This window comes from Streptomyces sp. NPDC001530, assembly GCF_042894545.1.
Taxonomy (GTDB): domain Bacteria; phylum Actinomycetota; class Actinomycetes; order Streptomycetales; family Streptomycetaceae; genus Streptomyces.
This window is the reverse complement of record NZ_JBIAVS010000014.1, coordinates 111548-167189: the sequence shown is the minus strand read 5'-3', so window position 1 is coordinate 167189 and position 55642 is coordinate 111548. Positions and strand designations below refer to the sequence as shown.

52 protein-coding genes and 5 pseudogenes (2 of these 57 cut by a window edge) are annotated in these 55642 nt (G+C 69.8%); 25 read left to right on the top strand and 32 right to left on the bottom strand.

The genetic code is table 11. The features are described from left to right. On the bottom strand, nt 1–430 hold the start of the coding sequence (locus tag ACFY0T_RS28625) for a DMT family transporter (protein WP_388876409.1). It extends 473 nt beyond the left edge of the window; 430 of the gene's 903 nt are visible here — the first part of the coding sequence; the start codon lies at nt 428–430; the stop codon falls past the left edge of the window. Between the two features lie 68 nt (nt 431–498). On the opposite strand from ACFY0T_RS28625, the gene ACFY0T_RS28620 reads away from it, so the two are divergent. Next, nucleotides 499–1353: a LysR family transcriptional regulator gene (locus ACFY0T_RS28620; protein WP_388876406.1), complete on the top strand. Its 855-nt coding sequence runs from the start codon at nt 499–501 to the stop codon at nt 1351–1353. 179 nt (nt 1354–1532) lie between these two features. On the opposite strand, the gene ACFY0T_RS28615 is transcribed toward ACFY0T_RS28620, so the two are convergent. Continuing rightward, complete coding sequence (locus tag ACFY0T_RS28615; RefSeq protein ID WP_388876404.1) at nt 1533–2483, bottom strand: alpha/beta hydrolase; 951 nt, start codon at nt 2481–2483, stop codon at nt 1533–1535. A gap of 197 nt (nt 2484–2680) precedes the next feature. Here ACFY0T_RS28615 and ACFY0T_RS28610 point away from each other — a divergent pair, with 197 nt between their 5' ends. The 7 genes and pseudogenes from ACFY0T_RS28610 to ACFY0T_RS28580 all read left to right on the top strand — a co-directional run bounded on the left by ACFY0T_RS28610 (nt 2681) and on the right by ACFY0T_RS28580 (nt 8173). Then, nucleotides 2681–2911, top strand: coding sequence for a hypothetical protein (locus ACFY0T_RS28610; RefSeq protein WP_388876402.1), 231 nt, complete (start codon nt 2681–2683; stop codon nt 2909–2911). A gap of 196 nt (nt 2912–3107) precedes the next feature. Continuing rightward, on the top strand, nt 3108–3758 hold the full coding sequence (locus ACFY0T_RS28605; RefSeq protein ID WP_388876399.1) for a GntR family transcriptional regulator: 651 nt from the start codon (nt 3108–3110) through the stop codon (nt 3756–3758). Nucleotides 3759–3994: 236 nt separating this feature from the next. Beyond that, nucleotides 3995–4745 (top strand): annotated as a pseudogene (locus tag ACFY0T_RS28600) (PIG-L deacetylase family protein). Beyond that, nucleotides 4742–5419, top strand: a pseudogene (locus ACFY0T_RS28595) (4-carboxy-4-hydroxy-2-oxoadipate aldolase/oxaloacetate decarboxylase); the annotation flags it as partial. The pseudogenes ACFY0T_RS28600 and ACFY0T_RS28595, both read left to right, overlap by 4 nt. A 21-nt stretch (nt 5420–5440) precedes the next feature. Next, the gene (locus ACFY0T_RS28590; protein WP_388876824.1) at nt 5441–5962 is read left to right on the top strand and encodes a MarR family winged helix-turn-helix transcriptional regulator; all 522 of its coding nucleotides are present in this window, start codon (nt 5441–5443) and stop codon (nt 5960–5962) included. A gap of 383 nt (nt 5963–6345) precedes the next feature. Beyond that, entirely contained in the window at nt 6346–7122 is a 777-nt protein-coding gene (locus ACFY0T_RS28585) for a GNAT family N-acetyltransferase (protein WP_388876397.1), read from the top strand. Nucleotides 7123–7216: 94 nt separating this feature from the next. Further along, nucleotides 7217–8173 carry an NAD-dependent epimerase/dehydratase family protein gene (locus ACFY0T_RS28580; RefSeq protein ID WP_388876394.1) on the top strand — a complete coding sequence of 319 codons (957 nt, stop codon included), beginning with the start codon at nt 7217–7219 and terminating at the stop codon, nt 8171–8173. A 193-nt stretch (nt 8174–8366) separates the two neighbouring features. Here ACFY0T_RS28580 and ACFY0T_RS28575 read toward each other — a convergent pair whose 3' ends face one another. Both ACFY0T_RS28575 and ACFY0T_RS28570 read right to left on the bottom strand, forming a co-directional pair. After that, nucleotides 8367–9248 carry a GNAT family N-acetyltransferase gene (locus ACFY0T_RS28575; RefSeq protein WP_388876391.1) on the bottom strand — a complete coding sequence of 294 codons (882 nt, stop codon included), beginning with the start codon at nt 9246–9248 and terminating at the stop codon, nt 8367–8369. A gap of 193 nt (nt 9249–9441) precedes the next feature. Continuing rightward, nucleotides 9442–9705 carry a GlsB/YeaQ/YmgE family stress response membrane protein gene (locus ACFY0T_RS28570; protein ID WP_388876388.1) on the bottom strand — a complete coding sequence of 88 codons (264 nt, stop codon included), beginning with the start codon at nt 9703–9705 and terminating at the stop codon, nt 9442–9444. 232 nt (nt 9706–9937) lie between these two features. Here ACFY0T_RS28570 and ACFY0T_RS28565 point away from each other — a divergent pair, with 232 nt between their 5' ends. After that, nucleotides 9938–11377, top strand: coding sequence for a hydrolase (locus ACFY0T_RS28565; RefSeq protein WP_388876385.1), 1440 nt, complete (start codon nt 9938–9940; stop codon nt 11375–11377). A gap of 62 nt (nt 11378–11439) precedes the next feature. On the opposite strand, the gene ACFY0T_RS28560 is transcribed toward ACFY0T_RS28565, so the two are convergent. Then, nucleotides 11440–14166 carry a sugar-binding domain-containing protein gene (locus ACFY0T_RS28560; protein ID WP_388876382.1) on the bottom strand — a complete coding sequence of 909 codons (2727 nt, stop codon included), beginning with the start codon at nt 14164–14166 and terminating at the stop codon, nt 11440–11442. Between the two features lie 188 nt (nt 14167–14354). Further along, nucleotides 14355–15536, bottom strand: coding sequence for an ROK family protein (locus ACFY0T_RS28555; protein WP_388876821.1), 1182 nt, complete (start codon nt 15534–15536; stop codon nt 14355–14357). A gap of 199 nt (nt 15537–15735) precedes the next feature. Between ACFY0T_RS28555 and ACFY0T_RS28550 the strand changes: the two genes are divergently transcribed. Then, entirely contained in the window at nt 15736–17190 is a 1455-nt protein-coding gene (locus ACFY0T_RS28550; protein WP_388876380.1) for an APC family permease, read from the top strand. A gap of 20 nt (nt 17191–17210) precedes the next feature. Here ACFY0T_RS28550 and ACFY0T_RS28545 read toward each other — a convergent pair whose 3' ends face one another. Genes ACFY0T_RS28545 through ACFY0T_RS28535 form a run of 3 tightly spaced genes read right to left on the bottom strand, consistent with a single transcriptional unit; the run spans nt 17211 to nt 19635 of the window. Continuing rightward, nucleotides 17211–17768 (bottom strand): hypothetical protein, encoded by a 558-nt coding sequence (locus ACFY0T_RS28545; RefSeq protein WP_388876377.1) that lies wholly within the window; start codon nt 17766–17768, stop codon nt 17211–17213. Beyond that, nucleotides 17765–18376, bottom strand: coding sequence for a GNAT family N-acetyltransferase (locus tag ACFY0T_RS28540; protein WP_388876374.1), 612 nt, complete (start codon nt 18374–18376; stop codon nt 17765–17767). Before ACFY0T_RS28540 ends, ACFY0T_RS28545 begins: the two co-directional genes overlap by 4 nt. Next, complete coding sequence (locus tag ACFY0T_RS28535) at nt 18376–19635, bottom strand: aminoglycoside phosphotransferase family protein (protein WP_388876371.1); 1260 nt, start codon at nt 19633–19635, stop codon at nt 18376–18378. The genes ACFY0T_RS28540 and ACFY0T_RS28535 overlap by 1 nt, the downstream gene beginning before the upstream one ends. Nucleotides 19636–19820: 185 nt before the next feature. Here ACFY0T_RS28535 and ACFY0T_RS28530 point away from each other — a divergent pair, with 185 nt between their 5' ends. Then, the gene (locus tag ACFY0T_RS28530; protein WP_388876368.1) at nt 19821–22067 is read left to right on the top strand and encodes a molybdopterin-dependent oxidoreductase; all 2247 of its coding nucleotides are present in this window, start codon (nt 19821–19823) and stop codon (nt 22065–22067) included. Nucleotides 22068–22232: 165 nt separating this feature from the next. Continuing rightward, entirely contained in the window at nt 22233–23000 is a 768-nt protein-coding gene (locus ACFY0T_RS28525) for an ArsR/SmtB family transcription factor (RefSeq protein ID WP_388876818.1), read from the top strand. 226 nt (nt 23001–23226) lie between these two features. Here the strand turns inward: ACFY0T_RS28525 and ACFY0T_RS28520 are convergent, their stop codons facing one another. Then, nucleotides 23227–23667 carry an SPW repeat protein gene (locus ACFY0T_RS28520; RefSeq protein WP_388876366.1) on the bottom strand — a complete coding sequence of 147 codons (441 nt, stop codon included), beginning with the start codon at nt 23665–23667 and terminating at the stop codon, nt 23227–23229. Nucleotides 23668–23863: 196 nt separating this feature from the next. After that, complete coding sequence (locus ACFY0T_RS28515; RefSeq protein WP_388876363.1) at nt 23864–24466, bottom strand: TetR/AcrR family transcriptional regulator; 603 nt, start codon at nt 24464–24466, stop codon at nt 23864–23866. 128 nt (nt 24467–24594) lie between these two features. Here ACFY0T_RS28515 and ACFY0T_RS28510 point away from each other — a divergent pair, with 128 nt between their 5' ends. Next, nucleotides 24595–25431: an MBL fold metallo-hydrolase gene (locus ACFY0T_RS28510; RefSeq protein ID WP_388876360.1), complete on the top strand. Its 837-nt coding sequence runs from the start codon at nt 24595–24597 to the stop codon at nt 25429–25431. Between the two features lie 128 nt (nt 25432–25559). On the opposite strand, the gene ACFY0T_RS28505 is transcribed toward ACFY0T_RS28510, so the two are convergent. Beyond that, nucleotides 25560–26291, bottom strand: a complete 732-nt coding sequence (locus ACFY0T_RS28505) for a DUF4142 domain-containing protein (protein WP_388876357.1) — start codon at nt 26289–26291, stop codon at nt 25560–25562. Nucleotides 26292–26508: 217 nt separating this feature from the next. Here ACFY0T_RS28505 and ACFY0T_RS28500 point away from each other — a divergent pair. Beyond that, nucleotides 26509–26735: pseudogene (locus ACFY0T_RS28500) on the top strand (alkanesulfonate monooxygenase); the annotation flags it as partial. On the opposite strand, the gene ACFY0T_RS28495 reads toward ACFY0T_RS28500, so the two are convergent. After that, on the bottom strand, nt 26732–27793 hold the full coding sequence (locus ACFY0T_RS28495; protein ID WP_388876354.1) for an acyl-CoA dehydrogenase family protein: 1062 nt from the start codon (nt 27791–27793) through the stop codon (nt 26732–26734). The pseudogene ACFY0T_RS28500 and the gene ACFY0T_RS28495 overlap by 4 nt on opposite strands. 172 nt (nt 27794–27965) lie before the next feature. Between ACFY0T_RS28495 and ACFY0T_RS28490 the strand changes: the two genes are divergently transcribed. Next, on the top strand, nt 27966–28319 hold the full coding sequence (locus tag ACFY0T_RS28490; RefSeq protein ID WP_388876351.1) for a YciI family protein: 354 nt from the start codon (nt 27966–27968) through the stop codon (nt 28317–28319). Beyond that, on the top strand, nt 28319–29518 hold the full coding sequence (locus ACFY0T_RS28485; protein WP_388876348.1) for an RNA polymerase sigma factor: 1200 nt from the start codon (nt 28319–28321) through the stop codon (nt 29516–29518). Before ACFY0T_RS28490 ends, ACFY0T_RS28485 begins: the two co-directional genes overlap by 1 nt. Before the next feature lies 1 nt (nt 29519). Here ACFY0T_RS28485 and urtE read toward each other — a convergent pair whose 3' ends face one another. The 6 genes from urtE to ACFY0T_RS28455 form a co-directional block, all read right to left on the bottom strand. Further along, nucleotides 29520–30212 (bottom strand): urea ABC transporter ATP-binding subunit UrtE, encoded by a 693-nt coding sequence (urtE, locus tag ACFY0T_RS28480; protein ID WP_388876816.1) that lies wholly within the window; start codon nt 30210–30212, stop codon nt 29520–29522. Nucleotides 30213–30222: 10 nt separating this feature from the next. After that, the gene (urtD, locus tag ACFY0T_RS28475) at nt 30223–31104 is read right to left on the bottom strand and encodes an urea ABC transporter ATP-binding protein UrtD (protein WP_388876346.1); all 882 of its coding nucleotides are present in this window, start codon (nt 31102–31104) and stop codon (nt 30223–30225) included. Beyond that, nucleotides 31101–32216, bottom strand: a complete 1116-nt coding sequence (gene urtC, locus ACFY0T_RS28470; protein ID WP_388876343.1) for an urea ABC transporter permease subunit UrtC — start codon at nt 32214–32216, stop codon at nt 31101–31103. The genes urtD and urtC overlap by 4 nt, the downstream gene beginning before the upstream one ends. Next, the gene (gene urtB, locus ACFY0T_RS28465; protein WP_388876339.1) at nt 32213–33109 is read right to left on the bottom strand and encodes an urea ABC transporter permease subunit UrtB; all 897 of its coding nucleotides are present in this window, start codon (nt 33107–33109) and stop codon (nt 32213–32215) included. Before urtB ends, urtC begins: the two co-directional genes overlap by 4 nt. A 64-nt stretch (nt 33110–33173) precedes the next feature. After that, nucleotides 33174–34397, bottom strand: coding sequence for an urea ABC transporter substrate-binding protein (urtA, locus tag ACFY0T_RS28460; protein WP_388876336.1), 1224 nt, complete (start codon nt 34395–34397; stop codon nt 33174–33176). A 297-nt stretch (nt 34398–34694) separates the two neighbouring features. Then, nucleotides 34695–35807 carry a substrate-binding domain-containing protein gene (locus tag ACFY0T_RS28455; protein ID WP_388876333.1) on the bottom strand — a complete coding sequence of 371 codons (1113 nt, stop codon included), beginning with the start codon at nt 35805–35807 and terminating at the stop codon, nt 34695–34697. 78 nt (nt 35808–35885) lie between these two features. On the opposite strand from ACFY0T_RS28455, the gene ACFY0T_RS28450 reads away from it, so the two are divergent. Further along, nucleotides 35886–36347 (top strand): MarR family winged helix-turn-helix transcriptional regulator, encoded by a 462-nt coding sequence (locus ACFY0T_RS28450; RefSeq protein ID WP_388876331.1) that lies wholly within the window; start codon nt 35886–35888, stop codon nt 36345–36347. Here the strand turns inward: ACFY0T_RS28450 and ACFY0T_RS28445 are convergent. Together ACFY0T_RS28445 and ACFY0T_RS28440 are read right to left on the bottom strand one after the other, a co-directional pair. Next, nucleotides 36330–36885: pseudogene (locus tag ACFY0T_RS28445) on the bottom strand (RNA-guided endonuclease InsQ/TnpB family protein); the annotation flags it as partial. The gene ACFY0T_RS28450 and the pseudogene ACFY0T_RS28445 sit on opposite strands and share 18 nt — an antisense overlap. Before the next feature lie 212 nt (nt 36886–37097). Further along, on the bottom strand, nt 37098–37634 hold the full coding sequence (locus ACFY0T_RS28440) for a hypothetical protein (protein ID WP_388876329.1): 537 nt from the start codon (nt 37632–37634) through the stop codon (nt 37098–37100). Nucleotides 37635–38224: 590 nt separating this feature from the next. Here ACFY0T_RS28440 and ACFY0T_RS28435 point away from each other — a divergent pair. Together ACFY0T_RS28435 and ACFY0T_RS28430 are read left to right on the top strand one after the other, a co-directional pair. After that, nucleotides 38225–39115 (top strand): glycoside hydrolase family 19 protein, encoded by an 891-nt coding sequence (locus ACFY0T_RS28435; RefSeq protein ID WP_388876326.1) that lies wholly within the window; start codon nt 38225–38227, stop codon nt 39113–39115. Nucleotides 39116–39227: 112 nt separating this feature from the next. Further along, on the top strand, nt 39228–40595 hold the full coding sequence (locus ACFY0T_RS28430; protein ID WP_388876323.1) for a phospholipase: 1368 nt from the start codon (nt 39228–39230) through the stop codon (nt 40593–40595). 131 nt (nt 40596–40726) lie between these two features. Here the strand turns inward: ACFY0T_RS28430 and ACFY0T_RS28425 are convergent, their stop codons facing one another. Then, nucleotides 40727–41239, bottom strand: coding sequence for a MarR family winged helix-turn-helix transcriptional regulator (locus tag ACFY0T_RS28425; protein WP_388876320.1), 513 nt, complete (start codon nt 41237–41239; stop codon nt 40727–40729). Between the two features lie 98 nt (nt 41240–41337). Here ACFY0T_RS28425 and ACFY0T_RS28420 point away from each other — a divergent pair, with 98 nt between their 5' ends. After that, nucleotides 41338–42816 carry an MFS transporter gene (locus ACFY0T_RS28420; protein ID WP_388876317.1) on the top strand — a complete coding sequence of 493 codons (1479 nt, stop codon included), beginning with the start codon at nt 41338–41340 and terminating at the stop codon, nt 42814–42816. A 163-nt stretch (nt 42817–42979) separates the two neighbouring features. On the opposite strand, the gene ACFY0T_RS28415 is transcribed toward ACFY0T_RS28420, so the two are convergent. The 3 genes from ACFY0T_RS28415 to ACFY0T_RS28405 all read right to left on the bottom strand — a co-directional run bounded on the left by ACFY0T_RS28415 (nt 42980) and on the right by ACFY0T_RS28405 (nt 45636). Then, a complete protein-coding gene (locus ACFY0T_RS28415) occupies nt 42980–43168 on the bottom strand; it encodes a YbdD/YjiX family protein (RefSeq protein WP_388876314.1) in 189 nt (62 codons plus the stop codon). Further along, nucleotides 43165–45333, bottom strand: coding sequence for a carbon starvation CstA family protein (locus ACFY0T_RS28410; protein WP_388876311.1), 2169 nt, complete (start codon nt 45331–45333; stop codon nt 43165–43167). The genes ACFY0T_RS28415 and ACFY0T_RS28410 overlap by 4 nt, the downstream gene beginning before the upstream one ends. A gap of 81 nt (nt 45334–45414) precedes the next feature. Then, nucleotides 45415–45636, bottom strand: a complete 222-nt coding sequence (locus ACFY0T_RS28405; RefSeq protein ID WP_388876308.1) for a DUF3311 domain-containing protein — start codon at nt 45634–45636, stop codon at nt 45415–45417. A gap of 168 nt (nt 45637–45804) precedes the next feature. Between ACFY0T_RS28405 and ACFY0T_RS28400 the strand changes: the two genes are divergently transcribed. From ACFY0T_RS28400 to ACFY0T_RS28390, 3 genes are all read left to right on the top strand, one after another. Further along, entirely contained in the window at nt 45805–47367 is a 1563-nt protein-coding gene (locus ACFY0T_RS28400; protein WP_388876305.1) for a sodium:solute symporter, read from the top strand. Then, nucleotides 47364–47960 (top strand): sigma-70 family RNA polymerase sigma factor, encoded by a 597-nt coding sequence (locus ACFY0T_RS28395; protein WP_388876302.1) that lies wholly within the window; start codon nt 47364–47366, stop codon nt 47958–47960. Before ACFY0T_RS28400 ends, ACFY0T_RS28395 begins: the two co-directional genes overlap by 4 nt. A 65-nt stretch (nt 47961–48025) precedes the next feature. Beyond that, on the top strand, nt 48026–48406 hold the full coding sequence (locus ACFY0T_RS28390) for a hypothetical protein (protein ID WP_388876813.1): 381 nt from the start codon (nt 48026–48028) through the stop codon (nt 48404–48406). A 263-nt stretch (nt 48407–48669) separates the two neighbouring features. Here ACFY0T_RS28390 and ACFY0T_RS28385 read toward each other — a convergent pair whose 3' ends face one another. From ACFY0T_RS28385 to ACFY0T_RS28375, 3 genes and pseudogenes are all read right to left on the bottom strand, one after another. After that, on the bottom strand, nt 48670–49626 hold the full coding sequence (locus tag ACFY0T_RS28385) for an MvdC/MvdD family ATP grasp protein (protein WP_388876298.1): 957 nt from the start codon (nt 49624–49626) through the stop codon (nt 48670–48672). A gap of 15 nt (nt 49627–49641) precedes the next feature. After that, complete coding sequence (tgmA, locus tag ACFY0T_RS28380) at nt 49642–49833, bottom strand: putative ATP-grasp-modified RiPP (protein ID WP_388876295.1); 192 nt, start codon at nt 49831–49833, stop codon at nt 49642–49644. Nucleotides 49834–50276: 443 nt separating this feature from the next. Then, nucleotides 50277–50673 (bottom strand): annotated as a pseudogene (locus ACFY0T_RS28375) (transposase family protein); the annotation flags it as partial. Nucleotides 50674–50795: 122 nt separating this feature from the next. On the opposite strand from ACFY0T_RS28375, the gene ACFY0T_RS28370 reads away from it, so the two are divergent. Both ACFY0T_RS28370 and ACFY0T_RS28365 read left to right on the top strand, forming a co-directional pair. Beyond that, the gene (locus ACFY0T_RS28370) at nt 50796–51701 is read left to right on the top strand and encodes a tetratricopeptide repeat protein (RefSeq protein WP_388876292.1); all 906 of its coding nucleotides are present in this window, start codon (nt 50796–50798) and stop codon (nt 51699–51701) included. 573 nt (nt 51702–52274) lie between these two features. Continuing rightward, complete coding sequence (locus ACFY0T_RS28365; protein ID WP_388876289.1) at nt 52275–53033, top strand: DUF6928 family protein; 759 nt, start codon at nt 52275–52277, stop codon at nt 53031–53033. 137 nt (nt 53034–53170) lie between these two features. Here the strand turns inward: ACFY0T_RS28365 and ACFY0T_RS28360 are convergent, their stop codons facing one another. The 4 genes from ACFY0T_RS28360 to ACFY0T_RS28345 all read right to left on the bottom strand — a co-directional run. After that, nucleotides 53171–53527, bottom strand: a complete 357-nt coding sequence (locus tag ACFY0T_RS28360) for a hypothetical protein (protein ID WP_388876286.1) — start codon at nt 53525–53527, stop codon at nt 53171–53173. 344 nt (nt 53528–53871) lie between these two features. After that, nucleotides 53872–54345, bottom strand: coding sequence for a cupin domain-containing protein (locus ACFY0T_RS28355; RefSeq protein WP_388876283.1), 474 nt, complete (start codon nt 54343–54345; stop codon nt 53872–53874). Between the two features lie 604 nt (nt 54346–54949). Continuing rightward, entirely contained in the window at nt 54950–55288 is a 339-nt protein-coding gene (locus ACFY0T_RS28350) for a hypothetical protein (RefSeq protein WP_388876280.1), read from the bottom strand. A 244-nt stretch (nt 55289–55532) separates the two neighbouring features. Beyond that, on the bottom strand, nt 55533–55642 hold the end of the coding sequence (locus ACFY0T_RS28345; protein ID WP_388876277.1) for a hypothetical protein. 340 nt of this gene lie beyond the right edge of the window; only the last 110 of its 450 coding nucleotides appear in the window; its start codon lies off the right edge, out of view; the stop codon is at nt 55533–55535.

The window sequence follows — 55642 nt, the reverse complement described above, 5'->3', positions numbered from 1 at the left end:
TCACCGCGCAGCACGCGTCCACCCGGCGACGTGAGGCGGCCAGGGCGATGCTGAGCGGGCCCAGGAACTCCAGGGTCACCGCCAGCCCGAGCCCCACGCGGTCGATGGCGCTGTACAAGGACAGGTTCATCGCCGCGAACACCAGGGCCAGCAGCAGCACCGGCCACCACTGCCGCCAGGTGAAGGTCCGCAGCCGGGGGCGCCCGACGGCGACGAGGGCGATAGCGGCGACGTACTGGCGTACGGCGACGACACCGACCGGTCCGAGGGTGGGGAAGGCGAGGGAACCGATCGCGGCCCCGGTCTGGTTGGACAGGCCGCTGGCGAACATCGTGGCCACGGCCAGACGCTTGGCGCCGGGCTTCGGCCGGGACGGCACGGGTACGGTCCGGTGCGCGGGTGCTGCTGCGGGGGTGGGCGCTGCGTCCATGTGCCGATCGTGCGACCGAACACCTCTTGCGCAAAATGCATCCGCCGATCCATCTATACGCTGTAGTCATGGATGTGGAGCTGCGGCAGTTGCGCTGTCTCGTCGCGATCGTCGACGAGGGCACGTTCACCGACGCCGCCATCGTGCTGGACGTCTCCCAGGCGGCCGTCTCCCGCACCCTGGCCTCGCTCGAACGCGCCCTGGGCGTACGGCTGTTGAGGCGGACCTCCCGCCAGGTGACCCCGACGGCGACCGGTCTGCGCGTCGTCGCGCACGCCCGCCGGGTGCTCACCGACGTGGACGAACTGGTCCGCGAGGCCACCTCGGGGCACGCCCATCTGCGGATCGGATACGCCTGGGCGGCACTCGGCCGCCACACGCTGCCCCTTCAACGGCGTTGGGGCGAAAAGCACCCGGAGATCGATCTGCACCTGGTGCGGGTCAACTCGCCCACGGCCGGACTGGCGGAAGGGGCCTGCGACCTGGCGGTGGTACGCAGACCGCTGGACGACCGGCGGTTCGACTCGGCGATCGTGGGGCTGGAACGCCGGCTGTGCGCCCTGGCTGCCGACGACCCGCTGGCCAGGCGCCGCGCGATCCGGCTCGCCGACATCAGCGGGCGCACGCTCCTCGTCGACCGTCGCACCGGCACCACGACCACCGAACTGTGGCCGCCCGACGCACGGCCGGCCACCGAGGAGACGCACGACGTCGACGACTGGCTCACGGTGATCTCCACCGGCCGCTGCGTCGGCATGACCGCGGAGTCCACCGCCAACCAGTACCCGCGTCCCGGTGTCGTCTACCGGCCCGTGCGCGACGCGGAGCCGATCGCCGTACGGCTCGCCTGGTGGCGCGACGACCCGCATCCCGCCGCTCAGGCGGTGATGGAACTGCTCACGTCGCTCTACCGCACAGGCTGACCCGCCGAAGGCCGGACAGCGGTGCCTCAGCCCATCTGGTCCTGCGCCGACAGGTGTTCCACCGTCACGCCGGTCTCGGTGAACGTGCGGGTCACCGTCCCCGACGTATAGACCCACGGATCCCACCCCGTTCCGCCTGGGGCGCCCGCCCGGTTCATCCGCGTCGGGCGTCCGCTCGATCAACCGGCATCGTGCGACCCGGAGTTGACGGCCTGCTGTACGTGCCGCGCGATCAGGGCGTAGACCTCCCGGGCCTTCGTGTCGTCGCTGCCGTCGTACCCGTGGTCGACCCGGGGCACGTCGTAGTACTCGAGGAGGGCCCCGGCCTGCCGAAGGCGCTCGGCGTACCGCTCGCCCTCCGCCTTGAGGAGGTCGAACTCGGCCGTGATCACCAAGGCGGGGGCGATGCCCTTGAGATCGGCGGTGTCGGAGGGATGGGCGGGCGACACCAGCCGGTCGGCGCGCTCGCGCGGGTCGGGCACGTACGAGGTGTCGAAGACCTCCGCCATCCACGGGCGCAGCAGCGGCTTGGCGATGGCGGCACGCTTGTCCTTGGCGCTCGTCACGAGATCGAGCGGCGGGTAGTGCAGAACCTGCAGCGCGATCGAAGGCCCGCCCTCCTCGAAAGCCTGACGCGCCACGGCCGCGGCGAGACCGCCTCCGGCACTCTGCCCGCCCACCGAGAGTCGGCCGCCGTCCCAGCCGTGCTCGCCGCCGTGCTCGGCGACCCACCGGACGACCTCGAAGGCCTGCCGGGGCGGGGCGGGAAAGCGGTGCTGCGGGGCGACGACGTAGTCCACGTTGATCACGGCCACCCCCGCCTCCGCGGCGAGGTAACGGCAGAGCGGATCGTCGATCTCCGTCAGGGGCATGACGTAGCCGCCGCCGTGGAAGTTGACGTGAACCGGCGGAGGCGGGCCCTCGGTCGTCGGCAGGTACACCACGACCCGGGCCGGGGCGAGAGAGGTCGGGACCGTCAACTCGCGTACGGTGCGCGGGAATTCCGGGAGACGGCCGTGTGAAGCGGCCGCGGAACCGCGACCGCCCGCCCGTCGGTCCGCCAACAGGGCGAGACGCTGCATCGACTTGGCGGCGAAGGAGGCCACCGCAGGACGGGCGAGGAGAGACATGCGGTTCCGTTCGTCGGGCCGTGTCGCCGATCGACAGGATTCCTGGCAATGGTGGGGCGATGCTAGCACGGGCACCGCAGCCGGCGGTGGCGGCGGGGGAGGTGCTGGAGGTAGCGCCCGCGGTAGGTGGTGGTGGGCAGGCGCAGTTCGAAGTGGATCTGCGGTTGATGGTGCCCTTGAGCTGACAGTACTCGTACGTGTTGGTGCCGCTCTTGGCCACGACGGTCGCCGAAGTGATGCCGGTCGCCGCGTCGTTGAGCCGGCTGAAGTCCTTGGCCGCGAGCTCGGCGCAGCTCAGCTTCGGCGCGGTGACGGGCAGATCCTGGCCGGCGGTGCTGGTGGTCGTGGTGTCGGCCGCGGTGCTGACGGTGGTGCCGGTGGCGGCGACTGCGGCGGCTCTGGCGCGGGGCAGGCGCGGGAACAGGTGAGGTCGCCTCATGCGGGTCCTTCCCCTCAGGGGTGGACGACGGCATTGCGGCTTGCCGGGGCCGATCAAGGTTGCCGGGGCCGATCAAGGCCGGCGTGGTGGTGCCGTAGCGCCGCCGACGCACGTCGGCAACATAGAGAACAAAATTGTTGACAATCTTGTTTACGTTCGACAGGCACTCACTCAGGGAGGGCGCGATGCAGAAGGAAGCCCGTCCAGGCACCGGAGAGCAGGCCAAGCAGCATGCGCTGGCGCAGCTGCGGCAGGCGATTCTGCGCGGCGAGATGGCACCGGCCCAGCGGCTGGTGGAGAACGAACTCGCCGAGCAGTTCGGTGTCACTCGGGCCAGCGTCCGGGCGGCGCTGATCGAGCTGGAATCGGAGGGACTGGTCGAGCGGATCCGCAACCGTGGATCGCGGGTTCGGGTGGTGACGGTCGAGGAAGCGGTCGCCATCACCGAGTGCCGTATGGCCCTCGAAGGGCTGTGCGCGGCCAAGGCGGCCATCGCGGCCAGCGATGAACAGCTGGCCGAGCTGGGCGACTTGGGCGCGGCGATGTCCAAGGCGGTCGCTGACGGCGAGCCGGTGACCTACTCCGAGCTCAACCATGAAGTGCACGCCCGGATCGGGGAGTTCTCCGGTCAGCAGGTGGCCGTGGAGCTCCTGGAGCGCCTCAACGCTCAACTCGTGCGCCATCGCTTCCAGTTGGCGCTCAGACCGGGGCGTGCCCAGCAGTCCCTGGGTGAACACCTGACCATGATCGAAGCGATCAGGGCCAGGGACCCGCAGGCGGCCGAAGCGGCCGTCCGCGTCCACCTCGGCAGTGTGATCGACGCGCTGCGCGACTGACGTTCCGCGCGGTGACGTGCTGTGCGCCGGACGAAGCCGAGGTGGGCGTGCACCTGTCCACCACGGCGAGTGAGCCGAAGGGACGCGCCGGAGGCGGGAGCGATGAGGGTCCCCCGTTCGAGCGAGGCCGAGAACTGGGGGAGTGCGTCGGCCCGAAGGGCTGAGCGCGGTCGCCCCCTCGACACCGGTTGCGGCGCCCCGGAGGTGAGCCGTCTGAAAGAGGAGTGATGTCCGCAATGACGCACGGCAACGCGCCCGCCACCCCACGATCGACGCTGGTCGTCACCGCGCATGCCGGGGACTTCGTGTGGCGTGCCGGGGGAGCCATCGCCCTGGCCGCATCCCGGGGAGAGAAGGTCACCATCGAGTGCCTGACCTTCGGCGAGCGCGGCGAGTCCGCCAAGGCCTGGCGCGAGGGCAAGAAGCTCGAAGAGATCAAGGCGATACGCCGGGACGAGGCCGAGAAGGCCGCCGCCACCCTCGGTGCCGAGGTCCGCTTCTTCGACGCCGGCGACTACCCGCTGATCGCCACCGCCGAGCTGACCGACCAACTGGTGGCCGTCTACCGGGAGACCCAGCCCGACGTCGTCCTCACCCACCCGACCGAGGACCCGTACAACGGCGACCACCCGGCCGCCCACCGCATGGCGCTGGAGGCCCGCGTCCTCGCCCAGGCCATCGGCTACCCCGGCCCGGGCGAGATCATCGGGCGCCCCGCCGGTCTTCTACTTCGAGCCGCACCAGCCCGAGATGAGCGGCTTCAAGCCCGAGGTTCTCCTCGACATCACCGAGGTGTGGGAGACCAAGCGCAAGGCCATGGAGTGCCTCGGCGCCCAGCAGCACCTGTGGGACTACTACACCGACCTCGCCGTCCGCCGTGGAGTCCAGCTCAAGCGCAATGCCGGCCCGAACCTGGGCCTGGTCCACAAGACCATGGCCGAGGCGTACATGCGTCCGTACCCGCAGATCGCGAAGGAGCTGGCATGAGCGGCGTGATCGTCACCAACCCGCCGAAGGCGGGCGCGAAGGACGTTAAGGCGCTGGCCGGTTTCGGCGTGGCCACCGTCAGCGAGGCCATGGGCCGCACCGGTCTGCTCGGCCCGGAGATCCGCCCCATCCAGCAGGGCGTACGGGTCGTGGGGACCGCCGTGACCGTGCTCAGCTGGCCCGGCGACAACCTCGTGATCCACGCCGCTGTGGAGCAGTGCGGCGAGGGCGACATCCTGGTCGTCACCACCACCTCCGCGTCCACCGACGGCATGTTCGGCGAGTTGTTCGCGACCGCCCTGCAGAGGCGCGGCGTGCGCGGCCTGATCATCAACGCGGGCATCCGGGACACCCAGGAACTGCGCGACATGGGCTTCGCCGCCTGGTCCCGGGCCGTCTCCGCGCAGGGCACCGTCAAGGCCACCGGCGGCTCGGTCAACGTGCCGGTCGCCGTCGACGGCCAGGTCATCCGCCCCGGCGACGTGATCCTCGCCGACGACGACGGCGTCGTGGTGGTGCCTCGCGAGCAGGTCCGCCGGGCCGCCGAGGCGTCCGAGGCCCGCGAGAACAAGGAGGCCGCGTCCCGCGCCGCCTTCATTGAGGGCCAGCTGGGCCTGGACCGCTACGGGCTGCGCGAGACGCTCGTACGACTGGGTGTGACCTACCAGGCTTACACGGCTTGCTGGCTCGGCCGGATGCCTCCCGGAGGCCGGCGGACGGCGTGGTTATCCTCGAAGCCCGCCGTCCTCAGAGGAGCCATGACCGGACCCGCCAAGGCCGCACTCACCAAAAACTTGCCTCAACTGTTCATTGAGGCGAAGCGCTGGTTCGACGACGCGCTGCTCGCCAGCATGCGGGCCGCGGGCGAGCAGCCGGTGAGCAGCGCCCAGGGCGCCGTCTTCGCGATGCTGGACGACGAGGGCACCTCGATCTCCGAACTCGCCCGCCGGATCGGGGTCACCCGGCAGACCGCGCATCAAGCCGTGCACGGACTGATCGGGACGGGGCTCCTGGAGCAGGTGCCGGACCCGGACTCCGCCCGCGCCAGCCTGGTCCGCGTCACCGCCGAGGGAGCTCGCGTCCACCGCCGCGCGCAGGCCACCCTCGCCCTCATCGAACAAGCCCTGGCCGAACGCATCGGCCCCGCCGCGGCCACCGCCCTGCGGCGCGCGCTGAGCGAGCCCTGGGGGGACCCTCCCTCGGTGGGAGCGCCCTGAAGTCCCCCGTTGGGGTGCTTTCTCCGGGAGCGGTCGCGTCAACTGCCGCCCAGAAGCCGGGAAATCTCCCGGCACGTCTCCAACCGCGGCAGCAATTCGTCCACCAGCCGGGCGGAAGGGAACTCATCGGCGGGCACCGCCGGTGCACTTCGCCCCCGGCGAGCGCACCGGCCGCTACCGCACCGACCTCGACCGTCCCGTCACGGGGGACGACGGCCAGGCCCGCCTCTCCTACGAGGACTACGTGGTCGCCCCATCGACGGGATCGAGAGCCCCGAGCACCTGGGCGGCGGCTTCACCGTGGGCTACTGAGCCGCTCGGGTGCAGCCCCGCCACGGCATATACCCATTGCCTCAGTCGCCCCGGGGTGCTGGAGTGACCCCATGGATCACGTTGCGGTACTGGCCCTGTTCGATCGAGACATGCGGGAGGGAGCGCGGCCCGACGCCCCGGATGCCCGGGTCGAGCGCGTCGGCAAAGTGGTGCGCCAGATCGGCGCCGAGCGGGGCTGGAACGGGGTGATCTGGTCGGACCTGGACGAGACGGGTGCCGACGCGGCGATCGCCGAACAGATCCGGTACTTCTCCGAACTCGGTCGCGAGTTCGAGTGGAAGCTGTACGGGCACGACAAGCCGGAGGACCTCGGGCACCGGCTGCGGACGGCCGGATTCACCGCCGAGCCCGAGGAGACACTGATGGTCGCCGAACTGGCCGATCTGGCGCTCGACGCCGAGCCGCCCGAGGGCGTACGGCTGCTTCCCGTCACCGACCGCGCGGGCGTCGACCTGGTCGCCGACGTCCACGAACAGGCCTTCGGTACGGACAGCACGCGCATGCGCCACCAGCTGCTCGCCCAGCTCACCGGCGACGCGGACACGGTCGTCGCGGTCGTGGCCCTCGCCGGTGACGTACCGGTCAGCGCGGCCCGCATGGAACTCCTGCCCGGCACCCGTTTCGCCGGGCTGTGGGGCGGCGGCACGGTCGAGTCCTGGCGCGGCCGCGGCATCTACCGCGCCCTCGTCGCCCACCGCGCCCGCGTCGCCGCCGAGCGCGGCTACCGCTACGTCCAGGTCGACGCCTCCAGCCAGAGCCGCCCGGTTCTCGCCCGCCTCGGCTTCCAGCCACTGACCACGACGACGCCGTACGTGTACACGTCGTAATGCCGACCCCGCACGCACGGTGACGGTTTTCGCAAGGAGGCAAGCTGCCGGGATCCGATGTCACATCCCGGCCCCCTCGATCCGTCGCATCCGCATGACGACGAACCAGAGCATCCTCCTGGCCGGAGCGAGCGGCGTTCTCGGCCGGCACATCACTCGCGCCCTGACCGACGCGGGCCACCAGGTCACCGGCCTCGGCCGGGGCCCCGCCAACGGGGTCCGGGCCGACCTGACGGACCGCGACGCCCTACTGCGCGCCGTCGACGGGCAGCACTTCGACACGGTCGTCCTCGCCGCCACCGCCCTGCGCAAGGCGCCCCTGCGCCACCGCGACATGCACGCGACCAACGCGCTGCGCATCGACGGCACCGCCCACCTCATCGAAGCCGCCCGGGCCACCGGCGCACGGCGACTCGTCGCCGAGTCGATGGTCTTCGGGTACGGATACGGCGACCACGGCGACCACGTCCTCACGGAGGACGACGCGTTCGGCCCGCAGGGCGCCACCGCGAAGCTGGAACAGCACATCGCCGCCATGCGCATCAAGGAGCAACTCACCTTCGAGGCAACCGGGCTGGAGGGAATCGCGCTGCGCTTCGGCCTCTTCTACGGCCCCGGCGGCACCGACGCCATCCTGCCCATGCTGCGCAAGCGGCAGCTCCCCGTGGCCGACGACCAGGGCCGGGTCCTGCCGTGGATCGACCTCGTCGACGCCGCGAGCGCGGTCGTCGCCGCCGTCGAACACGGCCGCCCCGGCCAGGCCTACAACATCGTCGACCGCACCCCGCTGGGGTTCGCCGCCCATGTCCGCGCCGTGGCCGAGCAGTTCGGCCTGCCGAAGCCGACGACCGTACCGCTGTGGCTGATGAAGCCCATGTCGTACGCGCACGCGATGATGCGGACGACCATGCGGGTGTCCGCGGCGAAGGCGGAGCGGGAACTGGGCTGGACCCCCGTCCATCCATCCAGTCACGACGGGCTGGCCGCGCTCAGGGCGACGACAGCCGCAGCCGCCCGAAGCGCGAACATGGGCCGAACGGAACGCAGTTGAGGGCCGGTCGGCCCACGCGGGCGAGAGCGCGGGAGGGCATGCTGAGGGTGTGGACGCAAGCCGTCCCGGGGGGACTGCCTCCCGTCGCGCTCGACTCTCCCGCGCCAAGCGCTCGGTCGAGGCGGCAGGCCCGCCGACCGCGGAGGGGAGCCGCGTCGGCGGGCCTGAACCCAACACCGCGCATCCGGCTTCCTCAGAGATCCAGCTGGTACTCCACCGCCCTGTGCGTGGGCAGATAGCCGAGCGCGTCGTTGATGCCGCGCATGGGCGCGTTGCTGTCGGCGGTGTCCGTGAGCAGGCCGTCGAGTTCCGGGTGGCGCCGGCGCGCCAGACGGATCGACTCCGCCTTCATCCAGAGCCCCAGGCCGTGGCCGCGGTGCTCGGGCAGCACGCCGGTGCCGTAGTGCTGGGCGTCGCCCCGGCCGTCGCCCGGCACGACGAGTTCGGAGAAGCCGACGACCGCACCGTCCGAGCGGTCCACCACCGCGACCGTGTGGAGCGACTCCCCGCGCTTCGCGACGGCTTCGGCCGCCGCCAGGACCCGCTCCACGTCCCATACGACGGTTCCGTAGTCGGTCCCCTCCATCGGCATGTCGTCCATGGCCCGCCGCGAGTTTGCGAAGGTCCGCGCCAGCTCGGGCGGCACGATGCCGTCCCAGTGCGTCAACTCGTAGCCAGGATGCGGCCGTTCGACGATCTCGGTGATCCGCGCGAGATCCACCTCGGCCATCGCGAGCCTGGCGTACGTCAGCGCCAGCACCCGGCGGAAGCCGCGCGCCGCCAGGAACACGTCACCGGGGGAGCCGGCTTCGGCCTGCGCGACGAGCGACCGCCGCCCGTCGTCCCGCGCCGCGGAGACGGCCGCGTCCAGCAGTGCGCTGCCCACACCCTGCCGCCGCTCGGCAGGGTGTACCGCGAGCTCCAACTCGGCGAGATGCTCCTGACCCTCCTTGGTGAACAACCGAAGGAAAGCGGAGCCCACGGGGGCTCCCTCGGTGCCGGAGGCGAGCCAGGCCAGGCGGCGGCTCGACGGTGTGGGCTCGGGATCGGTCAGCGGCGTGATGCGCGGCGGCAAGGTCTCTCCGTGGTGTCGGGTACGCGGGGGCGAAGCCCGCAGAACGTAGCCGTACCGGCGCGCCACCTGCAACGGAATTCGTCGCACGCGGCGGCACAGCTACGCACTGGCACACCGGTCCGCCCCACAGATGCGCCCACAGCTTCCGCGAACGCACCTACGAACGCACCCGTAAACCCATCCGCCGCGCCCGTCAGCGGCGCACCTTCGCCCGGTCCAGCGCCGCGACTCCCAGTGCCGCCAGCCCGATTTGGATGAGCCACTCGATCCAGTCGATGCCCTTGGTGTCGGCGACGCCGAACGCGGCGGCGATCCCCGCGCCGATGAACGCGGCCACGATGCCGACGGCGATCGTCCACAGGATGCCGATGCGCTGGCGGCCCGGAACGACGAGCCGGCCCAGTACGCCGATGATGATGCCGATGAGGATGGCACTGATGATGCCTGAGATCTCCATCTCCGCCCCTCTTTGTCGGTCCCCCGCAGTTATGTATGTGCCCCCAGGACGCGGAGGCACTCCGCTCCGCTTCGCGGCGCCCCGGGATGCGCTCCGATGCCCTCCTGTTCAGTCGCGGTTTCGCCATGTACCGTTCAATAATCTGTCGCGCGGTAGACCGCCAACTTCCGTTCTACGCGCGCAGACTTGGCGCCCGCACCGCCTCTCCCCACCCCTCACGGAGGTTTGCCGGATGCTCGGATTCAGAAGATCCCGCCACAGACTCACCACGGCGCTGGCCGTGTTCGGACTGCTCACCACGGGCGCCGTCGTCCAGGCGGCCACCGCCGCCCCCGCCCACGCGGCGACCACGCACCGCATCCTGTTCGACAACGGCCACGCCGAGACGGCGGGCAACGCCGACTGGATCATCTCCACCAGCCAGCCCGACCCGCTCGGCCAGGACTCCTCCCCGTCCGCCGAGACGGACTGGACCGGCGCGCTGTCCTCCTGGGGTGTGGCCCTGCAGAAGACCGGCAGCTACAGCCTCAAGACGCTGCCTTCGGGCTCCACCCTCAGCTACGGCGGTTCGGCCGCGACCGACCTGTCGAACTTCGACACGCTGGTGCTGCCCGAGCCCAACACGCTCTTCACCACGGCCGAGAAGACCGCGATCATGACGTTCGTGAAGAACGGCGGCGGCCTGTTCATGATCTCCGACCACACCGGCGCCGACCGCAACAACGACGGCGAGGACGCGGTCGAGATCCTCAACGACCTGATGACCAACAACAGCGTCGACAGCACGGACCCGTTCGGCTTCTCCATCGACTCGCTGAGCATCAGCTCCGACCACCCGAGCGCCATCAGCGACAGCACCAATCCGGTGCTGCACGGCTCGTTCGGCACCGTCACCAAGAGCCTGATCGCCAGCGGTACGACGGCCACCCTCAAGCCCGCCGACAACTCGGCCGTCAAGGGCCTGCTCTACCGGACCGGTTACTCCGGCAACACCGGCGCGTTCTTCGCGACCAGCACCTTCGGCAGCGGACGCGTCGCCTTCTGGGGCGACAGCTCGCCGATCGACGACGGCACCGGCCAGTCCGGCAACACGCTGTACGACGGCTGGAACGACACCGGCGCCACCAACGCGGCGCTCGCCCTGAACGCCACCGAATGGCTCGCGAGCGCGAGCGGCAGCGGTGGAGGCGGCGGCACCTGCACGGCCGCCCAGCTGCTCGCCAACCCCGGCTTCGAGTCCGGCAGTTCGTCCTGGACCGCGAGCAGCGGCGTGATCACCACCGACTCCGGCGAGGCCGCCCGCACCGGCTCGTACAAGGCCTGGCTGAACGGCTACGGCTCGGCCCACACCGACACGCTCTCCCAGTCGGTGACCATCCCGTCCGGCTGCTCGGCCACCCTGAGCTTCTACCTCCACGTGGACACGGCCGAGACGACCACCAGCACGGCGTACGACACCCTGAAGGCCCAGGTCCTCAACAGCAGTGGCACGGTGCTGTCGACCCTGGCCACGTACTCGAACCTGAACGCCGCCTCGGGGTACACGCAGCGCACCTTCAGCCTCGGCACCGCCTATGCCGGGCAGACGGTCACGATCAAGTTCACCGGCACCGAAGGCTCCACGCTCCAGACGTCGTTCGTCATCGACGACACGGCGCTCAACGTGAGCTGAGCACGAGATGACCGAGAAGGGCGGGCCCGAACCCACTGCCCGCCCTTCCCATCCCCTTCCGCCTACGTCGCCGGGACCGTCCTCTCGGGCGTGTTCCATCCCGAGACCCGCACATGAGCGGTCGACCCGTGCAGGTCGGCCGTCCTGTAGGTGGCCGTCAGGGTCGTCGACTCGCCGGGCCACAGGCTGACCTGGTTGTCGGACCACTGAACCGGCAGCACCGGCTTGCCCTGCGCGTCCACGAGGTGCGCATCGGTGAGGAGCGACGGCGTCTTCCCGGTCCCCGTGTTCCGTAGGGTGACCGTCGTGGTGGAGGTGCCGTCCGTACCGGAAGAGGTGGACGCGGTCGCCGAAACCGGCGCCTGCGCCATGGAGTTGAGCCCCTTGAGGTCCGCGTAGCTCGTCGTCGGCGTGTAGTACCAGTCGGTGTTGGCCCAGTCGAGCGTGTCCGGCTTCGTCGACAGCCAGTACACGTTGCGGCTGATCTCCTTGCCCTTGGGGTCGGTGAGGATCAGGCGTGCGAGATACGTCGTCGACAGTCCGCTCACCGAGGACGGCACCGTGAGCGCGGTGCTGTGCGCTCCGTCCCCGCCCACGCTCACCCCGGTCGCCGTCCTGTCGTACTTCTGCGCACCGTCGGTGGTGAAGAGCGTGACCCGGGCCGTCAGCCCGGAGGCGGCCGCGTGCCGGTTGTTCACCACCACGACCGAGCGGTTGTCGTACGAGTACTGGATGTGCAGTGGCTCATTGGCCTTCTTGGCGCCGAAGTAGGCACCGCCCTGGTCGAGGTAACGGTCCATCAGCTGCCAGTGCAGTGAGGTCCAGCCGCTGTTGAACATCCAGTAGACAACCCCGGTCGAGGGCTTCGAGGCGTCGGTGGCATTGCGCCCGTACGCCTCGTACTGCGCGCGCACGTTCTCGTACTGGGCGAGCTGTGCCTTGCGTACGTAGTCCGTGAGGCCGGTCGGTGCGCCGTAGCGGCCGGCCAAAGCGTTGTCGTAGATCTTGAGGGTGCCGAAGGTCGACGACGGCGAGCGGTGGTACTGCTTGGCGCCCGGGTTCTGCCAGAGGGTGTCGAGTTCGGCGGGGGACATCATGCGGCGCAGGGTGTCGAGCGTGGGGATGTCGGGGCCCCCGCTGGTCTCGGAGTTGAAGCCGGTGGCGCCGCCCTCGCGCTTGGCGTACCAGTAGTTCGGCGGAATCCAGTCGTACGGCCCGGTCATCTTCATGCCCGAACGGCCGGACACGGGCGATGATTTGTCGGAGGCGGCGGCGACCACGGGCGTCGGCCAGTCGGCGGCCTTCAGCGCGTCGAGGTAGTTCTTCTCGATCGTGGCGTCCGGTGCGAAGTCGCTGCCGATGAGGAACGAGATGACGCTCGGGTGGTCGCGCAGACGGGCGGCTTCGGCGGCCATCGACGCCTTGGCGACCGGGTAGTCGGCGGGGGTCCACTTCTCGCCCCTCTCGCTGCCGTTGACGTTGCCCTCCCACTTGTCGCAGCACTCCCAGCCGGGCAGCGTGAGGATGCCGTACTGGTCGGCGAGGTCGAAGAACTCGTCCGGCTCGATGTGCCCTTCCAGGCGGATGGTGTTGAGACCCAGGTCGAGCGCGTACTTCAGCCGGTCCTCGACGTACGTCCGGTTCCAGCGCAGGAACTCGTCGGGGGACCAGCCGCCGCCCTTGATCAGCAGCTTGCGGCCGTTGATGCTGTACTGCCGGGCGCCGTCGGAGTTGAGCGGCGCCTTCACGTCGCGGATGCCGAAGTCCTCGTGCGCGGTGTCCGAGGGGGTGCCGGCGACCGAGGCGGTCAGATCGAGGCCGTACAGGGGCTGTCCGCCCATGCCTGCCGGCCACCACACCTTCGGTGATTCCAGGTGCAGGCCGGGGGAGTCGGCCGGTGTGAAGGTGACCGTCTTCGTCTCGTGCGCGGCGAGCGGGACGGTCTTGGTGAACGACGTCGATCCGATGGTGCCGGAGACGGTGGCCGTGACGGCGGTGTCCGTCTCGTTGCGCGCCTTCGCCTTGACCGTCAGGTCCGCGGAGGCGAGCGAGGGGACGGCGAGCTTGGTCACCACGTGTGCGTCGCGCAGCGCGACCGGGCCGCCGCGGCGGACGAGGACGTCGCGGACGATGCCCATGTTCTCGTCGGGCGGCGGCTGCAGCCAGTCGAGCCAGCCCATGGTCAGGTTCTTGTCGGGCTCGTTGGGCTGGATGCGGAAGGCGACCGTGTTGGTGCCCGCTCGCACCAGTGAGGTGATGTCCAGCTCGTGGTGTGTGTAGGCGCCCGCCACGTCCGCGGCCTTGGCGACCTGCTTGCCATTGACGTAGACGTCGGCCGCCGAGATGACCCCGCTGAAGTCCAGGTAGCTGCGCTCGGAGGTGTCGGCGACCGTGAAGTCGGAGCGGTACCACCAGGGCACGGCGAAGTCGTCCTTCGGGATCTTCCGCTGGTTCGTCGAATAGAACGGGTCCGCGTACTTGCCGTCCGCGAGCAGTGCCGCGAGGACGGTGGAACGGGAGCCCGCCGGATACCAGCCGCTCGCCGGATAGCCGGGAGTCGAGACGTCGGCCGCCGGGTCGGTGACCTTGGCGGTCGACTGGATCGCGTACCTGGTGAGCGCGGTGGTACTGCCCGCCGAGGAGGCCGCCTTGGTGGCGGGGGCGTGCCGGGCGGTGGCCGGTCCGGTGTCATGGGCTCCGGCCCACGCGCTCGTGGACAGGGTGCACATCAGGCCCAGGGCGACGGCGGCCGTGGCGCTGCGTCGTCGTGAGGCAGGGCGGTGGGACACGGTGGTCTCCTTGGGGGGTGGGGGAGCATCCGCGCTTCGGCACTGCAAGGTGGCAAGCTTCGACATGTAAGTTAGGAAACTTTACTAACTCGCCCACAAGCTAGGCGGCTGAGTAAGCCATGTCAATCACCGCAGGGCAGCGCGGTCCGCTCGGACAGGTGCGCTCCGCTCGCAGGGGCGCGTGCCGCTCAGGAGGCAGACCGGCGCTCGAACACCACATCACGCGCCGTCCCCAGCGCCGTCGCCACCGCACCGAGCAGCACCGCGTCCTCACCCAGTCGGCTGGGCACGATCTTCGGGCGCAGCGGCGTGAGGGTGCGCAGCGTCTCGCGCACCGGAGGCAGCAGCAGATCGACGCTGTGGCCCACGCCCCCACCGAGGACCACCAGATCCGGGTCGAGCACCGCGGCCGCCGCCGCCACCGTGTGCGCGATCCGCTCGCCCTCCAGTCGCACCGCCTGGACCGCGGCGGGATGTCCCTCGCGCGCCGCGTCGAAGACGGCCTTCGCGGTGAGCTGCCCGGTCATGCCGAAGTGCCGCGCCGCCTCGACGACGGCCACACCCGACACCGCGTCCTCCAGCGTCTCCGGCTTCTGCTGCCCCGGCCACGGCAGGAACCCGATCTCCCCGGCCCCGCCGTGCGCCCCGGTGAACAGCCGCCCCTCGCTGACGACGCCCATGCCGAGACCGGTGCCGATCATGATGTACGTGAACAGACGGCTGCCCGCGCCGACGCCGTAGGTGTACTCGCCGAGCGCCGCGAGGTTGGCGTCGTTGTGCACCTCCAGCGGGATGCCCAGCTCCTCGCGCATCCGGTCGAACAGGCCCGCGCGCCCCCACCCGGGCAGATGCATCGCGTAGCGCACCCGGCGCCGCTTCTCGTCGTACACGCCCGGCGTGCCCACCACGGCGTGGGCCACCTCGTCCGCGCCGACACCGGAGTTGGCGACGACCTGGTGGGCCGTTGCGACCACCAGGTCGGCCATGGCGCCGGAGGTGCGGGCCCGGTTGCGTACGTCGGCCCGCGCGACCACGGCGCCGTCCAGATCGGCGACCGCGACGCGCAGCCAGCTGCGGCCGATGTCGATGCCGAGGGCGTAACCGGCCGCGGGGTCAGGGGCGTACAGGACCGCGACCCGGCCGCGCTCCGGGGCGTGGGTGCCGACCTCGTGGACCAGTCCGGCCTCCTCCAGGGCCGCGAGCGCGCTGGAGACCGTCGGCTTGGACAGCCCCGTCTCACGGGCGAGCTGGGCACGCGAGGCGGCGCCCGCGGTGCGCAGCCGGTCGAGGAGCAGCCGCTCGTTGGTGCTGCGCAGCCGCTGGCGGTTCCAGGGCTGTTGCGGCTGCTCTGCGGCGTCGCTGGCGGGCATCGCACCATTCTCACGCATGGGGGACACCCTCTTGACGCATCTAGTAAGGCTCCTTAACTTTATCGCCCAAGTCAGCCTCGCCGGGCGAGCCAAGGGGAGCCCAGCGTCGGCCGGTCACCCGCCGCCCTTGTTCCGTCGGCCGCCACTGAGGTCGGTCGTCACCTCGTACCTCTCCCCGCGTCTTGCTTCAGGAGGACCCATGTCAGGTAGCCCGCCGCCCAACGGCGGTTTCGTCCGCCGCGTCGGCCTGTTCCAGGCCACCGCCATCAACATGAGCCAGATGTGCGGCATCGGGCCGTTCGTGACGATCCCGCTGATGGTCGCGGCGTTCGGCGGCCCGCAGGCCGTCATCGGCTTCGTCGCCGGCGCGCTGCTGGCCCTCGCGGACGGGCTCGTCTGGGCCGAGATGGGCGCGGCGATGCCCGGCTCCGGCGGCAGTTACGTCTATCTGCGCCAGGCCTTCCAGTACCGCACCGGGCGCCTGATGCCGTTCCTGTTCGTGTGGACGGCCATGCTCTTCATCCCGCTCATCATGTCCACCGGCGTGGTCGGCTTCGTCCAGTACCTGGGCTATCTGGCCCCCGACATGGGCAAGACCACCGGGGACCTCATCGGGCTCGGCATCGTCGCCCTCGTGGTGATCCTGCTGTGGCGCGGCATCGAGCACATCGCGCGGATCACCGCCGTGATGTGGGCGGTCATGATCACCTCAGTGGTCCTGGTGATCCTCGCCGCGGCCACTGACTTCAGCGCGCACCTGGCCTTCACCTACCCGGCGCACGCCTTCGAGCTGAGCAGCAGTCACTTCTGGGTCGGTTTCGCCGCGGGCCTGACCATCGGCATCTACGACTACCTCGGCTACAACACCACCGCGTACATGGGCGCCGAGATCAAGGACCCGGGCCGCACCCTGCCCCGTTCCATCGTCTTCTCCATCCTCGGCATCATGGCGATCTATCTGCTGCTGCAGATCGGCACGCTCGGTGTCATCGACTGGCACCGGATGACCGACCCCGGTGACATCGCCGCCACGTCCGTGGCCTCCGCCGTCCTGGAGAAGACCTGGGGCAAGGGCGCCGCCGACACGGTCACGGTCCTCATCCTCATCACCGCGTTCGCCTCGGTCTTCACCGGCCTGCTTGGCGGCTCCCGGGTGCCGTACGACGCCGCCCGGGACCGGGTCTTCTTCCGCCCGTACGCCAAACTGCACCCCAAGCACCGCTTCCCGATGCTGGGCCTCGCGACCATGGGCGTCATCACGGCGATCGGGTTCCTCATCGGCCGCCACACCGACCTGGCCACGCTCATCCAGCTGCTCACCACCGTCATGGTGATCGTCCAGGCGCTGGCCCAGGTGGTCGCCCTCTCGGTGCTGCGCAAGCGGCAACCGCAACTGCGCCGCCCGTACAAGATGTGGCTCTATCCCGTGCCGAGCTTCCTCGCCCTCGCGGGCTGGCTCACCATCTACGGATACGCGGACAAGAACTCCCCGGGCCGCCACCCCATCGAATGGTCCCTGGCCTGGCTCGCCCTCGGCTGTATCGCCTACGTCGTCTGGGCCCGCTTGGAGAAGGTGTGGCCCTTCGGACCGAAGGAGATCACCGAGGAGTACCTGACCGCGCCGACGCCGGACGCGGAGCCCGCGGGGACGTGACGCACGGGCGCCCGCCCCTTTCAGAGACCGGAGCGCATCCACCCGGTGGCGGCCACGACCTCGCGCGCGATGTCGATCACCGCGCGGTCGTCGGTCGCCACCCGCACGGTGTCCGCGGGCGCCCGCTCGTCCAACAGCCGTGCCTTGTCGGCGCTGTTCTTCAGTTCCCGCTCCAACTCGGAGCCGATTTCCCGCCCCTCGAGCCGCCGGGCCGTGGTCTCGTCGGTGGCGGTCAGCAGCACGCGTACGAGGCGTGTGTCCGCTCCCATCGCCCGCTCGAACAGGCCCGCCGACTCGGCCAGCACACTCAGCGTGTTGGTGTAGACGAGCCGCCGGTAGCCCAGCTCGGCGAAGTTCCCCCACACCGCGCGGAGATTCCGCTCGGTGACCGCGGCGCGGTGCGGGTCGCCCTCCGGCGCCGGGTGCACCTGTCCCATGAAGTCGCCCTCGATCACCGCGTGGGGGACCTCCGCGGCCCGCAGCCGGGCCGAAACCTCCCACCCGACTGTGGACTTGCCGACGCCCGCGCGCCCGCCGATGAGCAGTACCTCCGCGTGGGCGGTCGAGCGCCGCGTCATCGGCGGCGCCCTTCGCCGAGCACGCCGTCGCTCTGCCCTTCGCTCAGCACGTCCTCGCCGTCGAGGTGGCTCCAGGTCCGCAGGACGACCTCCCGGCCTTTCGCCGTCCGAACGATCGGCTCGTCGTCGGTCAGCGCGAACCCGGCCGCCTTGGCGACCGCCTCGCTCGCCCCGTTCCCCTCCTCGATGCACAGCACCACACGCCGCCCTCCGACACGACGACGCGCGAAGCGCACCACGAGCCGGACCGCGCGGGTCGCGAGCCCCCGGCCCCGGTAGGCGGGTCCCACGCCGTAGGCGAGTTCGAGGTCCCGCTCGTCCGTCGCGCTGCGGAACAGCAGGATCTCACCCTGCGGAGGCCCGCCGTCCGTGGTGATGGCCAGCTGCACCGTCCGCCCCTCGGCGGCTTGCTGCTCGGCGGCGGCGAGGTACGCCCGCGCGGCCTCGGCGTCGAACGGCGACGGGACCGGCGTCCACCGGTCGATCTCGGGATCGTCGTAGAGCGCCACGAGGTCCGCCACGTCGTCGGCGGTCCACTCGCGCAGCTGCAGCCCCAGCCCTTCGATGTGCAGCGGCCTGGGGAAGTCGAACGTCGCTCGGTTGTCCATCAGTTGATCCTGCCGTGCGGAACAGGTGGCGGCAAAGGGGCTCCCGCGAGGTACGGGCTCGGCCTTGCGGCGCACCGCACCGCCGCGCGGATCTCATCCGCCGGATCTCCTTGGTGGTACGGCCGTTCCGAGGGCTCGATGCCATCGAGGAACTCCTGATAGCGGAGCGCGTACGTGAGATGGGCGAGCGGTTCGGCGAGGGCGAGGGCGCGCGCCGGGTCGGCCGTGGGGACCCGTGCCTGCCACGCGTCGATCCAGGCGCGGGCGGCCTGCGCGCGGCGCGACTCGGGAAGGAAGTCCTGGGCGCGCAGTCCGTCCAGCACCGGGTTGCCCCAGTGGGCGTCGGCGAAGTCCACGATCACGGGCGGACCGCCGTCACTGCGCCAGTTGCCGGGATGGAAGTCGCCGTGCACGAGCGTGTCGGGCAGCCCGCACTCGGCGAGGAGGTCCCAGCGGTCCATCAACTCCCTTGCGAAGGCGAGCTCTTGACCGCTCAGCTCCCGCGCGACCGGTCCGTCGAGCAGCTCGCGCAGCTGCCCGGTGAGGACGGGCGCCCGCCAGTCCCGGATGCCGGGCGGACGCCCCGACTCTCGCGCCGCGAGCGCCACCTGCGCCGCCACAAAGCGCCCCACGACGGCGCTGACCGTGTCGGACGACGCCTGCCAGCAGTCCTCGCCGGGGATGTGCTCCATCAGCATGCGATGCTCGCCGCAGCCGAGGAGCGTCGCGACCAGGCCCGGGGCGACCTGCGCGAACGCGCCGACGACCGTGGACTCGTCGGCCGCGAAGTGCGGGGTCGTCTTGAGCCAGACGGTGCCCCGCGCGGTGGGCAGGCGGAAGAGCCCGGCCAGGTTCCAGGTACGGCGCTGCTCGACCGGGCCGGTCACCGGCCGCCCCGCCGAGGCCAGCGTGACGGTCGCCCAGTCGAGGAGTTCGCGCAGGCCGTCCGCCCGCGCCCACGGTGAGCGGAACACCTCGTGGCCGGTCAACAGGCCCACATCGACGGGGCGTTGGTCGAGTGTGCTGGGCGCCGGACGCTCCAACGCCTCGACGTGGTACGTCACATGACCGTCCCGTCCGCCCGCACCGCCGTCGATATCCACGAGACGCAGGACCAGTACGGGTACGCCGAGCAGCGCCTCCAGCCGCGCGATGACCGGCTCCACCTCGGACCACCACGGGATGTCGACAGGGAAGGGGCCGGCCACACCGAGGAAGTCCTCGCCCGAGGTCACCCATGCGCTCACGGTTCGACTCACGGCGCCAGTGTGATCGGCCACGGTCGCTCCTGGCGAGCGAATATCCAGGCTCCGCAAGTGGGTTGCTCTATAGGACTGACAGCGCTACCGTCCAGTAAGTTGTTCCACGGGGCAGCAGGACTCGGAACAGCAGGACACAGACGCAGGACTCACTGGAACCCGCTGGGCGTGAGGAGCCGATGGGCGTGGCCGACACCGGACAAGAGACCTGGCAGACCTCCGCGTGCATCCTCTGCGAGTGCAACTGCGGCATCGAAGTACAGCTGGACGGACGGCGGTTGGCCCGTATCCGCGGCGACAAGCAGCACCCCGCCTCGGCCGGCTACACCTGCGAGAAGGCCCTGCGCCTCGACCACTACCAAAACGGCCGCCACCGGCTCACCTCCCCACTGCGCCGCCGCGCCGACGGGACGTACGAGGAGATCGACTGGGACACCGCGCTCTGCGAGATCGCCGAGCGACTGACGGCCCTGCGCGACGAGCACGGCGGCGAGAAGATCTTCTTCTACGGCGCCGGGGGCCAGGGCAATCACCTCGGCGGTCTGCACACCAAGGCGCTCCAAGCGGCCCTCGGCAGCCCCTACTTCTCCAACGCGCTCGCCCAGGAGAAGACCGGCGAGATGTGGGTCGACGCGAAGCTGTACGGCGGCCACACGAAAGGCGACTTCGAGCACGCCGAAGTCGTCGTCTTCCTCGGCAAGAACCCCTGGCAGTCGCACAGCTTCCCGCGGGCCCGGCCGACCCTGCGCGCCCTCGCCAAGGACCCCGACCGCTCGATGATCGTCCTCGACCCGCGGCGCAGCGAGACCGCCGCGCTCGCCGACTACCACCTCCAGGTACGCCCGGGCACGGACGTGTGGTGTCTGGCCGCCCTGCTCGCCGTCATCGTCCAAGAGGGCCTGTACGACGCCGAGTTCATCGAGGAGCACACCACGGGGACCGGTCCGGTGCTCGACGTGCTGGCCGACGTGCCGGTCACGGAGTACGCGGCCCGCTGCGGAGTGAACGAGGAACTGCTGCGGTCCGCGGCGCGCCGCATCGGGACCGCCGCGAGCGTCACGACGTACGAGGATCTGGGCGTGCAGCAGGCGCCGCACAGCACCCTGGTGTCGTATCTGAACAAGCTGCTGTGGATCCTGACCGGGAACTTCGGGCGGCCCGGCACGATGTTCCTGCACTCCGCCTTCGCCGCGCTCGCCGGCGGCAGTGGGAAGTCCGGCCGGGGGCGGCGCACCCCGGTCACCGGAGCGAAGATCATCTCGGGTCTGGTGCCGTGCAACTCCATCGCCGAGGAGATCCTCACCGATCATCCCGACCGGTTCCGGGCGATGTGGATCGAGAGCGCCAACCCGGCCCACTCGCTCGCCGATTCACGCGCCTTCGCCGAGGCGCTGGACGCGCTCGACCTGGTGGTCGTCGTCGATGTGGCGCTCACCGAGACCGCCCGCCGTGCGGACTACGTCCTGCCCGCGGCCAGCCAGTTCGAGAAGTGGGAGGCGACCTTCTTCAACACCGAGTTCCCGCACAACGCCTTCCAGCTCCGGCCGCCCGTCCTCGACCCGCTGCCCGGCACCCTTCCGGAACCCGAGATCTACGCCCGCCTGCTGCGCCGCCTGGGCGCCGCCGACGAGGAGCTCCTGACCGCCCTCACCAAGGCTGCCCACACCTCGCGCACCGCCTTCGGCCAGGCCTTCTTCGCCGCCCTCGGCGAGGACCCGACGCTGCTCGGCCTCGCCCCGTACCTCCTGTACGAGACGCTCGGCACCGCACTCCCGGAGGGGCACCGCGCCACGGCTCCGGTCTGGGGACTGGCCCAGCTGTGCGCGATGACGTACCCGGACGCCGTGCGCCGCGCCGGGTTCGCCGACGGGGACGCCCTCTTCGACGCGATCGTGGCGACGCCCTCCGGGGTCACCTTCACCGTCGACGACTGGGACGACGTATGGAACTACGTGCGCCGCCCCGACCGCCGCTTCACGGTGGAGGTCCCCGAACTGATCGAGGAACTGAGGGAGTTGGGCGACCCTGCAAATCCCCTCACGACAGACGAGTATCCGCTGGTCCTCTCGGCGGGCGAGCGCCGCTCCTTCACCGCCAACACCATCTACCGCGATCCGGCCTGGCGCCGCCGCGACGCCGAAGGCGCCCTGCGCGTCAGCCCGGCCGACGCCGACCGCCTCGGCCTGGCCACCGGCTCCACGGCCCGCCTGCACACCGAACGCGGCAGCGCCGACGTGGTCGTCGAGGTGACCGACATGATGCGCGAAGGGCACATCTCCCTGCCCAACGGCCTGGGAGTCGACCACCCCGACCACGGCAGGGTGGGCGTCGCCCCCAATGACCTCACCTCCCTCCACCACCGCGACTGGCTGGCCGGAACCCCCTGGCACAAGCACGTTCCGGCACGCCTGGAGGCGACGGGCTCGCTCTAGGCGGGCGGCAGACGACGTGGCGTGCGGTGAGGCTGGCCTCGCCGCGCCCGGTGTCCTGTGAATCCTGAGAAATCGGCGCCGGCCCCTGCCTTCACTCCCTCCGAGCTTGACATGCAAGTAATTGCCTGCATAACGTTGAGTGTGCGATCAGAGAGTGACTCCGCCATGGACCAGGTCTTCAAGGCGCTGGCTGACGGGACCCGACGGCAGCTTCTCGACCGGCTGCACGAGCACAGCGGTCAGACGCTGGGGGAGCTGTGCGAGCGCATCGACATGACACGTCAGTCGGTGACGCAGCACTTGGCCTTGCTGGAGGCCGCCAATCTCGTCAGCACGGTGCGGCGGGGGCGGGAGAAGCTGCACTACCTCAATCCCGTGCCACTCCACGAGGTCCAGGAACGGTGGATCGACAAGTTCGAGCGCCCACGCCTGCGCGCGCTGAGCGCCGTGAAGCAACGAGCCGAGGAAACCATGACCGACAAGCCGAACTTCGTCTACGTCATCTACATCCAGAGCACGCCCGAGAAGGTCTGGGACGCGCTCACCGACGCCGACCTGACCGCCGCGTACTGGGGCCACGGCAATGTCTCGGACTGGCAGCCGGGCTCCCGTTGGGAACACCGGCGCACGGACGGCTCGGGCATCGCCGACGTGGTCGGTACCGTCGTGGAGAGCGAGCGGCCGACCCGCCTCGTCACCACGTGGGCCTCGCCCGAGGACGAGGGGCAGGAGGACAAGTACTCCCGCGTCACTTACGACATCCAGCCGCACGCCGACATCGTCCGGCTGACGGTGACACACGAGGACCTGGCCGACGAGGGCGCGCTGAGCGACGTCAGCTCCGGCTGGCCGGCGGTGCTGTCCAACCTGAAGTCCGTGCTCGAGACCGGCAGTCCGCTGCCGCAGGAGCCGTGGCTGGTGCCGGGCCGCTGAACCGGCGGGGATGAGCCGTTGGGTCGGCGGAGATGAGCCGTTGGGCCGGCGGGGATGAGTCCCTGAATCGGCCTCGATGAGCCGCTGAGAAAGCCGCGATGGGCAGCGGGGCCGGCCGGCATCAAGGAGCCGGCCCGCGCTCGGCGGGCCGGCCTGCGGATTCCCTCCGCTTCTTCCTTCCCCTTCTCCCTTCCGCGTTCCTCCGCTTCGTTCTGTGCTGCCGGGGCTACGCCCGGGAAGTGACCCTCGCCGCCGTGAGCGCGCACAAGGCCCCCAGCACAACGGCCAGTGCGCCCATGATGATGTTGTTGATCACGACTCCGGCGTCCGGGCTGGTGCCGACGATCCACGGTGCGATGATCAGCCATGTGCCCATCGCGCAGATGGCCCAGCTCAGGCCGTACATCCTCTCCGGCGTGACGGTGAATCCGAGGGCCAGCAGGCCGATCGCGATACCCATGATCAGGTTGTGCGTCGCCAGGGCGGGCTGGCTTGTCGTGTAGTGGAGTATCCACGGGGACACGGCGCAGTACAGACCGAGCAGGAACACCGGCCCGTCCACGAGCGCCACATCGCGACCACCGAGCATGCGGTCATACCGAGCCCGCATTTCGGATACATCAGGGTGGCTGGTGATGTCACCCCTGGGGTGCGAGACGTCAGCCATGACTCGTCTCCTTCGAGCTCTTTCGATCTCTGCGGCCCGACCGCGACAGGTGCGGTATACGGTGAGCGCCGCGTACATCCATTCTGCGCTTATTTCTTCTTTATGTGTAGAGCCGGCGGGGTCGTGGAGGCGTGAGTGACGGGCTCCGCCGCTCCATGGGGCCGATGAGACAGCCTCGCGAGGCGACAAGGTCGCCTCATGGAGCGATGAGCAGGCGGGCGATGGCGCGCCGGGCCCGCGTGGGCGCCTGCGGATCGCGGTGCAGCTGGATGGACTGATTGGCCGCCAGGGCTACGCCGTTGAGCTCGAAGACGAGCTGATCCACGTCGGTGCGCTCGGGGAGTTCGCGGTTCTCGACCGCGGTCTTCAGCTCCGACGCCACGTACGCCGACCATGCGGCGAGCGCCTCCAGTACCGCGTCGCGGACCGGGCCGGGGCGGCCGTCGAACTCGCTCGCCACCGAGGTGAGGAAGCAGCCCCCGTGGCCCTCTTTCTCGGACATGTAGTCGATCCACTCGTCGAAGGCGCGCGCCAGCCGCTCGCTACCGGGCCTGGCGCCCAGCGCGCGGGCCGGCACCCGCAGCCGGAACCGCCCGACCGCCGCGTCCAGAACGGCGAGTTGCAGTGCTTCCTTGCTCCCGAAGTGGCCGATCACGCCAGCCTTGCTCATCGCCAGATCGGTCGCGAGACGGCCGATGGTGAGGCCTTCGAGGCCCTCGGCGGAGGCCAGCGCGAGGGCGCTCTCGATGATCCGGTCGCGGGTGGCGGCGGTTTCGGCAACGGACTTGCGCGGGCTCATGACACCACTTTAACCTCACGACCGTTCGCCATTAGCTAACGATCGTTCGTTACCTAAAGGCGGGCTTCAGTGCGATGCCGTGCCGGTGCCAGGGCGGCGGCATCCAAGGGCGCGCGAAGGGACTCATCGTGAAGATCCACCACCTGAACTGCGGTTCCCTGCGGACGATCGACACCGAGGAGGGGAGCCTGCCCGCGGTCTGTCACTGCCTGCTCGTCGAGACCGACCGCGACGGACTCGTCCTGGTCGAGAGCGGCATCGGTACGGCCGATGTGGCGCGGCCGGAGGAGAGCCTCGGCGCGGAGTTCCTCGGCCGGGCCCAGCCCGTCCTCGACCTGGGGGAGACCGCGCTGCACCAGGTCACCCGACTCGGATTCCGGCCCGAGGACGTCCGGCACATCGTGCTCAGCCATCTCGACCTCGACCATGCGGGAGGCCTGGCCGACTTCCCCTGGGCCAAGGTGCATCTGAGCGAGGCGGAGCACCGCGCGGCGATGGCGGCACCCGGCGCCCACCCTGAGGACCGTCTGCGCTACCGTCCGGCCCAGTGGGCGCACCGGCCGCACTGGGTCACGTACGCGCAGCCACAGGGCGACCCCTGGTTCGGGTTCGACGCGGTCCGCCCGCTGGAGGGCCTGGACGCGGAGATCCTGCTCGTCCCGCTCGGCGGCCACACCCGCGGGCACAGCGCCATAGCCGTCGAGGACAGCGGCCGCCGGCTCCTGCACTGCGGCGACGCCTACTACTTCCACCGCGAAATCGACCCCGACCACCCCCAGGGCCACCCCGGCATGGACATCCTCCAGCAACTCACCGAGGTGGACCGGCCGCTGCGGCTCGGCAACCATGCCCGGCTGCGCGAACTGGTACGTCTGCACGGCGACGAGGTCGACGTCTTCAGCGCGCACGACCCGTGGGAACTGGCGCGGTACACCGCTGGAGCCGGGGGTGGGCAAGCCGAGTGAGGGCAAGCCGCCGGCGCGCGGGGTGCGACGGCGGCGGCTCAGTCGATGTGTCGGCGGCCGCTCGCTCGATGTGCGGGCGGCCGCTCACCGAGGCGCTGTGGCTGCTCACTCGAAGGGCCGGTGGCTGCTCACCCCACCGTTGGTGTGGGTGTCGCGGACGGCGAGGAACCGTCCGCGGGCGGAGTGAGCACCACGGTCGGCTCGCCCGGCTGGGGCGGCGGAGGCGTGAGGTCGTGAGCGGGAAGCTTCGGGTTGGAGGTCTCCTGGAACAGCACCTGATCGAAGTTGACCAGCCCGGTCTTCTCCATCACCGTGATGTGGTCCAGCACCGTGTCGTTGGCCTGGTCGGCGAGTTGACGTACCAGCGTGTTCTCGGTCGTGGCCCGGATCTTCGCGATGACCGGGAAGATCTGCCCGTGGGTCACTCGCAGGATGTTGGCGAGGTCGCTGTCGAACTGCTTGCCGCTGTCCCCGCTCAACGTCGCCACGAAACCCTGCTGTTGCGGAGACGGCTTGTTGGGCAGTGTGATGCCGAGTTGAGTGGCGACCTTGCGGCAGGTGGCATCCAGCGCCGCATGCCCCTTGACGAGGTGTTGACCGGCGGTCCTGACCGCCGGGGTGGTGCCCTTCTGCAGGGCCAATTGCCCGGAGGGGAATTCCCACAGCCCGGCCGCCCGCACCTTGACGACGAAGTCGCGGTCGGCCTCGGTCAGCGGGCCCGACGCGGTGGTGGCGATCACGCGGCTCGGGGAGCTGGACGTGTTCTGCAATCCGAGCACGGCGGGGTAGGCGAGCGCGGCGAGGGTCATGGTCAACGCACCGGCCACGAAGAGGGTTCCCATGTTCCGTGCAATGCGCATTGAGCCTCCTGGGCGGGGCGGCAGCCCAGAGCCGGACGCTCTGTTGAGCCGCGTGGTGGATCCGGTGCGGGTGGATCCGGTACGGGTGGTTCGGACGCCCACGAGTACGGCCGTACGCGCGAGCGAAATCTTTACTCCGGGTAAAATCCGCCCGCCGTCCGCCGTCCGCCGTCCGCCGCCCGCCGATGGGACCCTCGCCTCTCCACTCCGATCGAGCGGGGGCACCCCCACCGGGCTGGAGATCCACCCCAATCTCTGGGCCGGGATCGGCCTGGTCCGTGGCTGCGCGGGCACGGCCCTCGTCGGCAGCCACGACGAGGGCACCTGGAGGAGGCCTACTGGTTCGGCGAGGGCGCGTTGCCACGACTGGCCGCTCAGGGCCTGTGGCAGCACCCGTTCGCCCAGCCCGCCGCCCCCGCGGCGCAGGTGCCTTTCGCGAGCTAGCCAGCGACCGACAGTGATCCGAGGTGCGCCCCGCGCACCTCGGCCGTCTGCCCCTGCACCAGCAGGAACATCCCTTCCCGCGCCAGCCGTTGGGCCGGACTGCCCAGGTCCATGGCTCGGCCGCCCCCGGCCACGACCGCCGCGGTCGTGGCCGCGCGCATCACGTCGTACGCTCGCATCTTGGCCGCCAGCCGCTCCTCGATCCGCTCGGTCGGCACCGGGTGATCGGCCAGCTCGTACGCCCGCCGCCGCACCTCATCGAGGCGGGCGCGCAGCGCACGCGCGGTCTCCTTCGCGGCAGGATCGCCGTCCGGCGAGTCCAGCAGGTCGACCGCCGCCGCGGTGATGCCGAAGACGGCCGGTGAGGCGTTGGTGTTCTTCGGGCGATCGGTGGCCGCCCAGGTCTCGTACGGGGTGCGCAGGGCCACCGCGTCGTCGGGCAGCCACAGGCCGTCCAGCTCCAGCGAGACCGTCCGCGCAGCGGTGAGCGCGGCGAGCCGCATCGGAGGGGAGGGGCGCAGGCCGGGCTGCTCGCGCGCCTCGGTGAACGCGAACAGTGCCTCGTCCGCGTCCGTCACCCCCGCGAGCAGCATCACGTCGTTGAGCCCCCAGCCCGTGTACCAGGGCACCGTCCCCTCGAAGCGCCAGCCGCCGCGCTCCCGGGTGACACGGACCGGGACACGGGGATGGGCCCGCAGTTGGGCGTACGCGACCCCGGACAGCAGCTCCCCCTGCGCGAGCGGGCCCAACAGCCGTTCCCTCACCGGGAGTTCACTCTTGGCCAGGGTCATCACCGGTGTGTGGTGCTGGGTCTGCACGAACCACGTCGAGCAGCACGCCCCGGCCAGGATCTCGGCGATCTCCCGGGCCACCGCCGCGGGCGCCGCCGATCCTCCGTACTCCACGGGCGCGTTCACCCCGAGGAGCCCCGACCGCTTGACCGCCTCGATGCTGCTCGCCGGCACGCCCTCCTGGTCCACGCGCTCCGCCTGGGGCGCCAGCACCTCGGACGCCAGCCGCTCGGCCCGGGTGACGAGCGGGTGCGGTGGGGTGGTCATCGAAAAGATCTCCCGCTGTCGTCGTGGTGTGTGTCGATCCGGCGGTCTCCCGTTCGTGTAGTCAGTGAGAGACCACCCAGTAGTCAGTGAAGACCACCCTGTAGTCAGTGAAGACCACCCTGTAGTCGGTGAAAGACCACCCAGAGCGAGAGTCCCCCAGAGAGGACACATCATGAAGTACTACCTCTTGAGCGTGATGCAGCCGCAGGGCGACCCGCCCCCGCCCGAGGTCCTGGAAGAGATCATGCACAACCTCGACGTCTTCCACGCGGAGCTGCGCGAGGCCGGTGCCTGGGTGTTCGCCGGGGGACTGCACGGGCCGGAGACGGCCACCGTGCTGCGGGCCAAGGGCGGGGACGTCCTGGTCACCGACGGCCCGTACACCGAGAGCAAGGAGTATCTGGGCGGGATCTGCCTCATCAAGGCCCCCGACCTCGACGCGGCGCTCGACTGGGGCCGCAAGGCGACCCTGGCGACGACCCTCCCCATCGAGGTGCGGCCGTTCATGCACGAAGCCGAGGACTGATGGCCGCCACCGCCGCGGAGATCGAGGCCGTCTTCCGTGCCGAATACGGCCGCGCGGTCGCCGTCCTCATCCGCTTCCTCGGCGATATCGACCTGGCCGAGGAAGCGGTGCAGGACGCGTTCACCACGGCGGTGCAGAAGTGGGCCGAGACGGGCATACCGCCGAGCCCGGCCGGATGGATCATCACCACCGCCCGCAACCGGGCCATCGACCGGCTGCGCCGCGAGTCCACGCGAGCGGCCCGGCACGCCGAGGCGGCCCAGCTGTACGCACCGGACGAACCGCCCGAGGAGGGCCCCGTGCGCGACGACCGGCTCCGCCTGATCTTCACCTGCTGCCACCCCGCGCTTGCCACCCAGGCCCAGGTCGCCCTCACCCTGCGCCTCCTCGGCGGCCTGACCACCCCGCAGATCGCCCGCGCCTTCCTCGTGCCCGAGCCCACCATGGCCCAGCGCCTGGTCAGGGCCAAGGCCAAGATCCGCGACGCCCGCATCCCCTACCGCATCCCGCGCGACGCCGACCTCCCGGACCGCGTCAGGGGAGTGCTGGCGGTCGTCTACCTCATCTTCAACGAGGGATACGGCGGCCGCGCGGACCTCTGCGCCGAGGCCCTGCGCCTCGGCCGCCTGCTGGCCGACCTCATGCCCGACGAGCCCGAGGCCCTCGGCCTGCTCGCGCTGATGCTCCTCATCGAGGCCCGCCGGCCCGCCCGCACGACACCCGACGGCGACTTGGTCCTCCTCGCCGACCAGGACCGTTCTCTGTGGGACCGCGCCCTGATCGCCGAGGGCCAGTCCCTCGTACGCCGCTGCCTGCGCCTGAACCGGCCGGGCCCGTACCAGATCCAGGCCGCGATCAACGCCGTACACAGCGACGCCCCAACCGCGTCCGCCACGGACTGGTGCCAGATCCTCCAGCTGTACGACCAGCTCATGGCGCTCGCGCCGAGCCCGGTCGTCGCCCTCAACCGGGCCGTCGCGGTGGCCGAGGTCGAAGGGCCGGAGCCGGCCCTCGCCCTCGTGGACGCGCTCGACCTCGACGGCTACCACGCCTTCCACGCCGTACGCGCGGATCTGCTGCGCCGTCTCGACCGCCGCACCGAGGCCGTGCAGGCGTACGAGGCGGCCATCGCGCTCACCGAGAGCGCGGCGGAGCGCGCCTACCTCGAACGGACCCGGGCCGCGCTCGTACGCGACTGAGTCACACGCTGAGCGCCTCCCGTACCGTCCGCTCGGCGCCCTGCCCGCCCTCTCCGGAGGAGGTGACCCGGCCCGCCTCCAGGACGTAGTACCGCTGCGATGCCCGCATCGCGAAGCCGACGTGCTGCTCGACCAGGAGCACGGAGAGCCCGCCGCGGCCGGCGAGCGCCAGGATCGTCTCCTCGATCTCGGCCACCACCGAGGGCTGGATGCCCTCGGTGGGCTCGTCGAGGAGGAGGATCCGAGGATCCGTCACCAAGGCGCGGGCGACGGCGAGTTGCTGACGCTGGCCGCCGGAGAGCAGACCCGCGCGGCGGCCCGACAGCGCGCGCAGCGCGGGGAACAGGTCCAGCGCCTCGGCGATCGCCTCCTTGCCGCGCCGCCGCCCGTCCGCGACCAGTTGGAGGTTCTCGGCGGTGGTGAGGTGCGGGAAGGCCTGCTGGCCCTGCGGCACGTAGGCCATGCCGCGCGCCACCCGCTCGTGGGGCTTGCGGCGGGTGATGTCCTCGCCGTCGAGGCGGACGGCGCCGCTCTGCGGGGTGAGCAGTCCGACGGCCGCCCGCAGCAGGGTGCTCTTCCCGGCGCCGTTGTGCCCGAGCACTGCCGCGACGCCGTCCCTCGGCACCTCGACCGAGACTCCGTGCAGGACGGTGCTGCGGTGGTAGCCGACCCGGACGTCCTGGATCTCCAGCATCATGACTGCCTCACGCCTCCTGCACGGCCGCCGGGGCCGCGGTGTCGTGTACGTCCTCGGAGGCCGCCGTATCGCGTGCGTTCTCGGAGGCCGCCGTATCGCGTGCGTTCTCGGAGGCCGAGGTCTCGCCTATGTCCTCGGAGGCCCTGTGCCCGAGGTACACCTCCTGCACCTTCGGATCCGCCTGCACCTCGGCCACCGTCCCCTCGCTCAGCACCTTGCCCGCGTGCAGCACGCTGACGCTGCGCGCGAACGAGCGCATGAAGTCCATGTCGTGCTCGATGACGACCACCGTCCGCTCCTGGCTGATGAGCTCCAACAGCTCGCCGGTGGCCTGCCGTTCGTCGTGGCTCATGCCCGCGACCGGCTCGTCGAGCAGCAGCAGCCGTACGTCCTGCACCAGCAGCATGCCGATCTCCAGCCACTGCTTCTGGCCGTGCGCGAGCGTCCCGGCCGGGCTGTCGGCGAGGTCCGTGAGCCCCACCGTCTCCAGGGCGCGCGCGACGGACTCCGGCACGCCCTTGCGGCGGCGCAGCATCGTCAGCGCGCCCCGGCCCGCGCCCGCCGCGATGTCCAGATTCTGAAGGACCGTCAACTCCTCGAATACGGTGGCCGTCTGGAAGGTCCGGCCGATCCCGGAGCGGGCGATCCGGTGCACACTGCGGCCGAGAATGTCCTCGCCCCCGAAGCGCACCGATCCCTCCGCCTTCACCAGACCGGTGACCGCGTCCACCAGGGTCGTCTTGCCCGCGCCGTTCGGCCCGATGAGGAACCGCAGATCGCCCGGCCGGACGTCGAGGTCCACCCCGTCGACGGCCGTGAAACCGTCGAAGGACACCCGCAGTTGCCGTATCTCAAGACCCGAAAGCTCGGTACCCGAAAGCTCAGTCATGCCGCGTCTCCAGCGAGTGCTCGGTTCGACCTGCGCCGCCGTACGATCCCCACCAGCGAGGCGAGACCGCCCGGCAGGAACGCCAGGGCCACGATGAACAGCAGCCCCTGGAAGTACGTCCAGGCCGCGGGGAACTCCTCCGACAGCGCCGTCTTGGTCCAGGCGACGCCGATCGCGCCGAGCACCGCGCCCACCAGGCTCGCCCGGCCGCCGACCGCGGCGCCGATGACGAGCTCGATGGACGGCACGATGCCGATCAGGGCGGGGGAGATGATGCCGACCGCGGGCACGAACAGCGCGCCCGCGAGCCCGGCCATGCCCGCCGCCACGACGTACGCGACAAGCTTCACGTTCGCCGGGTTGTACCCGAGGAAACGCACCCGCTCCTCCGAGTCCCGTACGGCGACGAGGAGTTCGCCGTACCGGCTGTGGATGAGCTGACGGGCCAGGGCGATCAGCAGGAGCAGGACCGCGGCGATGATGAAGTACACCATCCGCTGGTTGACCGGGTCGTCGAGGTCGTAGCCGAAGAAGCCCTGGATATCGGTGAGTCCGTTGGTGCCGCCGGTCGTGGCCTGCTGGCCGATCAGCCAGATCGCGAAGGCCGCGGCGAGCGCCTGGCTGAGGATCGCGAAGTACGCCCCCCTGACCCGGCGCCGGAAGATGAACGACCCTAGGATCGCCGCGACGGCCATCGGCAGCAGTACGGTCGCCGCCAGCGCGAAGACCGGGTTCGCGAACGGCCGCCACCACCACGGCAGTTCGGTCGCCGTGCCGTACAGCTGCATGAAGTCGGGCAGGTTGCCGGGCCCGGCGTCCGCGATCTTCAGGTGCATCGCCATGGCGTAACCGCCGAGCCCGAAGAACACGCCCTGCCCGAGCGTCAGCAGTCCGCCGCGGCCCCAGGCCAGACAGATGCCGACCGCGACCATGGCCGTGCACAGGTACTTGGCGAGCAGCCCGAGCCGGAAGTCGGAGAGCGCGAGCGGGGCGACGGCGAAGAGCACCAGGGCGGCGGCGACGAAGCCGGCGGCCGGACGCACGGCGGTGAACCGGCCCTGGAAGCCGGTGAGTTGCCTCGACTTGGCGGCGTCAGGAGTGGTGGTGGTCATACGAGGCTCCTGGTACGCAGCGTGTACAGCCCCTGGGGCCGCCACTGGAGGAACGCGACGATGGCCACGAGGACCAGCACCTTCGCGACGCTGACGGTGGTGGAGTACTCCAGGACGGACTGCAGCACGCCCAGCACGAAGGCGACGATCACGCTGCCCTTGAGCTGTCCGATGCCGCCGACCACGATCACCAGGAAGGCGTCGATGATGACGTTGGTGCCCATCGTGGGCCCGATCGGACCGACCAGCGTCAGCGCGACCCCGGCGACTCCGGCGAGCCCGGAGCCGATGAAGAAAGCGGTGCGGTCGACCCGGCCGGTGGAAATGCCGGACACCTCGGCCAAGTCCCGGTTCTGCACGACGGCGCGGATGCGCCGCCCGAGCGGTGTCAGCCGCAGCGTGAGCGACAGCGCCACGACCGCCGCGATCGCCAGCCCCAGGATGAACAGACGGCTGTTGGCGAACGTGAGCGGGTCGTCGCCGCCGATGACGGTGATGTTCCCGGTGAGCACATCGGGCGCGCGGGTCTGCACATTCGGCGCGCCGAAGATGTCACGGGCGAGCTGCTGGAGCATCAGTGAGACGCCCCACGTGACGAGAAGGGTGTCGAGGGGACGGAGGTAAAGGCGGCGAATCAGCAGCCATTCCAGCAGCGCGCCGAGAGCACCCGACACGAGAAAAGCGACGGGCAGCGCGACGAGCAGTGAAATTCCTGCGCTGGAAATGGACTTCTGAAGTACGTATGTGGTGTAGGCGCCGGCCATGATGAACTCACCGTGGGCCATGTTGATGACATTCATCTGGCCGAAGGTGAGCGACAGGCCGAGCGCGATGAGCAGCAGAACGGCACCGATACTGACACCGGTGAACATCTGCCCGAGGATCACGGTCATGCGGCGGCTCCGGGGAGGCGGGACGCGGGGGCCCGCTTCACGAAGGCCCCCGCGCGACGGGTGATCAGGAGAGGCCGGAGGCCCAGTCGTAGCCCTTGAGGTAGGGGTCCGGCTTGATCGGCTTGCCGGAGTCCCAGACCTGCTTGATCAGTCCGTCGGAACCGATCTTGCCGATACGGGCGGTCTTGTAGATGTGCTGGCTCGCACCGTCGACGGTGACCTTGCCCTCGGGGGCGTCGAAGGTGATGCCGTCTGAGGCCGCCTTCACCTTCTCCGGGTCGAAGGACTTCGCCTTCTCGACCATGGCCTTCCACAGGTAGACCGAGGTGTACGCGGCCTCCATCGGGTCACTGGTCGGCTTGTCCTGGCCGTACTTGGCCTTGTACGCCTTCACGAACTTGGTGTTCGCGGCGCCCGCGGTGGTCTGGTAGTAGTTCCAGGCCGTCAACTGGCCCGCCAGGTACTGCGATCCGATCGACTTGACCTCCTCCTCGGCGATCGACACCGAGACCACCGGCATGCTCTTGGCGGTCAGGCCCGCGGATTTGTACTCCTTGAAGAAGGCCACGTTCGAGTCGCCGTTGAGGGTGTTGAAGACCGCGTCCGCCTTCGACGCCTTCACCTTGTTCGCGATCGTGCTGAACTCCGTGGAGCCCAGCGGCGCGTAGTCCTCGCCGAGCACCGTCATGCCGTTGGCCTTCGCGTACGCCTTGATCTCCTTGTTGGCGGTGCGCGGGAAGACGTAGTCGCTGCCGACCAGATAGATCTTCTTCTTGCCTTGGGACTTGAGGTAGTCGAGGGCCGGGACGATCTGCTGGTTGGTGGTCGCGCCCGTGTAGAAGATGTACGGGGACTCCTCGAGGCCCTCGTACTGCACGGGGTAGAAGAGCAGCGACTTGTTCTTCTCGAAGACCGGCTTGACGGCCTTGCGGCTCGCGGAGGTCCAGCAGCCGAAGGTGGCCGCGACCCGGTCCTCCTTGATGAGCTTCTGGGCCTTCTCCGCGAAGGTCGGCCAGTCGGAGGCGCCGTCCTCGCTGATCGGCTTGATCTTCTTGCCGAGCACTCCGCCGGAGGCGTTGATCTCGTCGATCGCCAGTTTCAGCGAGTCGCGTACGGTCACCTCGCTGATCGCCATCGTGCCGGACAGCGAGTTGAGCAGGCCGACCTTGACGGTGTCGCCGCTCACGTCCGCCTGCGCGGCCTTGTCGGACGTACCGCCCGCGTCGGTCTTGGCACCGCACGCGGAGAGCGCGACGACCGCCGCGAGCGCGGCGGCACCGGCCGCCACCCGGCGTCGGAGAATACTGGAACCGCTGGAACCGCTGGAACCGCTGGACAAAAGAACCCCCTCGGGCTGTGGAGGAGACAACCTCCTGAAGTGCGGTCCACAGCCTCAAGTCACCCTGTTTCCAAGGTGTTTCGCGGTACTTTCCCGACGGTATCTTCCCGCTCTCATGAAGCCTTCATGGGGCATTCGCGGGGCAACAAAAAATGCCCGGGGCGGAATTCGTCACCCGAATTCACCATTCGCCCGAGGCATTCTAGTTACTTCCTGCAGGAAGTATCTTGGCGGGGTGCGGCCATGTCAAGGGCGGGATCCGTGAAGATCGAGTTCGGCGACGACGTCGAAGTCCACGCCGTCCGCCCGTGCCAGATAGATGCGTTGGCGTACGTGCCTGTCGCGCAGATGGACCAGACCGCGCGGGCCCTCGTACGACACCGTCTCGGCCGCCGCCCCGATCGCCGACACGTCGAGCGTTCCCGCCCGGCCGATGAGCGCGGCCAGCAACAGCACGCCCTCGTAACAGGATTCGCCGAGGCTGCCGAGCGCCGGCGCCTCGACGCCGAACCGTCCGGCGTACTGGCCGTGGAAGTCGAGGGTGTCCTGGTTCGCCAGCGAGGCGAAGAACCCGGCGGTGCTGTAGAGGTCCGCGGTGGCCGTCGGGCCGCTGGCCATCAGCATGTTCTCGTCCATCAGGGTGCTCAGCCTGAGGCAGCGTGCGTCGAGACCGGCGGCGGCGAACGCCCGGTTGAAGCGCACCGCGTCACTGCCGACGAGCAGCAGGAGCACGGCGTCCGCGTCGGATCGTTCGATCCTGCGCAGCACCGCGTCGAAGTCGTGCGTGCCCAGCGGCAGATAGACCTCTCCCTGGATGCTCCCGCCGGACTCGCGCGCGTAGGCGTGCGCGGCCCGGGCCGTACGGCGGGGCCACACATAGTCGTTGCCCACGACGAACCAGCGGCGCACCCCGCGCTCGTGCGCCAACAGGCCTATCGCGGGCCGGAGTTGATCGCGCGGTGTCTCGCTGGTGAGGAACACGCCCGCGGTGTGCTCGCCGCCCTCGTACAGCGCGGTGTAGACGTACGGAACCCGATGCGCGATCCTCGGCGCCAGCGCCTGCCGCACCGAGGAGATGTGCCAGCCCGTGACGCCCTGCGCGACTCCCAGGTCCACCAACGCCTCGACGTGGTCGGCGACTTCACGCGGTGCGCCGCCGCCGTCGACGGGCAGCAGCCGCAGCTCCTTGCCGAGCACTCCTCCCGCACGGTTGACCTCCTCCGCGGCCAACTGCGCGCACAGCTCGCAGGTCGGTCCGAAGATCCCGGCCGACCCCTGCAGAGGGAAGACGAGCGCCACACCGAGCACGGAGTCATCTGCCGTGAACCAGTCGTGCGGAGGCGAATCGGGCCGGAACATGGCGTCATGATTTCGGGTCCGCCCGATGAACTCCAATCCGTCTCATACCATGTACATCCCCCTGGATCGAGGAGCAGGATGCCCACCCCATCTCCGCGTCAACCCGAGGATCTGATACACCTCTTGACGCGGGCCGAGCGGCTGGCCGCGCGCCGGCTGCAGACCGTTCTCGACGAGGACGGCTGCTCGCTCGACGCCTGGCGGGTGCTCGCCCTGCTCTCCGACGGCCAGGGACATCACATGACGGCGGTGGCGGAAGCCGCCTTCCTGCCGCCCGCGACGCTGACCAAGCTGGCCGACCACCTCGTCGACCAGAACCTCGTCCACCGTCGTGTCGACCCGCTCGACCGGCGCCGCATCCTCGCGTACCTCACTCCGCGCGGCCAGACATACTGGCGGCGCCTCGACCGCGAGGTCCGTGAGCGGTGGCCGGTGCTGGGCGACGGCGACGACGAACTGCTGCGGGCCCTGCTGGGACGCCTCGTGGGCACCCTCGACGAGGCGAGCGCCGAGTCCACTCTGTCAACGACCCGGGACTGAGGGTCCCGGGCTTGCGCAACGGGCATCACTGGCGGTGATGCTGCGTTTGCGTCCAGCCCTGTCCCGCTGACGCGGGGGCGGGGCAGGGGCTGTTGACGGGGCCCCGCGTCGCCACAACTCCCCCGCACGAGCGCGGATGTTGCGGGAGCCGTTGCGGTCTGCGTGATCAACGAATCCGCAGTTGCGGCACGCGAACCAGGCCTGCGAGACCCGGTTCGCTCTGTCGATGTGCCCGCACTCGGCGCAGGTGCGCGAGGTGTACGCCGGATCGACGTACACCACCGGCACCCCCGCGCGGCGGGCCTTGTACGCGATGAACGCCCCCAGCTGGGCGAAGGACCAGCTGGCGTGGGTGGCCCTCCCCCACTGCCTTAAGGGCGTGGGAGGTACCCCCAGGCTTGCGCAGCCGTACCCGCTCGCGGATGCCCGTCAGGTCCTCCAGGGCGATCCCGCGACCGGTGCGTTCCGCCTCGGCCACCACATGTTTCGCGATCTTGTGATTGATGTCCTTGGCCCGCCGTGCTGGAGAAGCCGCTCGGCTGATCCGGGGAGGGACAGTGACCCGGCCGCCAGCGCACTGGCCGGGTCGCCGCCATGTCATCCGGTGCCATGTGGGGTGCGCTGGTCAACTGCCGCCGGGCGCGCCGGCGTACTGGTGAACCCAAGAGAGGTGTCGGTGTAGCGTTCTGGCTCTGGCACGGGAATGTCCGCAGGTGGTGTGGGTTCCAGTCCAGCACCTCAGCTTGTCGTTCAACTCGTTGGCCGAGGCTTCGCCTGTCGTTCGGTGGGGATGAACACAGCCACGTAGTCCTCGAATCCCTCGTGGATGCCCCATTCCTCGCGCTCCATAGCCGCCTCGTACCGGTCTCGGGAGTCCTGGCGGCCCTTGGCGTAGACGTGGACGGTGTAGACCATGGCCGGGTCCAGAGCCAACGACCGGTCATCGCCCTGACCACCGGAAAGCCAGCCCATGGCGGGCGTTGCCGGGCCTGTAGTGGGGCCGGATATACCCATCCGCCCTCCATACACCGGCCGGTAAGGCCACGCGCCGAGCAGTTGCCACTCTTCCGTCTGCTGGACAGGCTCCGTCTCGGCCAGCATGATCGTCACCCAAGCGTCATGGGACTGCACATGGCTGACGATGGTGAGCTGACCAGGCGTGAGGATTACTGGGGCGTCGGTGCGGAAGTCCGGTTCCTGCGTGGTGCTGTCGAAGCCGGGCTCGATATGTTCGCTGATGTAGAAGTGCGAGTATTCAATGCTGACGACGCCGCTGAGTATGTCCATGCCCTGACCGTAGAGTCCCGCTCGAATTTCCCGACACCTGGCACGCCCCATTCAGCGCGTGAAACCCCTGGGGTTGTGTCACGCGGACCGGAGCGCGAGGTCCTCCAGTGCGGCAACTGCCTGATTGGCGTTGGGGAACGTGCGGCGGGCCGGGCGAGGCCGGTGGCGGCCAGTCGGACAGATGCGTGGGGTCGTACCCAGACGGCGCCGCGTCACCGGCGTCGACCGAGCCCGCCTCAGCACCGACTTGCGGTGGCTGAACTCGGCAGCTGCGTCGCAGTGACGAGGCTGCGGGGCTGTCCAGTCGAGCTGAGGCGGGCGGTGGCCCGGGCCGGTCTATGGATCGGCGACGGCCACTGGTGTGTCGACCAACCGCCGCCAGGCGCCCGGTACTTGTCTGCCAACGTTGTCAGATCTGACTGGTCTACACCCTTGACTGGTACATACCAAAGCGGTTGAGTGTGCCTCCACACCCCCCACCGCGGCCGCCCCCGACGCCGTGGCCGGCCTCGCCGGCACGTGCGCACAAGGCTCTGCTTCGCCCTGCCCTTGTCCCGGGAGCGGCCGTGCTCCGCGAAGGAGTTGATCCTGTGTCGAGGCGCCGCATCTCCGCAGTCATGGCCGCCCTCATCGTCGGAACCGCCGCACCGGCGCTGCTGCCGGCCACGAGCGCTTCCGCCGCGGCCTGTTCGAGCTACCCGAGCTGGGTGGCGGGCAAGTCCTACGCCACCGGCGACATCGTCCGCTACACCGACGGCAAGGCCTACATCGCCGAACACGACAACCCGGGTTACGACCCCACCATCAGCACCTGGTACTGGGAGCCGTACGCCTGCGACGGCGGCTCCACCCCGCCGTCCGGCGGCTTCGTCGTGAGCGAGGCCCAGTTCAACCAGATGTTCCCGAACCGGAATTCCTTCTACACCTACAGCGGGCTGCGGGCGGCGATGAGCGCCTATCCGGCCTTCGCCAACACGGGCAGCGACACCATCAAGAAGCAGGAGGCCGCGGCCTTCCTCGCCAACGTCAGTCACGAGACCGGCGGACTGGTGTACGTGGTGGAGCAGAACACGGCCAACTACCCCCACTACTGCGACTGGAGCCAGCCGTACGGCTGCCCGGCCGGCCAGTCCGCATACTACGGCCGCGGCCCGATCCAGCTCAGCTGGAACTTCAACTACAAGGCCGCGGGCGACGCGCTCGGCATCGACCTCCTCAACAACCCCTACCTGGTGCAGAACGACGCCTCCGTGGCCTGGAAGACCGGCCTGTGGTACTGGAACACGCAGACCGGGCCCGGCACGATGACCGGCCACAACGCGATGGTCAACAGCGCCGGATTCGGCCAGACGATCCGTAGCATCAACGGCTCCCTGGAGTGCGACGGCAAGAACCCGGCGCAGGTGCATAGCCGCGTGGACGCCTACCAGAGGTTCGTGCAGATCCTCGGCACGACGGCGGGCGGCAACCTGTACTGCTGACGTCCCCACCGGCGCACGGCAGTTGCACTGCCGCGCGCCGGCCGCAGGGGGCGCCGACAGCCTCACCCGCGTGGCATGCTCATGACTCCCCACAGGAAGGGACCACGTGACCATGAGACCGACACCGCGCTCCCTGCTCGCCGCCACCGCCCTACTGGGCACCGTCCTCAGCGCTCCCTCGCCCGCCCGGGCCGCCGAAGTCCCTGGCGCCGGCACGTACTACGTCCAGAGCGCGACCACGGGACTGAACGCCTCCGACGGCGGGGGAGCGGTCGTCCAGCACAACCCCAAGGGCAACGAGGACCACCAGCAGTGGACACTGCGGGCGAGCGGATCCTCGTACCTCCTGGAAAGCGTGGACACGGCGGGCAGTTGCCTCGGCCGGGCCGGTGAGCAGGCCAGGACCGTGGCCTGTACGAGCGCCGACGCCGCGTGGGAGGTGACGCCGGCCGGAGCCGACCAGTACACGCTGAAGGTCCCCGGCGCGGACCGCTACTTGGCGGTGGGCGCCAAGCCCTCCGGCTCGAACTACCCCGCCCAACTGGTCGTCGGCCCCGCCGGGAGCCTCGCCGCCTGGTACCTCACCCCGGTCTCACCCGTGACCACACCCATGCCCTCAGAGGATCAACGCACCCTGGACCAGGTCACGTTCCTCACCGCCCACAACGCCTACGCCAACGGAGTCGACGGCGGCTTCGCCCCGCCCTTCGTGAACCTGGTGCCGAACCAGACGCGCGGCATCAACCAGCAACTCGCGGACGGCGTACGTGGGTTCATGCTCGACATCCACCAGACCCCCGACGGCGCGATCCTCTGCCACAACAGCTGCACCCTCGTCAGCAGACCGGTCGCGCTCTGGGTCGACCTCCAGCGCATGGTGGACTTCCTCAAGCAGCACCCCGACCAGGTCGTCACCGTCTTCCTGGAGGACTACGTCGACCCGGGCGTCCTGCGCGGTGAACTCGCCCGTGTGAGTGGCCTGTCGGACGTGCTCTACCGCCCCGACCGGACCGGCGTACGGCAGAACGGCTGGCCGAAACTGGCGGACATGGTCGCCGCGGGCCACCGGCTGCTGATCTTCACGGACCACAGCCGTTCCTCCGACGAGTCCGCGGGGCTCACCCGGGACAGTTTCGGCGTGATGTACCAGCGCGAGTGGACGGTGGAGAACTACTGGTCCATGGGTTCGGGCGTCGGCTCCTCCGACTGGTCCTGCTACAGCCGATGGTACGACGCGGGCACGAACATCCCGCTGACCCGCACCGAACCCGGCTTCCGCCCCCTCTTCGTCATGAACCACTTCCGCGACGTCACGATCACCTCCACGGCCACCACTGACAACACCAAACTCGCCGACCGGGCCCAGCGCTTCTGCCGACCGGCCGCCCGCAAGAAGCCCAACTTCCTGGCCGTGGACCGCTACGACCTCGGCGACCCGGCGTCGGCCGTGCGCACCCTGAACACATACACGTATCCGTAGGCCATCGGCTTCCCAGGGGTTTCCCGGATGAAAGACGCTCCTGATGAACCGTCAGGGGCTGTCGTGCAGTGAGGAAGGGCGGCGGTGCCGGAACCGCCGCCCGGCAGGGCCGCGGCGCGGATGTCAGGAGGTCAGGGCCCTGTCGCCGGACGTGTGGCTCGGGTCCGTGGCCGTGTCCTGGCCAGTCCGGTCTCCACGGCGGCCAGCAGGGTGAGGGCCGCGTCGAGGTGTCTGGCGTCGTGGTCGGCGGCCGCGGAGACGGCCGCTGCCCATTCCCCGCGTACGAGGGCGTAATTGGTGCGTCCGCGTTCGGTGACGTGGACGGTCACCCCGCGGCCGTCGCCCGGGTCGGCGCGTCGCTCGACGAGGCCCTTTTCCTCCAGTCCGCGCAGAACGGTGGAGAGATTGGTGCGCTGCAGCCCGGTCGCGGTGGCGATGCGGCTGGGCGGAGCGGCGGGCTCGTGCTGCAGGTGGCGCATCACCATGCCCTCGGACGGTGACAGGGGGATGGCCCGCTCGTCGGTGTAGCCGCGGAACTGGATCTCCCGGCTGAGGATCAGTACGAGGTCGGCCAGTTCGGCCCACCGCTGGTCGTCGTTGGCTCCGGTCGTCGGGCCCCTCTGGTGCGCTTGGTCCTCGATCACGGGTCCAGGGTACGGGGTTGTCAGGAAGTAGTTATGACCCCATACTCCTTATGCCCTCATAGTTATGAAGGCATAATCACAGTCTTCTGGGAGCTGTCATGACGACAACCACTTCCTCCCGGCATGTCGGGGCGACGACGCTCTCGCCCCATGCCACGGCCCGTGCGGGCGGGCTGCACCCGGTTGGGGTGTTCGTTCTGCTGGCCGGCGCATTCCTGCCGATCATGGACTTCTTCATCACCAACGTGGCCCTGCCCAGCATCGACGCCTCGCTGCACGCCTCGGCGTCCTCGCTGGAGCTGGTGATCGCCGGGTACGGCGTCGCCTACGCGACCCTGCTGGTCCTCGGCGGACGGCTCGGCGACCGCTACGGCCGTCGCCGCATCTTTCTCGGCGCGCTCGTGGGCTTCGTCCTGGCGTCGTTGGCCTGCGGTGTCGCCCCGACCGTGGGCGTGCTGATCGCGGCCCGCATCGTCCAGGGCGCCACCGCCGCGCTGCTCATCCCGCAGGTACTGGCGACCTTCCACCACGTCCTCGAAGGGGAACGAAAGGCCCGCGCCGTGGCCCTGTACGGGGCCACCTCCGGAATCGCCGCCGTGGTCGGACAGCTGGTGGGCGGCCTGCTCGTCAGCGCCGATGTCGCCGGCACCTCCTGGCGGCCGATCTTCCTGGTCAACGTGCCCATCGGTGTGGCGGTCCTGTTGCTGGCGACCCGGGTCGTGCCCGACACCCGCTCGCACCACCCGGTCGGCATCGACCTGCCCGGCACCGTGCTGTTCGCCGCCACGCTGACCGCCCTGCTGGTCCCGCTGACCGAGGGCCACTCGCTGGGCTGGCCGTGGTGGACCTGGCTGCTGCTCGCCGTCGCGGTGGTCCTCGGCGTCGCCACCTACGTCGTGGAGCAGCGCACCGAGCGTCGCGGCGAGGTGCCGCTGCTGCCACCGTCCCTGCTGCGGCTGCCGTCGATGTCCCGCGGCCTGGCGATGGTGTTCGCCTTCAGCATCGGCTTCGGCGCGTTCATGTTCGTCTTCGCCCTCACCGTCCAGAACGGCCTGCACGCCGACGCGCTGCACGGCGGCCTGGCGATCCTGCCGATGGCCCTGCTCTTCTTCGCCGGTTCCCTGGTCGCGCCCCGCATGCTCACCCGATTCGGCCGGGCCGCGCTGACCGCCGGTGCTGTCGTCCAACTCGCCGGACTGGCCACACTGGTGACGGTCCTTCTCGTGAAGTGGCCGCACGTCAGCCTCTGGGTGATGGCCGTGCCGCTCGCCCTGGTCGGTGCCGGACAGTCGATGCTGTTCGCCGGCCTGTTCCGCAGTGTGCTGGCCGACGTCCCCGCCCACCTCGGCGGCATCGGCAGCGGTGTGCTGATCACCCTGCAGCAAAGCGGTCTGGCCCTCGGCGTCGCCACCCTCGGCACGCTCTACCTGGCCCTGGCACCGCACAACATCGCTCATGCCTTCGCCGGCGTCGAGTACGTGCAGATGGGCATCGTCGCCCTGCTCGCGGTCGGCGCCGCCGCCCTGCCACGCTTCACCGACTCCGCGTCGGTCTCCACTCCGGCCGTCGACGCCTGAACCCGCCGCCCTGCGAGCGCCGGACACCGAGGCAGCCGTGCTCACCACCGCACCGCATGAGCCGGTTCCCGGACACGGGGGGCGGCGTACGGGACGTGCGCCGACGAGGTCACCCTCGGCCTGCGGGATGGCGCGCCGCCCGCCCCGCAGGCCGAGGCGGGCGTCAGCAGCAGCGGCTCTGCGGGTGGGTCTCCCGGTGGAGTGTGCGCAGTACCTCGTACTCCCGCCGGGTCGGCGCCGGGGCCTGTGGGTGGTGGCGTCGGTGCCGCTCGCAGTAGCGGTCGTACTCCGCCTCCCCGGTCAACTCGCGCAGATACCAGCGCACCGCCCGCGCCCATTGCCGGGCGCTCATGACACCACTTCCACCAGCGGCTGGGCGGCCTGCCCGGGCACATCGATGCGGGACTCGACGTAGGGCGCCTCGGTGGTCGGCAGGGGGAGCGGGGAGCGTACGGCACGGACGCACACCACGGTCGCGTTGACGATCACCACGGCGACCAGCAGCAGGAAGAGCGCGATCAGGATGCCGTCGACCGTGGAGTTGGTGACCACGGTGTGCATGTCGTCGAGGTTCTTGGCGGGCAGCAGGACCTGACCGGCGTCCACAGCGTCGGCGTACCGCGTGCGCTGGGCGAAGAAGCCGACCTTGGGATCGTCGGAGAAGATCTTCTGCCATCCGGCGCTGAACGTGACCGCGACCACCCAGGCCAGCGGGACGCCGGTGACCCAGGCCCAGCGCAGCCGCCCGGACTTGACGAGGACGGTCGTGCACACGGTGAGGGCGACGGCGGCGAGGAGCTGGTTGGCGATGCCGAAGAGCGGGAAGAGCTGGTTGATTCCGCCGAGGGGATCGGTGGCCCCGGTGTAGAGGAAGTAGCCCCAGGCGGACACGACGAGTCCGCTGCACAGCCAGATGCCGGGCTTCCAGTTGACCCGGCCGACGGGCTTCCAGACGTTGCCGAGCATGTCCTGGAGCATGAAGCGTCCGACCCGGGTGCCGGCGTCGACGGTCGTCAGGATGAACAGCGCCTCGAACATGATCGCGAAGTGGTACCAGAAGGCTTTCAGCGCCGTGCCGCCGAAGATCCCGGAGAAGATCTCCGACATGCCGACGGCCAGGGTGGGCGCCCCGCCGGAGCGGGCGATCAGCGTCTGCTCTTCGACAGCCTTGGCCGCGTGCGTCAGCTGGTCGGGGGTGACCGTGAAGCCGAGGCCCGCCACCGCGTGCGAGGCGGACTCGGCGGTCGTGCCGAGCAGTCCGGCGGGCGCGTTCATCGCGTAGTACAGGCCCGGCTCCAGGGTCGCCGCGGCGATCAGCGCCATGATCGCGACGAACGACTCCATGAGCATGGCGCCGTAGCCGATCATCCGGACCTGTGACTCCTTCTGGATCAGCTTCGGGGTGGTCCCGGAGGCGACCAGCGCGTGGAAGCCGGACAGGGCGCCACAGGCGATGGTGATGAAGAGGAAGGGGAAGAGCGCTCCGGCGAAGACCGGGCCCGTGCCCGAGGAGGCGAAGTCGCTGATCGCGTCCGCGCGCAGCACGGGGGCGGCGACCACGACCCCCACCGCGAGCAGCGCAATGGTGCCGATCTTCATGAAGGTGGAGAGGTAGTCGCGCGGCGCGAGCAGCATCCACACCGGCAGGACGGAGGCGACGAACCCGTATCCGATCAGGCAGAAGACGAGCGTCGTGGGGCTCAGGGTGAAGGCGTCGGCCAGCGAGGAGTTCTGGATCCAGCTGCCGCCGGCGATCGCGAGCAGGAGCAGCGCGACGCCGATCAGGCTGGTCTCGACGACCCGGCCCGGGCGGATGGTGTGCAGATAGAAGCCCATGAACAGGGCGATGGGGATGGTCATGGCCACCGAGAAGGTGCCCCACGGTGAGTGGGCGAGGGCGTTGACGACGACCAGCGCCAGCACGCCGAGCAAGATGATCATGATGGCGAAGACGGCGATCAGAGCCGCGGCGCCGCCCGCCCGGCCGATCTCGTCGCGGGCCATCTGACCGAGCGACTTGCCGTCGCGCCGCATGGACAGGAACAGCACGACCATGTCCTGCACCGCCCCGGCGAAGATCACCCCGGCCACGATCCACAGAGTGCCGGGCAGGTATCCCATCTGGGCCGCGAGCACCGGTCCCACCAGGGGGCCGGCGCCGGCGATGGCGGCGAAGTGGTGGCCGAGCAACACCCGGCGGTCGGTGGGGTGGTAGTCGACGCCGTCCTCCAGGCGTTCGGCGGGGGTGGCCCGGCTGTCGTCCGGCTTCAGTACACGGCGGACGATGAAGCGGGAGTAGAAGCGGTAGGCGATGGCGTACGAGCCGAGGGCGGCCACCACCAGCCAGACCGCGGAGATCTCCTCGCCGCGGGCCAGCGCGAGGACGCCCCAGCCGACGGCGCCGATCAGGGAGACGGTCGTCCACAGCAGGATCGACCGGGGTGCCCTGCGGGACCGTACGGACGGCGGGCCCTCGGGCGCAGGGAGACCGGATTCGGGCATGGCTGATCTGGGCATGGCGGCTCCTCGCCTTGGCGCTGGTGGGTGGTGGTACCGGAGGTGGCGTGCGGTGGTACGGGTGCGTGCGGCCCGTACGGATCAGGGATCGCCGCGTTGGTGCCTGGTCAGCGCGTACGCGGCGAGCAGGCACAGCCCGCACCCCGGCACCCAGGCGAGCTGGTACCAGTAGAAGAACGGCGTTCCCGCGAGCCGTGGGCTCGCGCCGGCGTACCAGGGGACCCACAGCAGTCCTGCCGGGGGTGCGAGGAGCAGCACGGCGATGGCGACGCGCCGTAGCCGGGAATGACCGGTCCGTGCCATGACCTGCGCTCCTCTCCCGCTCGCTGTCGGTTTGTGTAAGAGTTGCCCACCCGCCGGAAGTGGTTGACAGGGAATTTCCAGAAGATTTCCCGCCGGTTTTCTGTCATCCGAAGGAGCCGTCTGCGCAACTACTCGGTGAGGTTCCAGGCACACCAAGGACGGTGACCCATGGCGGACGGCGCCATGACCGCGACGTTCCTCGCCGTGATCGGCGGGGCGTCGCTGCTCGCCGTCACCGCACGGCGCGTACGCCCGAACGACCGGCTGCCGTCCCTGGAGGGCTGGGCGCTGGCCGACCGGAGCCTGGGCCCGGTGTGGACCTGGCTGCTGCTCGGCGGCACGATCTTCACGGCGTACACCTTCACCGCCGTCCCGGGACTGGCGTACGGCAACGGCGCACCCGCCTTCTTCGCGGTGCCGTACACGGTGATCGTCTGCCCGCTCGCCTTCGTCCTGCTGAGCCGCCTGTGGACCGTGGCCCGCCGCCACGGCTACGTCACCGTCGCCGACTTCGTGCGCGGACGGTACGGGTCGCCGCCGCTGGCCCTGGTGGTCGCGCTGACCGGGATCCTCGCGACCATGCCGTATCTGGCACTGCAACTGCTGGGGATACGCGCGGTGTTGACCGCGGGGGGCGTGTATCAGCGGGGCGCGACGGGCGATCTGGTGATGGTGGCCCTCTTCGCGGGCCTCGCGGTGGCCACCTACCGCCATGGGCTGCGCGCGCCCACCGTCATCTCCGCGCTCAAGGCAGTGGCCGTCTTCGTCTCCCTCACCGCCGTCTGCTGGCTGGTCCTCGACCGGCTCGGTGGGCCCGGTGCGGTCTTCGACGGTGCCGCGCGGCGCCTTGGCGGCACGGACGCGGCGCACTCCGCGCTGCTGCTGTCCCCCGCGCAGCAGCCCGCGTACGCCACCCTCGCGCTGGGATCCGCGCTGGCCCTGCTGATGTACCCGCACGTGCTCACCGCCGGTTTCGCCGCCGACGGCCCACGCACCCTGCGCAAGGTCTCGGTGGCGCTGCCTGCCTGGACGGGACTGCTCGCGCTCTTCGGCTTCCTCGGCATCGCGGCCCTCGCGGCGGGGGTGCGGGCCCCGAAGGGCGGCGCCGAGGCCGCCGTGCCGATGCTGGTCGACCGGCTGATGCCGGCACCGCTGGCCGGGCTGGTGTTCGCCGCGATCACCGTGGGCGCGCTGGTCCCGGCCGCCGTGATGTCGATCGCGGCCGCCACCAGCTTCGTACGCAATGTGTACGTCGAGTACGTCCATCCGACCGCCACCCCCAAGCGGCAGGTGCGGATCGCCAAGGCGGTGTCGCTCACCGCGAAGGTCGGGGCCGTCGCGTTCGTGTTCGGGCTGCGCGACCAGGACGCCGTCAACCTGCAACTGCTCGGCGGGGTATGGATCCTGCAGATCTTCCCGGCCGTGGCCGTCGGACTGTTCACCGGCCGGCTGCACCCGCGGGCGCTGCTGACCGGATGGGCCGTGGGGATGGCCGCCGGCACCTTCCTGGTGGTGCGGGAGGGCTTCTCGTCCATCGTGCCCTTCGGGAGCGGTGACCAGCCGCTGGAGATCTACGCCGGGCTCGTGGCCCTGCTGCTCAACCTGACCGTCGCCGTGATCGGCACCGCGGTCCTCGAACGCCTGGGCGTCCCGCGCGGCGCCGACGCGACCGACCTACCGACCCGCCTCGCCGTCAGGCGACGCCCCGAGACGGGAGCGAACAACCCGTGAGACGCAGAACCAGCACGCGTGTTCCGGTGCCGCAGGAGCCGCTCGTCCCGCAGCCCGCCGCCCCGGCCGACCCCCTCACCCTCACCGTGCGCGACCCGGCCGAGCTGGAGCGCGAGGTCGGCCTGGCCCGCCTGTTCGAGCTGCACTACGCCGCCATGCTCCGGCTGGCCGTGCTGCTCGGCGCCGACGACCCGGAGAACGTGGTGGCCGAGGCGTACTACCAGATCTACCGGAAGTGGCGGCGGCTGCGGGACATCGAGGCCGCGGAGGCGTATCTGCGCTCCACCGTCTGCAATCTGACGCGGATGCGCATACGTCACCTGCAGGTCGCCCGCAAGCATGTGGAGACCCCGGCGGAGGAGGTCGTCGCCTCCGCCGAGAGCACCGCTCTGCTGCACGACGACCAGCGCGTGCTCATCGACGCGCTGCAGCAGTTGCCGACCCGGCAGCGCGAGGCGCTCGTGCTGCGGCACTGGCTCGGGCTGAAGGAGAGCGAGATCGCCGCCGCCATGGGCATCTCCGGCGGGTCGGTCAAGACTCACACCGCGCGCGGCATCGCCGCCCTGAGCCAGGCGATGGAGGCCCGACGATGAACGACACCGGTCGCGGCCGCACCGAAAACGAACGCACGGGGAAAGACCGCACGGAGAAGGACCGCATGGAACAGGAGCGCACGGAACGGGGCCTGGCGCCGGAGGACTTGGGGGACGTGGGCGGGACGGAGCGGGAGCGCACGGGACGGGGCCGGGCGCCGCAGGACCTGGGGGACGTGGGCCGGACGGAGCGGGAGCTGCGCGAAGCCCTGGAGGCGCTGGCCGGCGGAGTACGGGCCGCGCCCGACGCCTACCGCACGGCCCGCGGCGAGTGGCTGCGCCGCGAACGCCGGCGACGGCTCGTCCTCGCCGTCCTGATCGCCGTCGTCTTCACCTTGGCCACGCTGATCGGCCTGTGGGTCCTCAACCAGGCCCCCGCCGACCCCGGCGTCATCTTCTCCGGCGCGGGGAGGACAGTGGCCTCCGCGGGGGAGGGGCCTGGCTGATGCCGACCTTCGGGTCTGGTGCGCCTGGTGCGCTCGGGGCGGGCGAGCGAGTCGGTGGTGGGGCGGTGAACACTCGCCGGCCTGCCGAGGCCAGTCAGCATCCACGAGGTCCCGTACGCGATGCGGTGGATCGTGAACGCGAACCATTGCCAGGCCCGCACCGCGGAGCACGTCGGCTCACGTCAAGTCCCGTGAGCAACAGCGCCGTTCACGCCAAGCGGGCGCCGTGCACAAAAGCGGAGTCGACTCGCCGGGTTGCCGTCTCACCAGTGGCTCTCGGGAACACGGCGATCCGCCTTGCGCTGTGACAGCCACAGAGCGACCGCCTCCGAGATCGGCTGCCCGGTCTCCAACTCGACGAAGCCGAACTGGCCACCCTGATTGCACTCCAGGAACCACCAGATGCCCTCCTCGTCCTCGGCGAAGTCGAAGGCGGCGTACGCCAGTCCGGCAAGGGCGACGTACTCGTGCACCGACTTGCCGATGCGTTCGGGCACCGAGACCGCTTCCCAGGCGTGCTCGGTGTCGCCGTAGCGCCCGTCGACCTGGCCGGGCTCGGCCAGCTTCCGTGCGGCGAACAGTCGGGTGCCGACACAGGTCAGACGAATGTCGGCACGCTTGGGTATGTACTGCTGCAGCAGCGCAGGACCGGCCGCGACGGCCGGGAAGTCCGCGTCGGGTCCGATGAGGGTGGTGGGAAGGGCCAGCGCGGGGTCACCGGGCGGCGGCCCCGAGGCGGACTTCACCACTATGTCCCCGTGCTCCTCGGCGAACTGCTGTGCCAGGCGTGGAGCGGTGGTGAAGACGGTCGGTGGTACAGCAAAGTCGCTGAGGTGAGCGATCCTCAACTGCCATGGTTTCAGGCGGGCCTGCTCGGCGTTGCGCGGATGGTTCATCCATCGGGTGGAAACGGAGTAGAGCATGCCGAACAGCGCCTGACGGGTCTCGGCGGTCAGCCACGGTGAGGGGTGTGCCGCGTGCGCGGCCGGTTCGCCGGGCCTGCGCACCCATATGGAGCGCAGGCCTCGCATGCTGAGCACATGCCCGTTCACCGACAGGTGGCCGTCGAAGTCACCGTGGGCGTATTCGGCGGACAACACGGCCTTGCCCGGCAGGTCGGCAGGGTCCAGCCGCATCATGGGTACTCCCATCTCGTGCAGCTTGGCCACCACCATGTCGGCGGTCACGTCCTCTTCGGACGTGAGGATCAGTACGGTCATTCGGCTTACCGGTCGTCAGTCGTCGAAGTGTGTCTGGGAACCGGCGGTGGACGTCGTCGTGCCGGCCGCCAGGAGGAGGTCCGGGTCACTGACGGCCGGGCGGCCGTCAGGAAGCACGTTCAGTTGACGCGCCTCGTCGAAGTGGTACGGCATCGCCACGGTCGGAAGCCCTCTGGGGAAGGTGTAGTTGAGGGTGAACGGTCGCACTCGAAAACCTCCAAGGGCGCAGGTGGTTGCCCTGCGTACAGTCCCTTACGTGTTCCTTACGTAAGGAATCCATCGTTTTTTCCTGCCACATCACACTCAAAGTCATCACATTGCCTAACGCCTCCTTCGCATCATGTGCACCACCTACATCGTCAGCCTCACAAGTCACACATCGGATTGAGCGCCGCAGACGTCACAGGGCCACCAAGGGTGACCACTGCCTCACTCCCAGGCGGTTTCTGTGTTCCCTTTCGCGCACGAAGCGATGGTGATGCAACACAAGTCGGGCTTGGGGCGCCTTACGGTGCTGGCACACACATGGGACGAGACGCGTCGGATGCGTTCGCCTGACTGTGCGCGGGCCTGGTGAGCGGGTGCGCAGAGCTGACCGCTGAACTCTGTGTGCCCCCGCCCCCGGCAGGACTCGAACCTGCGCACACGGCTTCGGCGATGGTGTGGTCACGGGCGGGGATCAGCGTTCCGTCGACGATGAGCACGGCGTCCCTGCGAAAGCGCTGCCGCTGCTTGAGCGCGAGCATCGGCGTGAGGTGGTCGATGATGCGATTGGCGCTGGACTTGGAGATGCCGAACAGCGGGGCGAGCTGCCGCAGCGTCAGGTTGGTCCGCCAGTACGCAGTAACCAGAAGAACGCGGTCCTCCAGCGGCAACGACCACGGGCGCCCCGGACGCGTCCTGCCGGCCCCCCTCTCGGCGCAGCGCTGTGATCAGCTTGTGAAAAACATGCGGCGGCAGCCCGGTGAACGGGGCTATCCAGGACGGTTCCGACGCCGCAATCACCCCAGCTACGACAAGATCATGGCATCGCGTCCAACGAGCCATGGCGGGCGGGCGACAGACGGCCGGCTCAGGGATACCCTCGGACGGTGTCGCATCGGGTGGTAGCAGCTGGAGTAGGTCTCGCGCGGGTAATGGCGCACTGCGGGGGCAGTCCAGCGGCAGCCGTGCACTATCTGGCGGGTGCCATCGCCTCCGCGCCTGAGAACCCCGAGCCCTATACGGTTCTTGCCGAGTTGTGGAGGGACAGGCCGCCTGAGCTGGCCGAGGTCGTTCAGGATGCCGGCTCCCTGAGGGCGGTACTGGCGCAGTCGTACATCAGCTTCCTTGAGGACGACATGGACGGCGCGGCGCTGGCGATCGGATCGGTCACGGGTGTGCAACCCGACATCGCATGGGCCAAGGCCCCCTGGTTCAGCGATGAACGATTTCTCGGTGTGGTGAGTGCCGACGTGCTGGCCGAGGCCGCTATGCGGACGATGGACTATGGCCACGGTCTGGACACCGAAAGCATGCGGGAGCGGTTCCGGCCCTGGTTCCATGCCATCGACGTGGTCTCTGCCCGCCAGCCGTTGCCGGAGGCGTTGGCCAAGATGGCGATCTTTCTGCGGGCATGCGGTCTCACCGATGCGTCGTTTGCCCTCTGCGACCAGGCGGACTCCGTTGAGCGGTTCATGCTGACGGAAGTCGTGCGAGCGGGCACGTGGCGCAAGCTGGGTGATCCTGAACAGACCGTGGCGGCGTTCGAGCGCGCTCTTGCCCTGGACCCGGCCAACTGGTCGCTTTACCTCGACCTGGCCGACGTGCGCGCCGAGCAGGGCGACTTCGCCGCCGCGGTCCGGCTGATCGATCAGGGCATGAAGCACGAGCCGACTGATCTGACACTTCGCGCGGCCGGGGCCGCCTACCGGACTCGGCTTACCGGCTCGCCTGCCGAACTGAGCCAACTCGTCGAGCTGGCGCCGAATCTGCCGAACGACTCGTACCGTAGCCTGCTGATTGATCACGCATGTGCTGGTCCCGCCCTGCCTGCCGATCTCGTGGCTGCGGTCCGCCGCATCCAGAACAGCTGAGGCTCCGCTCCTCGACGAGCAGCAGCTCCAGTCAGTAGGCGCCCAGCAACGCGACCGGAGACTAAGTTCCTGCGTGACTACCGCCTCGAGAGCGACGGCTTCCACACCGAATGCTCGGCGCCGCCCGCCTTCACAACCTGCTCTTGGCCACATCGCCGGGAGCCACCCTCAGCGCGCGGGAACCACCTGCTGCTGTCGAAGATCCACACCGGCTTGTGTCGTCGGCCGGACGCCACGACCGTCCCGTGACGGAAGTGCCAGAGCGCCATGCCTCGGAGCTCTCAGCTTGGGAAGCTGCGAGCATTTGGGGCCGGTCTGGCGGCTGACCTCGTCGGATGGTCGACTCTCAGCCTGGTCCGGCTCGGCTGCTTTCACCGTGATTCCCCGCTGTTCCCCGCTGCATCTGGTGCGCTTATAGCGCGACCACGGCGCAGGGTCGGTGTCTGGTCGACGTTGGGAAGGGTCGGACGTCTCCGGGGACGGCCCACCCGGGCACGGGGCTGAGGATCCCCGTTGTCAGTGCATGCGGCTAACGTACGTCCGCCATCAAGTGCAACGCTCTGGGGACGGGCTTTGGGATCCAAGACGGGACTGCTGGTGTACGCCGACGGCGACATACCGGAGCTGCTGCGACGAGTGGGGGCGGCGGATTGCGACCGGACGACCGCCATGATGCGACGGCTATATCCGGGCTGGGAGATCGAGGAGTGCGAGGGCTCGACTCTCTGGGACGGCGTGTATCCCCCGGCGGCGACGGCGTTCGCGGCCAGCTGGCCAGGCGTGGAAGTCATCGGTGACCAGAGAGTGATGATCGACTTCCCCTCCCAGCTCCCGGAGTACCTCGTGGCGGCAAGCGCCGGCCGACGGCTCGTCCTCCACGCCATGCACAGCGTGGTCGACTGGTTGGCGTTCGCCGTGTGGGAGGACGGGCGCCTCGTGCGCTCCCTGAGCCTGTCACCGGACAGCGGCATCATCGAGAACATCGGCGAACCACTCCCATTTGAACTGCCCTACTGGGCCGGAGATCGCCCGGCTGACAGCGTGCCCTGGCCTGGCGAGGAGGAAGAGCCCTACGCCCTGCCCTTTCGTCCCCCGGAGATGGGCGAAGACGCGCTGAGGGCACTCTGCGGCTTCATCCAGGAGGGCCGCCCCGAGCCCGATGACGTCGACGCAGATGCCATCGAGTTGCACGGATTCCACGTGCGGGACCCTCACGGCCCTGATCTCGCAGAGCAGGAAGCGGAGTTGCGCAGAGCCGTGGAAGCCTTGGCTCCACCGCGCTTCTACGCACAGGGCCCTGACGGCTCATTGATCGAGCGCGAAGGCCTTTAGCACATGACCTCTTCGTCCCGAAGCAACCTAGGCGGGCGTCTGACCTTGAGTCGCTGTGCCTCTCACCTGTTGCGACGGTCCACAGGTGTGCGCGGTTGTCCGCTGCCGTGCGTTGGCGTTGTCACACAGTTAGACACTCACCCCGGTTCGCTAGGCAGGATCACCAACTGATCTTTCAACGCCGCGTATGCGCGCTCGATCTCGCCCAGGTACTGCTCCAGGCGGAAACGAACCTCCTCGATGGGCCCGCCATCGAGGCCCGGGTGCCTCAGGTCGGACCAAATGACCGTCTCGCCCCGGAGCCGGACCCGGACAGTCAGCCTGCCCAGCCCTGGCTCGGGCTGCTCCTGGGTTGCCACAACCACCGTGCACGGCATATCCGTCGGATAGAGCGGTCCGCCTGGGCGGAGCAGTCGCCTCGGATCAAGGCCGACCAGGCTGCTATCGCTGCGCGCGACCACGTCGAGGCCATCGACGAAGAGGTACGTGTGCACGGCAGCACACGCTGGCGGCCCAGGACACGGGCTGATGAGTAGCGTGCTCACCGCACCATCGCTTTGCCCATCGGGCACGGTGGCCCTCAGCTCGCGCGGGGACCTACGCGGCATCCGCCTGATGTGACGTCATGGGCCGATCCTATCGGCTACGCCGCACCAGTTTGGAAGATCGCGCATGTGGATCGGGGTTGAGCTGGCGAGACGCTGATGTGCGCGTTCTCGGGCAGCTCGCCGACGTTCCCCGTTGTTCCCCGCTGGTCCCTGCCGCATCGGGCACGCAGGGGCACACGTGCCCTTCTCTCACGTTCCGCTGGTAGCTGCGCCCGGTCGCCTGGGACAGCCTAGGCGTCAGGCATCGGCTGCATCTGAATGCCGTACCGCTTAGCGATCTCGATGAGGCGGTCAATGTCCGGCGGAGTGTCCGACTGGGGCGGCATCTCCCGTCGATGGGCGGGTTCACCCGCCTCGGCGAAGAATTTGTCGATACCGCCCGGGGTGTAGGTGATCAGGAGCCGCACCGTGCTGGTGGGCTCGAACCGCTCCAGGGTGCCCTCAGGGATGTGCAAGAAGGACCCGGGCCCGCCTTCGACCGTCTCATCGGCGATGTGATAGCGGAGCGTCCCCTCGATGACGTAGACGCTCTCGGTTCCGGGGTGGGTGTGGGGCGGTGGGCCCATCCCCTCGGGAATGGTCATCTCCATGACGGTCATCGCGCCATTGGTCTCGTCGCTCGACGCCTTGACCTCGTAGAGGCCGTTCAGCATCCAGAATGCCTCGCCGTCACCGCTGTGCCGCACGTGGGCGTTCTCCGGCATGGGGCGCTCCTTCCTCGGTGGGGGCCCTCCATGTGTCCCCACCTGTGGGCCAGCCGAAGGCCGCCATCCGGGTGCGTGTGCCGGGCGTCGCAAGTGCCGCATGATCGGCCGGGCAGGACCTGATGCCCCTCAGGCGGTCCCTGGTTGGCTCAGCTGCTTGGCGCTAGGCTCCACCTACACACGCACAACTCGGCCAGCGCCCACGGCCCTGCAGAGAGCCACGCATTCGGTGGAGTCTCAATGACCGAGTAAAGCCGGCGCGGGGTCCAGCCGCGCGACGGGAATGGCGCGCGCCATCGACGTCACCGACAGGCCCGGCGCCTCTACTCATCGGCGTTCGCCGCCAACCGCTGTTCGCGCGTGAAAGTTGGCTCTGCCGGTGTCGGCTGGAGGATGGCTCCCAGGCACGCGAGCTGTGCCCAAGGCCTGCCTACTCCAGCCGCACAGGCTTGTGGTGCATCACGCGGAACCTTGCTGTCCCCTCGATGCGAACTACGGGCAGCGCGGTTGCTGAGGTCCGCTGGACTGGTCAGCCGGCCGACTGGGAGCAGTGACGGTCAGCCCTGGTCGCGGTCGTTGCTGTACTTCGCTGCTGTACGCAGACTCACAGATCCACCCGAGACACGGCGGCCTCGGCGTCTCCGCGACGGAGAGCGACATACGCCGGTCGGAACGGGAGCCCCCGCAGCGTCGGCTCCATCACCTTGAAGAGGGCATCGGCATCCGGCCCATACGCGTACACCACAGCCTCGCCCCCACCGAACTCGTTCCCGTCCACCTCTCCGACTCCCGCATCCTCGACCGCAACGGTCATTGCGCGTTTTGCGTCGTAGATTGCGGTGCGTTCGTCGGGCTCGCCGAACTGTTCACCACTCAGCCGGAAGTGAGCGATGACAGCTTGCTCTGGGGCGTCTGCCTGAGGCGCGTCGAAGAGTTCTTCCATGCTTGACACGATCTCACCGGGGGTCGGTCGTCAGAAACACCCCATCTTGCCTGATGGCTACCCCTCGAAGGAAACCCGTTCGGTCAGGAGGCCGTGACCTGGCCGTTCACCGACCGCGCTGGTAGCTGACCTGTCACTGGTTGTCACTGTCGATCGCTGTCGAGCGACCTCGCACGGCCCAGGGACGGCCCAGGAGACCGCCCACCGTCGCCGACGTGACGCAGGTCGCGCCCGCCCAGGGCCGTCACTCGAGCGGCTGGGGAGCGACCGCGAGCTGTTCGCTGTAGAGCCAGGTGAAGGTGCGGTCCGGTTCGAGATGGGCGTCTCCCCAGTGGATGGCGTGGATGCCGTTCT

Coding starts and splice junctions, on each gene's coding strand:
- ACFY0T_RS28620 (WP_388876406.1), top strand. CDS start 499: ATGGATGTGGAGCTGCGGCAGTTGCGCTGTCTCGTCGCGATCGTCGAC.
- ACFY0T_RS28615 (WP_388876404.1), bottom strand. CDS start 2,483: ATGTCTCTCCTCGCCCGTCCTGCGGTGGCCTCCTTCGCCGCCAAGTCG.
- ACFY0T_RS28605 (WP_388876399.1), top strand. CDS start 3,108: ATGCAGAAGGAAGCCCGTCCAGGCACCGGAGAGCAGGCCAAGCAGCAT.
- ACFY0T_RS28590 (WP_388876824.1), top strand. CDS start 5,441: ATGCCTCCCGGAGGCCGGCGGACGGCGTGGTTATCCTCGAAGCCCGCC.
- ACFY0T_RS28585 (WP_388876397.1), top strand. CDS start 6,346: ATGGATCACGTTGCGGTACTGGCCCTGTTCGATCGAGACATGCGGGAG.
- ACFY0T_RS28580 (WP_388876394.1), top strand. CDS start 7,217: ATGACGACGAACCAGAGCATCCTCCTGGCCGGAGCGAGCGGCGTTCTC.
- ACFY0T_RS28570 (WP_388876388.1), bottom strand. CDS start 9,705: ATGGAGATCTCAGGCATCATCAGTGCCATCCTCATCGGCATCATCATC.
- ACFY0T_RS28565 (WP_388876385.1), top strand. CDS start 9,938: ATGCTCGGATTCAGAAGATCCCGCCACAGACTCACCACGGCGCTGGCC.
- ACFY0T_RS28555 (WP_388876821.1), bottom strand. CDS start 15,536: ATGCCCGCCAGCGACGCCGCAGAGCAGCCGCAACAGCCCTGGAACCGC.
- ACFY0T_RS28550 (WP_388876380.1), top strand. CDS start 15,736: ATGTCAGGTAGCCCGCCGCCCAACGGCGGTTTCGTCCGCCGCGTCGGC.
- ACFY0T_RS28545 (WP_388876377.1), bottom strand. CDS start 17,768: ATGACGCGGCGCTCGACCGCCCACGCGGAGGTACTGCTCATCGGCGGG.
- ACFY0T_RS28540 (WP_388876374.1), bottom strand. CDS start 18,376: ATGGACAACCGAGCGACGTTCGACTTCCCCAGGCCGCTGCACATCGAA.
- ACFY0T_RS28525 (WP_388876818.1), top strand. CDS start 22,233: ATGGACCAGGTCTTCAAGGCGCTGGCTGACGGGACCCGACGGCAGCTT.
- ACFY0T_RS28520 (WP_388876366.1), bottom strand. CDS start 23,667: ATGGCTGACGTCTCGCACCCCAGGGGTGACATCACCAGCCACCCTGAT.
- ACFY0T_RS28515 (WP_388876363.1), bottom strand. CDS start 24,466: ATGAGCCCGCGCAAGTCCGTTGCCGAAACCGCCGCCACCCGCGACCGG.
- ACFY0T_RS28505 (WP_388876357.1), bottom strand. CDS start 26,291: ATGCGCATTGCACGGAACATGGGAACCCTCTTCGTGGCCGGTGCGTTG.
- ACFY0T_RS28495 (WP_388876354.1), bottom strand. CDS start 27,793: ATGACCACCCCACCGCACCCGCTCGTCACCCGGGCCGAGCGGCTGGCG.
- ACFY0T_RS28490 (WP_388876351.1), top strand. CDS start 27,966: ATGAAGTACTACCTCTTGAGCGTGATGCAGCCGCAGGGCGACCCGCCC.
- ACFY0T_RS28485 (WP_388876348.1), top strand. CDS start 28,319: ATGGCCGCCACCGCCGCGGAGATCGAGGCCGTCTTCCGTGCCGAATAC.
- urtE (WP_388876816.1), bottom strand. CDS start 30,212: ATGCTGGAGATCCAGGACGTCCGGGTCGGCTACCACCGCAGCACCGTC.
- urtD (WP_388876346.1), bottom strand. CDS start 31,104: ATGACTGAGCTTTCGGGTACCGAGCTTTCGGGTCTTGAGATACGGCAA.
- urtC (WP_388876343.1), bottom strand. CDS start 32,216: ATGACCACCACCACTCCTGACGCCGCCAAGTCGAGGCAACTCACCGGC.
- urtB (WP_388876339.1), bottom strand. CDS start 33,109: ATGACCGTGATCCTCGGGCAGATGTTCACCGGTGTCAGTATCGGTGCC.
- ACFY0T_RS28455 (WP_388876333.1), bottom strand. CDS start 35,807: ATGTTCCGGCCCGATTCGCCTCCGCACGACTGGTTCACGGCAGATGAC.
- ACFY0T_RS28450 (WP_388876331.1), top strand. CDS start 35,886: ATGCCCACCCCATCTCCGCGTCAACCCGAGGATCTGATACACCTCTTG.
- ACFY0T_RS28440 (WP_388876329.1), bottom strand. CDS start 37,634: ATGGACATACTCAGCGGCGTCGTCAGCATTGAATACTCGCACTTCTAC.
- ACFY0T_RS28430 (WP_388876323.1), top strand. CDS start 39,228: ATGAGACCGACACCGCGCTCCCTGCTCGCCGCCACCGCCCTACTGGGC.
- ACFY0T_RS28420 (WP_388876317.1), top strand. CDS start 41,338: ATGACGACAACCACTTCCTCCCGGCATGTCGGGGCGACGACGCTCTCG.
- ACFY0T_RS28415 (WP_388876314.1), bottom strand. CDS start 43,168: ATGAGCGCCCGGCAATGGGCGCGGGCGGTGCGCTGGTATCTGCGCGAG.
- ACFY0T_RS28410 (WP_388876311.1), bottom strand. CDS start 45,333: ATGCCCAGATCAGCCATGCCCGAATCCGGTCTCCCTGCGCCCGAGGGC.
- ACFY0T_RS28405 (WP_388876308.1), bottom strand. CDS start 45,636: ATGGCACGGACCGGTCATTCCCGGCTACGGCGCGTCGCCATCGCCGTG.
- ACFY0T_RS28400 (WP_388876305.1), top strand. CDS start 45,805: ATGGCGGACGGCGCCATGACCGCGACGTTCCTCGCCGTGATCGGCGGG.
- ACFY0T_RS28390 (WP_388876813.1), top strand. CDS start 48,026: ATGGAACAGGAGCGCACGGAACGGGGCCTGGCGCCGGAGGACTTGGGG.
- ACFY0T_RS28385 (WP_388876298.1), bottom strand. CDS start 49,626: ATGACCGTACTGATCCTCACGTCCGAAGAGGACGTGACCGCCGACATG.
- ACFY0T_RS28355 (WP_388876283.1), bottom strand. CDS start 54,345: ATGCCGGAGAACGCCCACGTGCGGCACAGCGGTGACGGCGAGGCATTC.
- ACFY0T_RS28350 (WP_388876280.1), bottom strand. CDS start 55,288: ATGGAAGAACTCTTCGACGCGCCTCAGGCAGACGCCCCAGAGCAAGCT.